Raw genomic sequence first — 57,348 nt, 5'->3', positions numbered from 1 at the left:
CTGGCCTACGCGCACGACGGACTCGGCCGCCGTACCGAGGTGCGGGAGAACAACGGCACGGGCACGCTGCGGGCCGCATGGGTCTACGACACCGTCGCCGGTGCCAAGGGCCAGCTTGCCGAGTCCGTTCGCTACGCCGGCGGTGCGGCCTACCACTCCAAGGTGACGCAGTACGACCGGCTCTACCGGCCGGTCAGGACGGCCGTCGTGATCCCCGCGAGCGAAGGCGCACTGGCAGGGACGTACCAGACCGGAACGGCCTACAAGCCCTCGGGTCTCGTCGGCGGGGTGAGCTACTCCGCGGCAGGGTCCCTGCCGGGCGGCAGCTACACCTTCTCCTACGAGGACCGGACGCTCCGGCCCGTCTCCGTCTTCGGCGGCGGTGTACGCGCCGACGCCACGTACTCCCTCACCGGAAGGCCCCTCCAGTACGAACTGAGTGCCGGTTCGGGCAGGAAGACCTGGATCACCAGCACCTACGAGTGGGGCACCCAGCGCCTGGCGACCTCGCGTGTCGAACGCGAGGGAGTCGCGGGCGTCGACCAGTACAACACCTACCGCTACGACGAGGTGGGCAACGTCCTCGCGGTCTCGGACGTCTCCCGCGACGGCACCGACACCCAGTGCTTCACCTACGACCACCTGCGACGCCTGACCGAGGCATGGACCGAGGGCGACAGGACCTGTGCCGAACTCCCCACGTCCGGTGGTGTCGGAGGAGTCGCGCCGTACTGGCACTCCTACACCTACGACACGATCGGGAACCGTCTGTCGGAAACCCTTCACGGGACGGGCGGGGATCCGGCCGAGGACGTCAGGCGCAGCTACACGTATCCCGCGCCCGGGCGGCCGCAGCCGCACGCCCTGACCTCCGTGACCACCGATGCCGCCGGGAGCACCGGCGTCGGTGCCTTCGCCCACGACAAGTCCGGCAACACCACCCGGCGGCCCGCCGGTTCCGGCCCCCAGACCCTGGACTGGGACGCGGAGGGAAGGCTGGCCAAGGTCACCGAGCCGGGCGCGGGCAGCGCGGACAAGGTCACCGAGTACCTGTACGACGGTGACGGCGAGCGCCTCATCCGGCGCACCGGAGAGGAGACGACGCTCTTCCTGGGGCACACCGAGCTCACTCTGCGCAAGGGGGCAGCCGGGCCGAAGGCCACACGGTACGTACCGCTCGGCGGCGGCCACCAGGCGGTCGTCGGTGATGACGGCACGGTGACCTTCACCGTCGCCGACCACGTGGGCACCGGTCAGCTGGCGATCGGCGCTGCCGACCAGAAGCTCACCCAGCGCCGCACCCTGCCCTTCGGCGGAACGCGGGGCGCGCAGCCCGCGGCCTGGCCCGGCACCAGGGGATTCGTCGGTGGTACCGACGAAACGGCCGACACGGGGCTCGTCCACCTCGGGGCGCGGGAGTACGACCCTGCCACGGGCAGGTTCCTCAGCGTCGACCCGGTCTTCGACCCCACCGACCCGTTGCAGATGAACGGGTACGCGTACGGCCACAGCAGCCCCGTCACCCGCAGCGACCCGTCCGGTCTGTACGATCCCGACGAACGGGACTACTGCAATGCGAACCCGCAGGACTGCCGTGGCGGCCGCTATGTCGGCAAGGGTTCGGGCAACACGGACGCAAAGCCCGTACGGAACGCCAAGTCCAAGCAGTACGCGAAGGTCGACCAGGCGCAGCGCGCGCAGAACACCAACCAGCGCGTCGCGGCCAAGCAGCGCAAGCAGCGCTTCAAGCAGATCATCGTGGGTGGGAAGTTCTCGTACGGTGAGTTCTACAAGAGCATCAAGTCGATCAACGACCGGTCGTGCCGCATGGAACCGGGCGGCCGCGCGGGCTGCAGGTTCGCCAACTGGATGACGGAGAAGAACCTCAAGGACATTCTCAAGGACGCGCTCAATCGCATCGACGAGTCCTGGGGATCGAAGAACAAGAAGGGAAGCTTCGGCTTCAGCGACGAGGAGTTCGAGCAGGCGCTGATGCTCGCGCGGGAGGGGAGCCACGTGGTGGCCCGGGGATCGGACGACGGAGCGCCGGGAGCCTCGGGAAACAAGTCCTTCGACGCCTGGGTGGACGGTGTCCGCACCGAGTTCAAGGTCCAGTCCACGACGAGCCGCAAGGGCATCACCAGGGAGATACGCAGTGCTGACCAGCAAGGTGCGGACTTCGCCTTGATCCACCTGACGAAGGCGGACGAGCGCATGGCGAGGTCGGCGGTCAACAGCATCAAGTCGTCCAAGCAGGCCCCGGTGGGGCTGAGTACCGTCCGCGTCTACGGTGACGGCTACGACTTCACCGTACAGCTGCGCTGACATCATGAAGGTAGGGGCCGGCGCGCGTACACCCGCGCGCCGGCCCCCGGCAGAGGAAGGAAGGGGACGGCGAGCAGCCATGAGTTCCATTGCCAGGCAGCTGAGCGCGGAGATGCGCCGACTGGGTCATGCCCTGCGCCCGGCCCGGGTGGTTTCCGCGGAGTCGGAGCACGGCGTGGCGGTCCACGGGTTCCCCGTCGACCGTGAACAGGCGCCCTCGATCTGGAGGTCCTGGCGGGCCGGGCATCGACGCACGGGGCTGTGGCCGGTGATCACGTCCGTGGACCCGGTCGCCCTGGCCGCACCACCGGCCGCTGGGGAGCGACTCGGCCCGGGCGGCCCCGCGGCCCTTCGGGCCGCGCTGTCCCGTGACCCGGAGTCGGTCGTCGCCGAGGTCGTCGACGCCGGAATCCAGGACGTACTCGCCCAGGCGGAGGAGGACGAGAAGGACGCATGGCTGGCGGACCTGACGCCCGGGCGGCTCGCTCCGCGGCTGCGCCCGGCGGACCGGACGCCTCGCCCCGGCAGCGTGTGGGCGAAGGATCAGCTCTGGACGGGCGACCGCCTGTGGCTCTGCCTGGTGGAGGCCGCCGAAGGCTTCGAGCTGCCGGCCCTGCTGCCCGGGGTGCCAGACGCGCCGAACTGGTGGAGCGAGCCGGCCCGGCGCGCCCTGCGCCCCGCCGACCACGTCGCCTTCCTCCGCAGCTGGCACGAGCGCTTCGGCGCCGAGGTGTTCCTCGCCGACGGGTGCAGTCTCCGCCTGGTGGTGGAGCGCCCGCCGCTGGACCCGCTGACAGCCGCGCAGGTGGCCGTGGAACAGTTCGTCTACTGCGGTGATGTGGCGGAGGACATGGACGTCATGGGCGACGAGCGAGTGCGTTCCACCGTGTGGTCGTTCTGGTGGGACTGAGAAGCACAACCGGAGGGCAGTGATGAACAGAGCCGCAACACCGCTGAGCCGTATCGGCCGGAGAGCGGCTGCGCTGCTGTTGGCGATCCCGCTGGCGTCAGCGTGCGGCAGCGGGGGCACGGGCGCCGCCGATGCGACCGGGGTGCGGGAGAAGCCCCGCGAGGCCGAGGTGACCGTGGCCGCGGTCCGCAAGGACATGGTCGACTCCGTCGCCGAGGCGCGACTGACGCGGATGGGCGAGCCGACGGTCGAGAAGGACTGCGCGGTAGCCCTCACGTCGCAGGGGAAGCAGGGGGACGAACTGATCGGCTCCCTGCGCAAGCGGGGGTGGACGGAAGGTGAGACCCGTTCCGTCGACGGCCTGGAGCAGACCGTCCTCGCGAAGAGCGGGTGGGAACTGAGCGTCCGTGGCTACGAGAACGCCGGCGACGTGGACGCCCTGGTGGCGCTGGTCGCCGTCAGGGCCGGTTGCGCCTAGGCGCGGCTCGGACGGGTGCCCGGTCGCCGGACGCCGGGACGGTCTTCGGGGAGGAGGCGGCCGTACGCGGTCCACGGGGCCGGATCGCCCGTACCGAGACCGCCCGGCCTGGCAGGGCGATGGCGGTCGCCCTCCCCGCCACGGCGCCTGCCGCCTCCCGGCGCCTGCGGAGCTCGACGGCGGATGCGGGAGGGGCCGGCCCTGCGTCCCGGTCCGCCCGCCCCGCCCGTCGAGCGGAACCCGGACAACGGCTCCTCTCCCCGCGCCCGGCCTCCGGCCCGGCTGGGACCCCGGGGGCGGCGGCCGGGACGCGGTCCCGGGCGCACTCCGGATGCCGGACCTCCCCGGCCGAGGCGGCTCCGGGCCGCAGGAGAACCCCGGCACCCGTCCCGCACCGTGCGCCGACCCGGGCGGCGGGAGGGGAAGGGACGGTGCGGCAGCCGCGCCGCCCGTGATGTCCGGACCGGACCTCAGGCGACTGCGCCGACGCCCCGTTCCGCGTGACCCAGGTGGGCGAAGAGGTCCGCCAGGAGTTCGCGGCGGTTGTCCACCAGGTAGAAGTGGTCCCCGGGGAACGCGCGCAACGCGAAGCTGCTGCCCGTGACGTCCGACCAGCACGCGAGGGCCTCCCTGTCCGCCTTCGCGTCCCGGGTGCCGTAGTAGGCGACGACCGGCGCCTGCAGGGACCTCCGCCCGATGGTCCCCTCGTACCTCCCCACGAGCCGGTAGTCGCCGCGCAGGGAGGGAAGGACCAGATCCAGGACTTCCGGGTCGCGCAGCGTGTGCTCGGCCGTGCCTCCCAGCGAGCGCACGTGCTCCAGCAGTTCGGAGTCCTCGGTGTAGCGGAAGGGGTGGTGCGGTCGCCCGGGCGCGGTGCGGGCCGAGACGAAGAGCGCGGCCGGGCGGGTGCCGTACTCGTCCTGCAGCCGCACCGCTGTCTCGTGGGCGACGGAGGCCCCCATGCTGTGGCCGAACAGGGCCAGCGGAGTGTCGAGGAATCCCCGGCATGCCTCCGCCACGGAGCCCGCCATCTCCTCGATGGACTCGGCCATGGCGTCGAACAGGCGGTCCTCCCGGCCGGGGTAGCGGACCGCCACGACCTCGACGCCGTCCGGAACGTCGTCCGCCCAGCTGCGGAAGAAGCTCGCGGCGCCGCCGGCGTGGGGAAAGCACAGCAGCCTGATCCGCGGGCTGCCGCATCGCTTGATGGTCCGGAACCATGTGGTGCTGCTCCGGTCTGCCAGAACGCTCATTACCTGTCCTTGTCGGTGTGCTGCTGCCCTTGCGCCCCGGGAGCTCGCCCGCCGGGGCCTCGCCACGGTGGTCGGTGGCCGTGTCGTCGTGGAACCCGTCCGTCGGCGAAGCGTCCGGGTCAGACCACGAGGCGACCCGCGGCGGACTCCCGCGCCGCCCGCGACTTGCGCAGGTCACGCGTGACGACCGCCTTCTGCAGCCAGCGGTCGGTTCCGTCGTAGCGCGCGGTGAACGCGCGACGGCCGTGCACGGCCAGGTAGTTGTCGACGACCAGCAGGGTGCCCGCGTCGACCACCACGTCCTGCTGCGTCCGCTCGAGCTCCACCACCAGCTCCTTGAGCGCCACCTCGGCCTCGGCGTCACCGTCGACACAGCGCATGAAGAACGGGTCGATGCGCAGGTAGGGGGAGTCCGAGCCGCCGAAGAGCACCGCGACCGGCTCCGGGTTGTCCCGCATCTCACGGACCCGCAGCAGCCCCGGGTCGTCGGGCCGCACCGCCGCCAGCTGACGCAGGTGCTCGTCGTCCGGCAGGATGTAGAACCGCGGCTCGGACAGGACGGCCCGGGCCTCCGCCGACAGCCGCACGTCCCGGATCGAGGCGAGGGTCGTCGGAACCCGGTCGTGGTTGCGGACGCCGAACAGGGCGAGGTAGTCGCAGCGGTAGGGGTGGAAGGCGTCCTCGGTGTGCCATTCCAGCAGTACGTCGCTGCCGTGACCGCTCTGCTGGTCCTCCTCGCCGGCGATGGGCAGCACGTTCTGGATCAGGCGCCCGGACTGGAGCGTGGGCCAGCTGAACACCGAGCCCAGGCAGTTGCCGAGAAGGCCGAGGAAGAGCTCCTCACGGCGGGTACGTCCGGAGGCCGCGGCCTCCGCCCAGGTCCGGGGGGTCGGGCCGACGGCGTCGTCGTCGACGCCGAAGCCGCGCACCAGGAAGGCGGCAGCGGAGTCGTTGAGACGGAACTCCTCCAGGAACCGGCGCAGTCCGGTCGGCACCCGGGCCACCAGCTCCCAGGCGCTGTCGTGGAACGCCACCTCGCCGGGGTCGAGGCCGGCCAGGCCCGGGTCGGCGAGCAACTGCTCCAGGGAGGCTGTTTCTCCGGCGGAGAGGTCGTAGCTCGGGATTCCCTGGTACTCGCTCACTGGCGTCTCCATTCTGGTTGGTTTCGGGATCGCTGAACCGCACTCGGCGGGGGAGGGCATCGGAGGGCCCGGGAGCGTGGGGGCACGGCTAGTGGCCCGCCGGACCGGCTTCCACGTCCCACCACGGGATGTGCCGGTCGATCGGGTCGATCGGCATGACGGCCTTGAACATGTCGTTCTCCGTGTTCGCCAGCCGCGCGTCGTACGGCTTGCCGACCGCGGCGAAGGCCCGGTGGATCCCCTCGCGCTGCCGGTCGATGGCCCGGGCGTTCCGCTCGAACGTGCTGGCCGGCTGCAACAGGAAGTAGGTGCGGCTGTCGCCGTGGGTGTGGCGCGGCGACGTCTCCGGATAGCAGGGGGCGAAGGAGACGAGGAAGAACAGTTCCCCCTCGATCATCGCGTACCACCTGTCGTCGGGCCGCGGATCGTCGGGGATGTACACGCTGGGGAACATCCCGGCGAGCGTCGTGTAGAACCGCCGCGTGAGATCCACCAGGGCGTCCAGCGTGGCGCCGAGGGACGGGTCCTCGAAGGTGACGACCATGCCGTCACGCGATGTCCCGGCGGCCGTGCGGAAGAAGTCCGCTACGGCGTCGCGGTGCCGGGCCAGCTCCTGCTCGACGTCGGCCGTCGAAAGAGTGATTCCGGGTCCCATCCGCGACCGTTTGGCGAAGGGGCAGTACGTCTTCTCCGTGATCCGGGCGAAACTCACGCCGCGTTCACCACCTTGTCTGCCGTGCGGGTGGCCGCCGTGGCCCGGCAACCGGCGGCGTAGAGCCACCAGCTGGCCACCACGAGGGCGATCAGGACGTAGAACATGACGGCCGGGGCGAAGTGCTGCAGCAGGACGCCGCAGAGGATCGGGCCCAGGGCGATGCCGACATGGATGAGGTTCTGGGCGCCGAAGTAGCTGCCGCGCAGGTTCTCCGGGGCGATCGAGTCGATGAACGTGAACTCGGCCGGCACCACGATGACCTCGCCGATGCTGAAGACGACCACGGCGATGACGAGGACGGCCGCGTGCGTGGACAGCGACATCGCGAGCAGCCCGACGACGAAGGCCCCGGTACCGACGGTCAGCCACTTCATCAGGGTGTTCGGCCTCAGGCGGCTGCCGAGGGCGTACTGGGCGCCGATGACCACGACGGCGTTGGCGGCCGAGACGTAGGCGACCAGCCGGTAGGCGGTGTCGCGGTCCTCCACCAGGACGAGGTACTGCGACATGAAGGTCAGGAGCGGCCCGTACACCACGATGCTGAGGATGCCGCCGACGGTGAAGTACGCCAGCCGCCGGTCCGCCCGCATCCTGCGCAGTACGTCGAGGAACCCGGGCTCCTCCTCCACGCCCTGCTCCCGCTCCACGTCCTGTGCCGCTGCCGCGGCGGGTGCCGCCGTCGCGGTCCCGGGGGCCAGGAAGCGGCGGCGGAAGAGCACCAGGGGCAGCAGGGACGCGCCGATGACCGCGACGCTGAGGACGAAGGGCCCGCCGGCTCCGGCGGTCACCGCGGCGACACCCAGGAACGGGCCCGCGGCGGCACCGATGTTCTGCAGCGAGTACCGCAGCGAGAACACCTTGGTGCGGTTCTCCGGGCGCACCAGCTCGGAGATCAGGGCGTTCCCGGCGACCCCCATCGACGAGGAGGCGACACTCGCCAGGACCAGGATCGCGGTGACCGTGAAGGGATCGCGGATCACCGTGAGGCTGAGGTAGAGCGCCATGATCGCGATGTCCAGCGCGATGACCAGGTTGATCTTGGTGACCCGGTCCGCGAGGTATCCGCCGTAGACGCTCGCCAGCGTGCCGACGAGCACGCTGCCGCCGATCACGTAGCCGATGGCCGCACCGCCCATCCCCACCGTGTCGTAGAGGTAGATGGGCATGTACGCGAGGATCGCGAAGAAGCTCAGGCCGCGCGCGGCACTCGAGGCGAGGAGGATCTTCATCGCGAACGGCAGTTCGCGGACCATCGTCAGGAAGTTCCTCATCGGCCCCGCCCTGCCGCGATCGTTTCGAGCGTACCGATGATCGACTCCTTGATGTCCCTGATCCGCGCGTCGTCGCATACGTGCGGGTGATGGCCGATGGTGAGGTCGAGCTGCCGGCCCGGGATGACCGTGATGCCGAGCGGGTAGTGGGAGAACCCTCGTGCTCCCTGCGTCCGCTCACGCACCCGCAGTCCGTCGGTCGCGCTGCCTGAGAGCGCGTCGGCCGGGTAGCTCTGGAAGGCGTAGCAGGTGTCGAACAGCTCATCCGTGCCGAGCAGCCGCTGGATGTCGGTGAGCTCCAGGGACCGGTGCGGAAGCGTCTCCAGTTGCGTCTCGTGCACCCTCCTCATGGTCTCCTCCACCGGCTCGCCCGGCTCGATGCGCACCCGCAGCGGAACGGTGTTGATCAGCAGACCGACCATCGACTCGACGCCGTCGAGGTCGGCGGGCCGTTCCGAGACGGTGTTGCCGAACAGCACGTCCTCGCGCCCGGTGAGGCGGCCGAGCGCGATGCCCCATGCCGTCTGGACGGCGGTGTTGAGGGTCACCCCGGCCTGGGCGCACCGGCGCCGCAGCGCACCGGTCAGCTCCGGGGAGAGCGTGAGGTCCGTGGTGCGCAGCGGGACGTCCGGCGCGGGCCTGGCCGCATGGACGCGGGTCGGGCCGCCGACGCCCGCCAGGTAGTCGCGCCACGCCGACGCCGCGGCCTCGCGGTCGCACCCGGCGAGCCACGACAGGTAGTCGCGGAACGGCGCCGCCCGCGGCAGCCGTTCGCCGCGGTACAGGGCGAAGAGCTCCTGCCACACCAGCGACGTCGACCAGCCGTCGAGCAGGATGTGGTGGTCGGTGACGAGCAGCCGGTGCCGCTCGGCGGCCAGCCGCAGCACGGTGAAGCGCATCAGCGGCGGCGCCGACAGGTCGAACCGCCGGCCGAGGTCCGCCGCGAGGATCTCCGCCTCCCGGCGCTCCTGCTCCGCCGGAGCGAGCCGGGACAGGTCGTGCTCGGTCCACGGCACGTCCACCCGTTCCTGCACCACCTGCACCGGGGCCCGCAGGCCGCGGTGGGTGAAGGCGGCGCGCAGGTTCTCGTGCCGCATCAGCAGTGCGTGAGCCGCCTGCCGCAGCCGCCCGGTGTCCAGCGGCCCGTCGAGGTCGAACAGGGTCTGACTCTGGTAGGGGTCCGGACCGTCGCCGTCGGTGGCGGTGTGCAGCAGGAAGCCCTGCTGGAGTGGTGTGAGGGGCAGGATGTCGCGCAGCCCGGGGTAGTCGCGCTCCAGCTGGTTGACGGCCGACTGCGTGACATCGGCCAGAGCGACGTCGGACGGGGTCAGCCCACCGAGTTCCGGGCGCTCCACGAGGGCTCCCAGCGCTGCCGTGCAGGCTGCCCAGCGGTCGGCGAGTGCGCCCACGGCGTCCTCGTCGAACCGCGCGGCGTCCCAGGACCAGACGGCCTCCAGGGCGTTGCCGTCCCCGGCCGGCCGGACGTCGACGCACAGGGCGTGAGCCGTGTCGCCGGCCTCGGGGCGCGCCTCGCCGCCGGCCGTGCCGGCCGGCAGCATCCGCAAGCGCACCTGGGAGGACGGCCGCTGCGCGGTCGCCGGGTCGGCGAGCAGCGCGGGGTAACCGCGGCCCGCGTCCGGCACCGACCGCATCTGCTCCTTGACCCGCTTCAGCAGCCGGGCCAGGTCCCGCGGCTCGGCCAGTGCCCTGTCCAGGTCCGGGACACCCGGATTGAGCCGAACCGGGTGCGCGGTCGGCACCCCGGCCGCGGCCAGGTCCAGCCGGAGCCAGGCGCCGGCCCCCGGCAGCCGGGTACGGCGCCACTCGACGAGCGACGGGGCCAGCGCCGCCACCGCGATGTGCTCGGGCGTGCAGCGGAAGAGCTGCGGCAGCCCGGTCAGCAGCCGTCTGGCGTCCCTGCCGGCCACCCGCCGGGTGACCCGGCCGCGGCCTGCCGCGGGGGAGGTGCCGGAGACCGGGTACTCCGGATCGGGAGTCCGCAGGATCCTCTCCCAGGCCCCGGCGTCCACGGCCGCGTCGCCGTCCGCCGGGCGGGCCCCGCCGTTCCGGGCGGCGCGGGCCACCAGGGCCTCGACCGTCTGGTCGTGGAACACATCCCGGGGGGTGATCCGGAAGCCTTCCGCGCGTGCCCTGCTGACGAGCTGAATCGAACGGATGCTGTCCCCGCCGAGGTCGAAGAACCGGTCGTCGGCACCGACCGCCGCCAGCCCGAGTACGTCGGCGAAGAGCGCTGCCATCGCCGCCTCCTGCGGTGTGGCCGGCGGCCGTCCCGCCCGGGAGCCGAACTCGGGCGCGGGCAGCCGCCGCGGATCCAGCTTGCCGTTGGGGGTCAGCGGCAGCGCGTCCAGGACGACGACGGCCGCGGGCACCATGTGCTCCGGCAGCCGCCGTGCCGCGTGGCGGCGCAGCTCCGCGGCGAGGTCCCGGCTGCGATCGGCGGCCTGGGGGTCGTTGGCCAGCTCGCCCGGGGACCGTCCCTTCCGGTCCGCGGACAGGAACACGTCGGTCAGCCCCTGCCCCGCGCCCACCTCCGGCGCGAGGAACACCATGTCGAACCGGTCGCCCTCGGCGGTGTCGGTCCACGTCGGCAGGGCGGTGTAGCCGGACCGGGCGCCGATCTCGCACAGGGTCTCCGGGTCGACCCCGGCCTGTGCGCCGGTCTCCTCGACCAGGTCCCGTACGAGCGTGCCGCCCCCGGAGTCCACCTGCCGTGCGGTGGCGACCCGGGCGCTCACCCGGCCGTTGGGGATGCCGGTGACGCGCAGCGCCCTCGGCCGGTCCGCCGCCAGGCAGGCGCCGACGTCCTCGGCGCCGCTCCACTCCCGCGCAGGCACCTCGGCGAGGGACACCAGCTGTGCTCCTCGCTTGTGCAGGACCACGTCGTAGCGGAAGTCCGTCAGCTCGTTGCGGAAGCGGCCCCGCTTGAGCCGCACGTCCACGCCGACCACGTCCGGAACCAGCTCCCCGATCCCGGCGAAGAAGGCCGGATCGAGCAGCAACTCGCTCTCCATCTCCTGCTGGTGGGAGACGAGCTCCCGCGCGGTGGCCAGCGACGCGTCGGTGTGTGCGCCGTCGTGCAGGACGGTGGAGGTGACGAAGGCCCGCAGCAGCCGCAGGTTGCGGATGTCACCGAGCAGGATCCGGCCGCCGGGAGCGAGCAGCTCCATGGACCGGCGCACCACATCGGTCAGGTAGTCGACGCCGGGGAAGTACTGCGCCACCGAGTTGATCACCACGGTGTCGAAGGAGGCGGGCGCGAGCGCACCGACCTCGTGGGCGGCCAGGGTGTGCAGATCGACCCGGTCGCGCAGTTCGCCGGCCTCGATCGCCCGCCCCAGGGTCCTGATCAGGGCACGGGAGAAGTCCACACCGGTGTAGGCGGAGCAGTGCGGGGCGACCGGGCGCAGGATCAGCCCGGAACCGACGCCGACCTCCAGCACCCGGTCCGGCCGCAGGTCCAGGATCCGGCCGACCGTGGCCTCCTGCCACTCGGTCATGTGCGCGAGGGGCAACGGCTCGTTGTCGTAACTGGAGTTCCAGCCGGTGAAGTCCTGCTCCGCGCCGAGGTCCTGCTGCTCGCTGTAGCCCTGCTCGTGGATCTGGTGCCACTTGCCGACATGCTCGATGTCCTGGGCCGCTCCGCGCGCCCCGGGGACCACGTAGCCGACGAGCTGCCGGTGGCCCGGACTGTCCTCGCGGACGACCACCGCGGACTGGGCGACCTGCCCGTGCTCCTTCAGCACCGCGTCGATCTCGCCGAGCTCGATGCGCATCCCGCGGATCTTGACCTGGTCGTCGGCACGGCCGGCGAAGTCCACCACACCGCCGGCGCGCCAGCGCGCCAGGTCGCCGGTGCGGTACATCCGCGTCCCGGCGGGGCCGAACGGGCAGGCCACGAAACGCTCGGCGGTCAGGTCCGGCCTGCCGAGATAGCCGCGGGCCAGGCCGTCGCCGCTGATGTACAGCTCGCCGACGACGCCGGGCGGCACCGGGCGCAGCGCGGCGTCGAGGATGTACACCTTGGTGTTGCCCAGCGGGCGGCCCACCGGCACCGACGCGTCCTCGAAGCCGTCCGGGCCGCTGCCGCACTCCCAGTACAGGGTGTCGACGGTGGCCTCGGTCGGTCCGTACGCGTTGATCATCCGGCGGCCGGGTGCCCAGGCTGCGGCCAGTGCGGGCAGGCACGCCTCGCCGGCGACCATCAGGTTGCCGCAGTCCGCGAGCGCGTCCCGGGCCATCCCGCCGAGGATGGTGGGCGAGAAGGTGATGTGCGTCGGCCGGTACCGTGCCGTCACCTGGCGCTGCCGGTCGGCGGAGAGCAGCTCGTCGGGTGAGGTGAGCACGACGGTCGCGCCGGCGAGGAGGGTGCAGCACAGCTCGCAGAACGTCGGGTCGAAGTTGATCGAGGAGAACTGCAGGAACCGCGAGCCCTCCTCGAGCCGGAACCGCTCGATGTAGCTCTGGGCGAGGTTGGGGATGCCCCGGTGGGTCACGGCCACGCCCTTGGGGCGGCCGGTGGAGCCGGACGTGTAGATGACGTACGCCAGATCGTCCAGGCGCAGCTCCGCGCGCCGGTCCGCGTCCGTCGGCGCGTCGGAGCGGTGCCTCGACAGCTCGGCCACCGCGTCCGGGTCGTCGAGTTCGAGGCGCGGCAGCCGCCGCGCCTCGCCGGGCAGCTTCCCGACCACGTCGCCCGTGGTCAGCAGGATGCCGGGAGCGCTGTCCGCGACCATGAAGGCCAGCCGGTCCGCGGGATAGTCCGGGTCGAGCGGCAGGTACACCCCGCCCGCCTTGAGGATGCCGAGCAGGGCGCACAGCAGCTCGGGGCGGCGCCCCATCGCGAGTCCGACCACGTCGTCGCGGCCGACGCCGCGGGCGATCAGCCAGTGCGCGATCCGGTTCGACCGGCGGTCCAGTTCGGCGAAGGTCAGCTCGGTGTCCTCGTGGACGAGGGCCACGGCGTCGGGAGTGCGGGCCACCCGGTCGGCCAGCAGCTGCGGGTAGGCCGCGCCGGACAGCTCCCGGCCGGTGTCGTTCCATTCCTCCAGGATCGTCCGCCGTTCGGCCGGGGAGAGCACGTCGACCGAGGCCAGCCGGCGGGCCGGGTCCTCGGCCACCGACCGCAGCACCTGCAGCAGCCGTCCGGCGAGCGACTCGGCCGTGGACCGGTCGAACAGGTCGGTCGCGTACTCGATCTCGCCGCTGAGCCCGTCCGGCCGCCCGTCCGAGGCGAACCGCTCGGTCAGCTCGAAGGTCAGGTCGAACTTCGCGGTGCGGGTCGGCACCACCTGGTGCGCGGCCTCCAGCCCGCCCAGCCGCCACTGCGGGGCCACGTTGTTCTGGAGCACCAGCATGACCTGGAACAGCGGGTGGTGGCTGGTGCCGCGGGCCGGGTTCAGCACCTCGACGAGGTACTCGAAGGGCAGGTCCTGGTTCTCGTACGCGGCCAGGCCGGCAGTCCTGACCCGGGACAGCAGCTCCGTGAAGGACGGGTCGCCCGAGGTGTCGGTGCGCAGCACGAGGGTGTTGACGAAGAACCCGACGTTGTCGTCGACGGCGCGGTCGCCGCGCCCGGCGAGGACGCTGCCCAGCGGGATGTCGGTGCCGGCGCCCAGCTTGGTCAGCAGGGCCGCCAGGGCCGCCTGGAGCACCATGAACAGGCTGACGCCCTCGCGCCGGGCCAGCTCCGTCAGCCGTCCGGCCAGCGCCGCCGGCACCTCGAAGGGCACCACGTCACCGCGGTGGGTCGCCAGCGCGGGGCGCGGACGGTCGGTCGGCAGCTCCAGCACCTCCGGCGCACCGTCGAGCTCACGACGCCAGTGCGCGAGCTGCCGGGCCATCAGGCTGTCCGCCTCGTCGGCCGAGCCGAGCAGCTCGCGCTGCCACAGCGTGTAGTCGCCGTACTGGACCTCCAGCGGCGGCGCCGCGGGTGCCTCCGCTGAGCGGTGGGCGGTGTACGCGTCGCAGAGGTCACGCACCAGCGGGGCCAGTGACCAGCCGTCGCTGGCGATGTGGTGGATGCACAGCAGCAGCACGTGCTCCTGCCCGCCGGTGCGGAACAGGTCGACGCGTACCGGGATGTCGGTGGTGAGGTCGAAGAGGTGCCCCGCCGCCCGGTCGACGGCGGCGGGCAGCTCCGGGTCCGTGACCTCGTGCACGGTGACGGCGGCGGCGGCCGCCACTGCGGCGTCCGTGGCGGGCACCACCACCTGCTCGGCCCCCGAGGGGCCGTCGGCGAACCGGGTGCGCAGGCTCTCGTGCCGCCGCAGCAGGTGGGTGATCGCCGCGCGCAGGGCGTCGAGGTCGAGGTCCCCGGTCAGCCGGACCGCGACGGGCAGGTTGTAGGTGGAGCTGGGGCCCTCCATCCGGTGCAGGAAGTACAGCCGCTGCTGGGCGTAGGACAGGGGCAGCGAGGCGGCGCGGTCCATCGGGCGCAGCGCGGGCCGGGCCTGCTCGGCACCGGTGAGCAGGAGGGCGAGGGCCGCCGGGGTGGGCTGGTCGAAGACGGCCCGGATCGGCATCTCGACGCCGAGTTCGGCCCGGATGCGGGAGACGAGGCGCGTGGCGAGGAGCGAGTTCCCGCCGCAGTCGAAGAAGCTGTCGTCGGCACCGACACCGCCGAGCCCCAGCACCTCACCGAACAGGTCGGCCAGCACCCGCTCCTGCGAGGTGGCGGGAGCGCGGCCCACCGCGCCCGTGCCCGCGAAGTCCACCGGCGGCAGCGCCGCGCGGTCGATCTTGCCCGCCGGCGTCAGGGGGAACCGGTCCAGCACCCCGATGGCGTCGGGCACCATGTACGGCGGAAGCCAGGCGCCGAGGGCGCCGCGCAGCTCGTCGGGCGCGGGAACCGGGCCGGGAGCCGGTACGACGTACCCGGTCAGCCGCGCCACGCCCGGGACGTCCTCGCGCATGACCACGCGCGCCTGCGCGACCTGCGGGAGCCCGCGCAGTGCTGCCTCGACCTCGCCGAGTTCGACGCGGTACCCGCGGATCTTCACCTGCTCGTCGACGCGGCCGACGAAGTCCAGTGTCCCGTCGGCGCGTTGCCGCACCAGGTCACCGGTGCGGTACATGCGGCTTCCGGTGCCGCCGAACGGGCACGCCACGAACCGCTCGGCGGTGAGGGCGCCGCGCCCGTGGTAGCCGCGGGCCAGACCGTCCCCGGAGAGGTACAGCTCGCCCGTTCCGCCCCGCGCCACCGGCGCCAGACGGTCGTCGAGGACATGGACCCCGGTGTTCCGCAGCGGGCCGCCGATGGAGACGGGCTCTCCGGCGGTCACCTCTGCCATCAGCGACCAGACGGTCGTCTCGGTCGGCCCGTAGAGGTTCCACACCGAGGCCGCACCGGCGGCGAGGAAGTCGGCGAGGTCCTGCGGCAGGGCCTCGCCGCCGCACAGCAGCCGAGCCGTGGCCGGGAGTGACTCCGGCGTCCAGCCGGCCTCCCGCAGCAGCTGCCACAGTGCCGGGGTGCCCTGCACCAGCGTGGGGCGGGCGGCGGCCAGGTACCGGCGCAGCGCCACCCCGTCCACGGCGGTGCCCCGCGGCACCAGGTGCACCGCGGCTCCGTTGACCAGGGGCAGGTACAGCTCGAGCCCGGCGATGTCGAAGGAGACCGAGGTGGTGGCGAGCACCGTGTCACCGGACGTGACCTCGAACCGGTCCGACAGGCAGTCCAGGAAGTTCGCCAGCGAACGGTGGGTGACGACGACACCCTTGGGCCGGCCCGTCGAGCCCGAGGTGTAGATGGTGTAGGCACCGCGGTCCGGATCCCAGCCGGCCCGGATCCGGCCTGCCGCTGCCGGGGACGGCTGCTCCTCCTGCTCGTCCAGGTACAGCACGGAGCCGGGGACGGCCCCGACCACGGCGTCGAGTCCGGCCGCCGCCTCACGCGTGGTGACCAGCACCCGGGGTGCGGCGTCGGCCACCATGTACGCGAGGCGGTCCGGTGGGTAGCCGGGGTCCAGCGGCAGGTACACCGCCCCGGCCTTGAGGGTGCCGAGAAGCGCGGCGACCAGGTCGGGAGAGGTGGGCAGGAGGATCCCGACGGTGTCCTCCGCGGCGACGCCGCGGTCCGTGAGGCGGCGCGCCACCCTGTCGGCGCGGTCGTCGAGTTCGCCGTACGTCACGACGGCGTCCCCGGCGACCAGTGCCGGTGCCCGGGGGGCACGGGCGGCCTGTTCCTCGAACCGGCCGATCAGGCCCGTCGTCGGTTCTGCTGCGCGGGTGAGGGCGTCGAAGCGCTCGAGTTGCGTGGTCATGAAGCCGGTTCTCCCGCCTCGCCGCCCCGGCGTACGGGGGACAGGTCCGTCCAGTGCTGCTCGATGTGCCCGGTGCAGGCCGCCCGCGGCCCGGGGCCGAAGACGGTGTCCCAGCCGGCGGGCACCTCGACGAAGTCCGGCCACAGGGAGTACTGGCCGGCGGAGTTGCGCAGCACGAGGAACACGCCGGCGCTGTCCTCGAACGGGTTGGTGGTCGTGCCGTCCATGCCGCTCACTTCTCACCCAGGTAGTCGACGGTGCGGGCCGCGAGGTACGAGGCCTCTTCGATGCAGAGCCGCTGCCCGTAGAACTCGGACTGCAGCACCTCCGCGGTGAGTTCGCCGGTGACGACCGAACGCCACTGGTCGAGCGTGTCGTTGTCCTTGGCGAAGAGCATGAGGAGGTCGACGTCGACCGGCTCGGGGCGGTAGGCGGTCAGTCCGCGTGCGTTGGTGAGGAAGGAGGCGTAGAGGCGCCGGCAGAACGCGACGGCGCGCTCGTCCGAGCCCGCGCGGGTGCCGAGCATGGCTTCCGCGGTGACCCGCAGCACCTGCTCCAGGTCCGCCTCCTGCGCCGTGATCGCCGGGAACCGGTCGGTGGTCCCGGACATCCGCAGAATGTCGTCGTGGAAGACGACCATCAGTTCGTCCTCCGGCGTCTGGCTGGCGGAGTCCAGCTCCAGGTAGCCGTCGACCACGACGGTCCTGCCGATGCCCAGGCCCCGGTCGGCGGCGATGCGGCCCAGTTCGAGGCAGATCGCGCCGCCGCCGCAGGAGGTGAACAGATGGAACTCGTCCTCGCCGAACTCGTCCTGCAGGAGATCCGCGTAGACCTCCGCCAGACCCTGGTAGGTGTCCGGCACGTTCTCGGCGCCCTCGACGAGCAGGGGGGACTGGAGCCCGTAGCAGGCCCGGTCGGTACCGAGTTCGCGGACCATGCGGCCGTACCCGTCCACCATGCCGAGCCCGGCGTGCACGAAGACGATCGGTGTGCGCGGGCCCTGGTTGCTCATCCGGATCAGCGCGTGCTCGGCGTTGGCCGCCTGGGGCTGCGCCTTCTCCGCGGCCAGCTCGGCGATGGTCTGGAACCGCAGCAGGTCGCCCATGTTGAGCTGCCAGCCGAGGCGCTGGTTGACGTTCTCGATGGTGGCCAGCGCCAGCAGCGAATCGCCGCCGGCCTGGAAGAAGTTGTCATGCACGGTGACTTCGTGCTTGAGCATGGTGCTCCAGGCGTCCAGCAGGATGTGCTGCACCAGGCTCGGTTCCACTGGGCCGGCCGACGGTGCGACGACCGTCTCCGCTGCGTTCATGCGCTGTGTCCTTCTCGGGGTTCTCACGGACGGTTGACTGGGCGGAGCCGACTCGGGGCGGGGGTGCGGGACGAGTACGGCCGTGCGACCCGGGCGGTTCGGGAAGGCCGTCCCGCGCGGCCCGCCGGGCCGGATCCACGGCCTGTGACGCTGGACGTCAGGCGCTGCCCGCGACGGACATCTCCTGCTCGATGAGGTCGCGCAGCGCATTCGGGAAGCGGAGGAACTCCCAGTGGTCGCCTTCGAGGACGTGGAACGTGGCCGTGGCGCAGTCCTCCCAGCCGGGCCGCACCTCCGCCTGCGGGACGACGTCGTCCTCGGTCCAGCCGATCACCGAGACGGGGATGTCCCGGCTCGGCAGCGCCTTCGCCCGGTAGCCGCGCTGTACCCGCAGGTCGGCGAGCATGGTGTCCGCGGCGATCTCGACGAACTCCCGGGGCATCCGCTGCCCCAGGGCCGCGCACCGGTCCTCGATCTCGGCCACCATGTCGACCTCGGCCAGGTCGACGAAGTTGAGCCTGCCGTACAGGCCCTTGTGCGGAGCACCCCACCCGGAGGCGAACAGCCGCCGGGGGAGCGGCAGGCCCCGCTGCTCCAGGTGCGCCGCGGTCTGCAGCAGGAACGGAACCGCACCGCAGTGCCCGATCAGCGCGTACGGCCGGTCCAGCCGGTCGGCGATCTCCGCGACCAGGCCCTCGGCGAACTCCTGGTGGCTGGTGACCGGGTCCTCGCCGAACCGGTTCTCGCGTCCCGGCGGCTGCACGGCGCAGAACCGTCCCGCGCCGAGCTGCCGCGGCCACGCCTTGAACGAGGAGGCCCCGGTCCCCGCGTACGGCAGTCCGAAGACCAGGAAGTCGCCGTCGTCGGGGACCGGCTGCAGGGTCCAGCGGCTCATGACCGCTCACCGAGGTGGAGCACCATGTCCATCCGGGCCATGCCGTTGATCCAGTTCGAGGTCAGGTGCCTGGGCTCCTCGGGGAGCTCGAACCGCTCGACGTGTTCCGCGAGGATCTCGAACAGCACCGTGAGCGCGGCCCGGGACACCAGCGCGCCGATGCAGTAGTGCGGTCCGACGCCGAACCCGAGGTGCGGGTTGCTGCCCCGGTCGATCCGGAACTCGTACGGGTCGTCCCACACGGCGTGGTCCCGGTTCGCCGAACCGACCCAGCCGCACAGCCAGTCGCCCTTGCCGACGGCCTGGCCACCGAGCTCGGTGTCCACGTTGGCCCGGCGCACCAGGTGGTGGGTCGGCGACGTCCAGCGGGTGCCCTCGTCGACCAGGGCGGGGACCAGGGAGGGATCGGCGCGCACCTGCGACCACAGGTGCGGCCGCTCCACCAGCGCGGTCACGATGTGGCCGGCGACGTGCGGGGTGGTGGCGTGCGCACCCATCATCAGGCTGTAGTAGTTGAGCGCCACATGCCACTCGGTCAGCGGCTCGCCGTCCAGGAGCAGCCCGGTCAGCGCCGTCATCACGTCGTCGCCCGGGTCGCCGGCCCGCATCTTGATCGCCGCGCCGAACAGGTCGAGCAGGTGCACGTGCGCTTCCCGCGCCGCCGTGTGCGCGTCGAGCCCACCGGTCAGGCCGGGCTCGTCGGGCGCGATGCTCACGGCCGACCAGTGCGCGATCTCCTCGCGCAGCTCCTCGGGGATGCCCATCATCGGGGCGAGCATCGCCATGGGCAGGTTGTGCATCAGCCCGACGAAGTCGCCCTTGCGGTCGGCCAGCAGGGGCGCCACGACCCTGTCCACCTCGGCCCTGAGCTGCTCGGTGCAGCGGCGGATCATCGCCCGGCCCAGCTTCTGCATCACCGGGTTGCGCAGCTGCGCGTGGCGGGGAGGGTCGGTGACGGTCATGGTCTTGCCCGTCGCGGCGTCGCCGACGCCGACGGAGCTGAGGATCGTACCGTCCTCGGAGCTGAACCTGCGGTGGTCCTTGAGCAGCTGATCGACGTCGGCGTGACGGGTGAAGTTCCAGAACCCGGTCCCGTTGGGGGCCTTCTGCCACCAGACGGAGGCCTCCTCGCGCAGGGTCTGCCACAGGGTGTGCTGGCATGCGTCGCGATAGGGCACCGGGTCGTAGAGGTCGACGCCGGCCAGCGGGACCCGGGCGTCGCGGTCGGGGCTCGTGATCCTCATGCCCTGCCCCCGACCGGCTGCAGCTCGTCGACGAGTCCGGTGAGGCCCCGGACGGTGGGCCGGCGCAGGAAGTCCCGCGAGCTGACGGTGATTCCCAGGGCCCGCAGGTGCTCGAGCATCCGGACGCTGCGCAGGGAGTCCCCGCCGAGGGCGTAGAAGTCGTCCTCGACGCCCACTTCGTCCAGCCCGAGCACGTCGGCCATCACCTGGGTGACCAGCCGCTCGGTCCCGGTACGGGGCGCGACCGCCTCGGGCAGGTCGAAGTCCGCGCGGGTGGTCCACGGGCGGGGCAGGGCCTTGCGGTCGACCTTGCCGTTGGGGTCGAGCGGCAGGGTGTCGAGGAGCACGTAGTGCGACGGGGCGAGATAGCCGGGAAGGGCGCCGCCGACCCAGCGCCTGAGCGTCGCGGTGCTCAGCACGGACCGGCCCGCGGGCGACACGTACGCCACGAGGCGCTTGCTGTTCTCGTCGTCGCCGACGGCCAGCACCGCCACCGCGCCGATCGCCTCGTGTGCCGACAGGGCGGCTTCGATCTCGCCGAGCTCGACGCGGAATCCGCGCACCTTCACCTGGCGGTCCGTCCGCCCGACGAACTCGACCTCACCGTCCGGGAGCAGCCGGCCGAGGTCGCCGGTCCGGTAGAGGCGGCTGCCCGCAACCGGTGAGCCCGCATCGGGCACGAAGCGGTCCGCCGTGAGCGCCGCACGGTTGTGGTAGCAGCGGGCCAGGCCGTTGCCGCCGAGGCAGATCTCTCCGACCTCGCCGGGTGCGACCTCGCGGAGCTGGTCGTCGAGGATGTGCAGCGTCTTGTTGTCCAGGACCCGGCCGATCGGCACCCGCTCGTAGGACCGTGCCGGATCCACCTTGTGCAGCGTGGCGAAGACGGTCGTCTCCGTCGGCCCGTACGCGGCGTACAGGTCCCGCTTCACCGACTCCGCCGCAGCCTGCACGTGCTGGGGAGAGAGCACGTCGCCACCCGTCAGCACCGTCCCGACCGAGCTGAACATGTCTACGTCGTGGTCGACGAGGAGGTGGAACAGGCCGGTGGTGAGGAACAGCCAGTCGGGTCGGACCGCACGCAGGGTTCGGCCCAGCTCCGCGACCGAGATCTCGTCCTTGCTCAGGGCGGCCACGGTGGCGCCGCGGGCCAGCGCCGACCAGATCTCGAAGGTCGCGGCGTCGAAGGCGGTCGGGGCCAGGTGCGCGACCACCTCGCCCCGGGCGACGGCCAGCCGGGGGTCCGATCCGATCAGATCGGTGACCGCGGCATGCGTGACGCAGACACCCTTGGGGGCACCGGTCGATCCGGAGGTGTACACGATGTAGGCGAGGTCGTCGGGACGGACGTCCGGTTCCGGCCCGGCCCCCGCGGGCGCGCCACCGGCCGCCAGCGCGGTGCGCATGTCCACCTCGGGGTATCCCCCGGGGCCTGCCGTGCCGGCGGTGATGATGAGTGCCGCGCCGGAGTCGGCCAGGATGAGCTGCTGTCGCTGCACCGGGTACTCCGGGTCGATCGGCACGTACGCACCGCCCGCCTTGAGCACCGCCAGGGCCGCGACCACGAAGTCGGTGGACCGCGGCACCGCGACGACCACGCGCGAGCCGACCGTGACACCGCGCGCCCGCAGCACCGCGGCCAGCGCGGTGGCATCGGCGTGCAGGGCCCGGTACGTGAGCTCGGTGCCGCCCGCGGTGACCGCGACGGCGTCCGGGTCCTCCGCGGCCGCGCCCGCTACCCACGCGTGGATGAGCTGATGTTGCACCACTGCATATCTCCCTTTGGTTCTCAGCGAGCCGAGCGCAGGCTCAGCGGGCACAGGTCAAGCCATGCTTCTTCGATCCGGGCCAGGGCCTCCTCGCGCGAGACGGCTTCGCCCACCTCCTGCCAGCCCTGCGGCACGGGCTGGCCGATTCGCCAGACCGAATACTGATCCTCGTGGTTGCGGACCACGGTGTATTGCGCGCCGTTCTCCGGCACCGCACCTTCGGCAGTCGCCTCGGCGGCCGTCTCATGCATGTTTTTTCCACCTTGTGATTCTGCGAGGTCCACAGTTCAGGGATTCGTGGAGATCGAGATTTCCGTAGCGGTACGTACCGCGCGCACATCTCTCGGTGCGTCGGACCATGCGGCGGCAGTAAGGGAAACGGGGTTCTTGCGAAAGGGGCCCGCGGCGGTGTGCGCCGGGCAGGTCCGGGCCGTTCGGGCGGATGCGCCCGAGACCGGGCGCGACGCCGGGAGGACGTATGTCTGCGCCGGTGCTGCCCGGGAGCTGTGCGGGAGTATCAGTGCACGTCGGTGCCGTGGAACCCGGCAAGGGGACGTGCGGCGGGAGAGCGAGGGCGGGTCACTGCCACCCGAGGTCCGGGGCCATGGCGCTGACGGATTCCCGGGCCGGCGTCCGGGCGTGTGCGGGCTGTTCCGCGGTGACTCCTGCGGCGAACACCAAAGGCAGTGCGCACGCTACACAGAGAATCGCCTTCTTGATGCGCTCCATGAATCTTTTCCTCCCCCTCTCGGCCTTGGCGGCCGAGTTTGCTCCGGTCGATGCATTGATCTTCACCGAACCGAGCGAGTGGGAACAAGCTTTCTGCCTGGCACATTCTGCTCCTGGCAGTTTCATGCCTGCGCCGGAAGCGGGGCCGACTACCGCGGGGGGAGGGTTCCGCCGAGAGGCAGGGGGGTGCACTCGAGGAGAAGCCAGTCGCCGACCGGGCCTCCGGAACGGGTGACGGCCCCCCAGAGTGCGCGTACGTGGGACTCCGCGGCCGCGGCGTCCTGCGCCGACACGAAGAGGACGCCGCGGGCACCCTCCCTGCTCATGTGCAGACGCATGTGCTGGAGCCGGCCGTGGTTTCCGTCGTGCTGCAGGAGAGCGCTCCTCAGCTTCTCCTCGGCCGTCGGCGGCAGGGGAGGCGGGGACGACCACGAGGCAGCTATGAGAAACAACGGTGTCACCCTTTCGGGATGAGTCGGGCCCGGAACTCGTCCGCGCGACCGGACGAGAGGGGCCGATGTCTTCGGTGGGCGTGGATCGGCAGTGGCCGTTGGGATCGCGGCGACGGCTGTGCCGGGCGCCGGCGGCAGGCGGGATGCCGGCTCCCGGGGCGCGGGGCGGAGGCGTCCGGCCGCAGGTGGGGTACCAGGACGGCACCTGACGGACCCGTGCCTCGACCGCGCGGCCGGTGAGCGGTCCTGCGGCGCTCGGTCAAGCGGATTTCGGGTGCTGCCGGATCCGGCGTCAGGGTGACGCACGGGTAACGATGACGACGTACAGTGCCGCCAGGGCGGCGTCCGGGTCTGTTGTGGCCCACCGGCCGGCGGGCGCCCTTCGCCGTAGTCGCAACCAGCACGAACATCGGACTCATTCACCTAGGAGAGATGTGCTCCACACGTGGGAAGTGGGAGATGCCACCGACACCGTCTACCGGGAGATGCTGCGCAGCCCGGGCATCGGCATAGCGGCGCTGTGCGCGAAGCTGGACCTGACGGAGGACCAGGCCCGTGACGCGCTGGACAGGTTGGCCGATCTGGCTCTGATCAACGCATCGTGGGACGCGGTCGGCAGCGCCCGCCCCGTCAGTCCGCACCTGGGGTTCCAGGCGCTGTGGGCGAAGCGGCAGGCCGAGATCGCCGGCCAGCAGAAGGCACTGGACGAGGCCCGCGCGCGGATGGCCTCGCTCATCGATGACTACATGACGGAGTATGCCGGGGCGCGGGGCTCCGGTATGGAGCGGCTCACGGATCTGGTGTCGGTCCGCGACTGCCTTGAGAGGCTTGCGTCGGAGACCCGGCAGGAGTCGCTGGCCTTCGCGCCCGGCGGGCCCCAGACCGAGGCCAACCGGGCGGCCAGCCGCCCCCTCGTGGAGGACCTGCTGACGCGCTCGGTCTCCGTCAAGACGATCTACCTGGAAAGCATCCGCAACGACGTCGGGTCGGTGGAGCACTCCACCTCGCTCGCCGCTCAGGGCGCGGCCATCCGCACGGTCGCCCACCTCCCCTTCCGCATGCAGATCGTGGATCGCAGAGCGGCACTCATCCCCCTCCGGCTCGAGGACTCCGCCCAGGGCGCGCTCCTCGTCGAGGAACCCGCGGTGGTGTCCGTGCTGTGTGCGCTGTTCGACATGGTGTGGGCGACAGCCGTTCCGCTGGGAACAGCGGCCGCACCGACCGGCGACGGGCTGTCGCCCCAGGAACGGGAGCTCCTGAGGCTGCTGGCCCAAGGACTCACCGACGAGGGCGTGGCCCGCAAGCTCGGCGTGTCCATCCGTACGGAACGGCGTATGGTCACCAAGGTCTCGGAACTCCTCGGCGCCCAGAGCCGCTTCCAGTTGGGGCAACGAGCGGCCGAGATGAGACTGCTGTAGCCCGGCTCGCCTCGGCCCTGCCAGCCTTCCATGGATTCGGGGGCGGGGAGATTCATCCGGGTGGCAGGAACCAGGCAAGGCAACTTTGTGCCAGGGGGCTGGGGGAACGCCGTGGACCGGTGTCCCGGGGGGTGAGGCCGGTGGCCCGGCCGTGTGCCGGCGTCTGCGGAGACGGAGCGTGCTGCTTCCGGCTGCTGCCCCGCCGGGCGAGGTCCGGCGCCGGGACCGGCCGGGTCGGGCAGGCCCGGACGATGCCGTCGGCGAGGGCGGGAGTCACGTCGTGGCGTGACCCGGCGTCACACAGGAGGACCACGGGCGGTGTGCCCTCGGGTCCGTCGACGCCCTGGACCCTGCCGCCGCCCCGGCGGTGTCGCACCGGACGGGCAGGGGCCCGGCCGCGATCGGGCGGCCTCTCCTCGGGCCCTCACCCGCAGGACGGCCGGCTTCCAGGACAGGGCTCACCGCCTGCTGCCTGCCCGCTACCGATCGCCGCTTGACTCCCCGGTGCCGTATCCGTACGGATCGTCGTCTCCCGGCGGCGGAGGGAGCACCAGATCGCCCGGCAGCGGACCGTGGTCCTGCTGGCGCGCGTAGCGGTGCATGCGGACCCGCAGGTGCATCTTCCGCTCCTGCACCCGCAGTCGGCGTCGCTCCCGCCTGCCCGCCTCGTCGTCGTCCAGGTCCTGGATGAGCCGCCGGTTGTCCCAGTAGTCGCGTTCCTGGTCGGCTACGCCCTCTCCAGGAGAGGCAACGCCCCTGTCGTCTTCATCCCACTGGCCTGCCATGCGGATCAGACTACTGGCTGCACCGCGCACGGGCGTGCCGTCCGCTCCTCCCGCGGGCCCGCCCGCCACGGCGAACGCGACGACCCGCGCGGGGGCCGCACCCGCACATGTACCCGCAGCGGGCCCACCCCGGGCGCCGGGACCCCATGGCGCCGATGACCTGCATCGATGCGGTCGTCCCCCGGAACTGCGCGGAGTGGTCGTTCAGCGTCCTTCGGGATCGGGGCTGCCCGCGCGGCCGGTCTCCCCATGCGCGCCCGGGGTCCGTCGACACGTACCGGACCCTCCATGGGAAATGGCGTTGCGGCGGGCCCGGTGGTGCGGGATGTCCTACCGCCACGGGCGCTGCCGAGGGCACGTCGGGTGACTGTCCGCCAGTGCAGGGCGGAAGCCCGGCACCGACCGGCCCGGTGGCTGCTCGCCGGCGCCGGCTTCCGGGGCACCCCCGCTCGCGTGGGGCCTTCTCGCATGCCCGACCGGGCGGTCGCCGAGTCTGGCGCGCAGCCGAGCCTCGCGATCCGGTCCCCCGGGGGAGCGTGCCGCCGCGGATTCGTCGGCTTCTTCTCACCTGCCGGTCAGGCTGACCGGGAGGGGTTCCGCTGGCACGGCATCCGTCTCGTGGGGCGGGGCCTCTCGCGGTGGGGCTCGTCGTCCTGCCGGCCGCGAAGGCGGCCGCGAAGGCGGCCGGGAACGCCCGGTCGAGCCGCCCGCGACGATCCCGCACGCGCACGAGCCCTGAGTCCCGCACCGGCTGATGGAATGATGGCCGGCGACAGGGCGACGGCGGAGCGAGGAAGCCGGTGCGAATCCGGCGCGGTCCCGCCACTGTGATCGGTGAGCCAATCCCCTACAGGCCACTGCCCCGCGAGGGGTGGGAAGGCGGTGGACGAGCTGCGACCCGAGAGCCAGGAGACTCACGTCGTCGCCTCCTCGAACGACCCCGGGGCGGATCTCCCCGGAAGAGAGGGGTGTTTCGGCGTGTCCGAGACCATGGACGACGCGGCGTACGGCGCCGAGGTGCCGGCGCGACCGGTCGGCAGTGTGCCCTGCCGGGTCGTCGTGTGCCGGGACTGCTGCTGCGGCAGCTCCAAGGTGACCGGCGTCGACCACGCCGCACAGACGGCGCGCCTGCGTGCCGAGGCCCCCGTACGGGTCTCCGCCTGCCTGGACGTGTGCGACCAGGCCAACGTGATCGTCGTGCAGCCCTCGTCCGCCGGGCGGGCGGCCGGGGCTCGACCGGTATGGCTGGGCCTGGTCAACGACCGGGACGCAACGGAGGACATCGCGGCCTGGGTGCGGGCGGGCGGTCCCGGCGTCGCGCCCTGCCCGGACATCCTCGACCTGTACACCTTCACCCCGCCGCGCCGCCGGTCGGCTTCCTGAGCGGGGGCGACCGCCAGGGACGTGTCCCGGGCCCGGTGCCTCCCGTAGGAAGCCCTCGTCACGTGCTACCCGGACAACATCGAGCACAGTGTCGTGTGGGCGTCGACACCAGTCATCGACGAGGCATCGGGCCCGATCGTGTACCTGCTCATGTCTACGGCAAAGCCGAGGAAGTACCTGCGTGCGCCGCTGCTCTGGCCCGCGAGCACGGCCTCGTCGGTGCCGAGCGCGGCCGCGACTGTCGGCCCTTACGGTGTCGCACTGACCCCAGGCTTCACGAGTCACTGGCACTAGTCCCGCCGGGGCAGTTGATTGTAAAATTGTCCAATCAATTGAGATTCATTGACTGAAGGGGCTGGGTGATGGGAGGACAGGGGAGCGACACTCCATCTCCGCGATGGCACGGTGTACACAAGGCGCTCGCTGATCCCTTGCGTATCCATCTGCTGGAGGCACTGTGGGAGATGCCGCGGTCCGCACGAGAACTCGCCGATCATGCAGGCATCCCGGTTGATCGCCTCTACTACCATCTGGGGCAGCTTGAGCGGGCCGGGTTGATTGAGATCGCCGAGTACAGGCCGCTGGCACGCGGCAAGGTCGAGCGGGTCTATGCCCCTTCGGTCACCGAACCTCCCGGGGATGCCACGAGCCCGGAAGAGATGGTTGCGTTCCTCGGCTCGATGCTGGATGCCACCCGGGCAGATATCGGTGCTGCCTGGCGGTCCAAGCAGGCGGGTGGCCGCCGGGAGGTTGACGTACACCGTGGTGCGCTGCGGCTGACCGATGAGGCGCTCGCGGAGCTGCGAGGCCATATCGAACGACTCGCCGTCCGGTTCGGGGACCGCGATGCGCCGGGGGTCTGGACGCGGGTGGTCATCGCGCTCGTCGACCTGCAGGACCGTCCATCCCGAGATTCCGCTCCGCCTACTACTGAAAGGTCACCATGAAGGACCATGAGGAGCACACGGCCAGCGCGGTCATCCGGGCCTCGGATGCCGAGCGGGACCGGATCGAGGCGCAGTTGAAAGACCACTTCGCGGGGGGTCGGCTGACACTGGCAGAGCTCGAAGAGCGTGTGGCCGCGGCCTATGCAGCGCGCACCCGCGAGCAGCTCGATGTCCTCGTGAAGGATCTGCCGAGGGAAGCGGACGTACCTGCATCACACGGTCATGGAATCGACTCGAACCTGCTGATCATCCTGTTATGCGTCGCGCCTCCTGCGGCGCTCGTCTACTGGCTCATGTCCCAACGCGCAGCACGCCGAAGCCGCCCCCGAAGACCGGAGCTGGCTCCGACCGATCCGAAAGACGAGTCTGCGGGTTAGCCGCCGGTCAAGACTCCGTAGTGATCTGATCGGTCGGCGCTGGCCCGGCTGCCGACTGTGCTGGCCTTCTGGCCAGCGCCTGCTGTCTCGGGCAGCCCGCGTCGTGTGAATCCTCGTGTCGGAGGTTCCCTACTACCTCAGCCCTGCCTGGGCGGAGGTGATCGGCGTCGGCTGTGAGGTGTCGGTGAAGACGGGCATGCCAAGGTCAACTAGTTGTGGCCGACCGTCGGCCCGGGTCCGGCTGAGGCTGTTGAGCTTGGCGGTGGCGGCGTCGAGGCTGACCTGGAGCCCCTCCACCTCGCCGAGCCAGCCGTTGCCGCGGGCTTCGCGGATGCGCTCGCGGAGGTTGCGGATGATCTCGACGAGTCGGCCCCGAGCATCGGCATCCACGCCAGCAGGTACAGGGCCTGGTGAAGGTTCAGGCCTGGCAGGGGCTTCTGGGTGTCTCCGCTGTTCGGTCAGGAACAAGTGGGCGGCGATGACGAGGGTGACGTGCCGGTGCCAGCTTGCGAAGGTACGGCCCTCGAAGTGGTCCAGGCCCAGGGCTGTTTCCAGTTCGCGGTAGTCGTGTTCGATCCGCCACCGGGCTTTCGCGAGGCGGACCAGGTCCTTGGCGGGGATGTCGGGTGGACGGCCGTCCTTGGGGAAGCCGGTGTCGTCCACCACCCACACCTGCGGCCGCACGACGGCCACCGCCCGCCACGCCGGCCGGGCCCGCACGTCCCTGACCTGCCACGTCGAGGTCGTCATGAACTGCTGCAACTGCTGGTGATCGGCACCGAGCCGTTCAGCCACCGGCTGCATCGACTTCCTGCGGCATCCAGCAGCCCCCCGCAGATACGACGCGTCCTTCGCCCGCTGATCCCGACGCACCAACGGCGCGAACACCTCCGCCGCGAATTCCTCCGACCGGCCCCGCACCGCAGCAAGCTCCCCAGCCCTCGTACAGCCAGCGAACTACCACCCACCCACCACGACACGACCACCTAACAAGGCACTACCAGGTCGCCGCGCCGCTTCGAGGGTTCCCGTGGTGGCGGGGCCCTCGCGGATGTGGGGATCGGGGGCCGTCGCCGATCCATCGGGGTGACGGTGATCACGGGTTCTCGTGGGCGGGAGCTGCGTAGGCTGGTGAAGTCGTCGTGGTCGGTCCTGAGGGGCGGGCGACGCCCCCCGGCATTGCCTGACGACGAGTCAGAAAAGTCGGCTAGTGGTCAGCATCAGTCCTGAAAACCTGGGGACAGCTGCCCGAACCCGCGACTCGTTGTAGGGTAGGGAAACCGCCCTTGACCTGCAAAAACGCAGGCAGGGAGCCTATGTTCAGGAGTGCCTCGATGATGCGAACCATGTTCAAGTCCAAGATCCACCGTGCCACCGTCACCCAGGCCGACCTGCACTATGTGGGATCGGTCACGGTCGACCGGGATCTGATGGACGCCGCGGACCTGCTCCCCGGGGAGCTGGTGCACATCGTGGACATCACCAACGGTGCCCGCCTGGAGACCTATGTCATCGAGGGCGAGCGTGGCAGCGGGGTCATCGGCATCAACGGCGCCGCGGCCCACCTCGTGCACCCCGGGGACCTGGTGATCCTCATCAGCTACGCCCAGGTCGACGACGCCGAGGCCCGCTCGCTCGTGCCGAGCGTCGTGCACGTCGACGCCGCCAACCGGATCGTCGCCCTGGGGTCGGACGCGGCCGAGCCGGTTCCCGGCTCGGACACGGTCCGCAACCCCCACGCGGCCGTCTGAACCGGCCCCGTCCGCCTGGCGACGTGGAGCGGCGGGACCGCACCGCAGGCGGTCCAGGCGCCCCGGACCCACGGCCGGGCGCGGTGATCGCCCCGGCCGTGCTGGCCCTCCTGCACACCTCCCCGGTCCATGTCCCCGTCTTCGACGCGCTGCGCGACCGGAACCATCCCGGGGCGGCCCTGCGGCACCTGGTGCGCGAGGACCTGCTGGACCGGGCGCGGCGCGAGGGGACGGGGCCGGTCGCGGACGAGGTCGCGCGCGCCGTCGCCGCCGCCGCGGCGGGCGGCGCCCGGGCGGTGCTGTGCACCTGCTCCACGCTCGGCGCGGTCGCCGAGGCGGCGGCCGGACGGGCCGGCGTGCCCGTGCTCCGCGTGGACCGGCCCATGGCGGCGGCCGCCGCCCGGCTGGAGCGGGTCGCGGTCGTGGCCGCGCTCGCCGCCACGGTGGGACCCACGGTGGCGCTGATCCGCGAGGAGGCGGCCCGCGTCCGTACCGCCCCCCGGCTGCGGACCCACCTCGTCCCCGGGGCGTGGCCCCGGTTCACCTCCGGCGACCGGGACGGCTACCTGGACGCGGTTGCCCGCGCCGTCGACGCGGTGCGCGACGCCGATGCGGTCCTGCTGGCGCAGGCGTCGATGGCGGACGCCGCGGCGCGGGCCCGTACGGCACTGCCGGTGCTGAGCAGTCCCGCGTCCGGGCTGCGGGCCGCGGTGCGGGCCGCCTCCGGCGCTGCCGACGCGTCGTCCGCACGGCCGTGACTGGATCCGGCGCGCGTGGGAACCCGAGCCGGTGGACAGTGGGAACGACGCACGACGTCCTCTGGAGGCACGGCATGACCCACCCGTACCCCGACCCCGCCCCGCCGGTGCCCACGCCCACGCCGGGCCCGCCGCCGGACCCCGGCCCGCTGCCGCATCCCGTTCCCGCGCCGTCGCCGGTGCCCGGTCCGTCCCCCGACCCGGTCCCGCAGCCGCCGGGTCCGTCGCCCGAGCCGGTCCCGCCCCCGGAGCCGCAGCCCGGCCCGGCCTGACCGGCCCGCGGCGGCGCGCGTCCGGCAGCGGCGCCCGCAGCGGTCGTTCCGCGCGAGGACGCCCCGCCCGCCCCTGCGGTCAGTCCGCCGCGACCTCGGAGCGGTCACCGCCCCAGAGGGTGTGGAAGGCCCCCTCGCGGTCGGTCCGCCGGTAGGTGTGCGCACCGAAGAAGTCGCGCTGCCCCTGGGTGAGGGCCGCCGGGAGCCGCTCGGACCGCAGGGCGTCGTAGTAGGCCAGCGCGGCGGAGAAGCCGGGGGTCGGCACGCCCTTGCGTGCCGCCGTCGCCACCACCTCGCGCCAGTCGTCCTGCGCGGCGCCGATCTCCTCCGCGAACTGCTTGTCCGACAGCAGGCTGGGCAGGTCCGGCTGCGCCTCGAACGCGCCGCGGATGCGGTCCAGGAAGGCCGCCCGGATGATGCACCCGGCCCGCCAGAGCGAGGCGACGGCACCGGGGTCGACGTCCCAGCCGTGGGCCTCGCTCCCCGCCCGCACCTGGTGGAAGCCCTGGGTGTACGAGACGATCTTGGAGGCGTAGAGGGCCTGCTCCACCCGGGCGGCGAACCGGTCCGCCTCCCCCTCGCCGAGCGGCTCCGCGGACGGGCCCGGAAGCCCGCGGGAGGCCTCGCGCAGTGCGGTGTGGCCCGACAGGGACCGGGCGAACACCGCCTCGGCGATCCCGGACACCGGAACGCCGAGGTCCAGGGCGATCTGCACGGTCCAGCGCCCGGTGCCCTTCTGCTCCGCCCGGTCCGCCACCACGTCCACGAAGGGCAGTCCGGTCGCGGCGTCCACCTGGGCGAGGACCTCGGCGGTGATCTCGATCAGGTAGGAGTCCAGCCGACCGGTGTTCCAGGTGCGGAAGGTCTCCGCGATCCGGGCGGGGGAGTAGCCCGCCACCGCGCGCAGCAGATGGTAGGCCTCCGCGATCAGCTGCATGTCGGCGTACTCGATGCCGTTGTGGACCATCTTGACGAAGTGCCCGGCGCCGTCCGGGCCGACGTGCGTGACGCAGGGCGTCCCGTCCGGGGCGGTGGCCGCGATCCGCTCCAGGAGGGGGCCGAGCGAGGCGTAGGACTCCGCGGAGCCGCCGGGCATGATGCTCGGCCCGTGCAGCGCGCCCTCCTCGCCCCCCGAGATCCCGACGCCGACGAAGTGGATGCCGCGCTCCCGCAGCCGGCGCTCCCGGCGCCGGGTGTCCTCGAAGTGCGCGTTGCCGCCGTCGATGATCACGTCCCCCTCGTCGAGCAGGGGGGCGAACTCGTCGATCACGGCGTCCGTCGGCTCACCGGCCTTCACCATGATCACCAGGCGGCGCGGGCGTTCGAGCGCGGCGACGAAGTCCTGTGCCGACTCCGCGGCGACGAAGGCGCCCTCGCCGCCGAACTCCTCCACCAGTGCACGGGTCCGGGCGGCCGTCCTGTTGTGGACGGCGACCGTGAGTCCGTTGCGGGCGAAGTTGCGTGCGAGGTTGCGGCCCATCACCGCAAGGCCCGTCACGCCGATCTGGGCGGTTCCGTTCATCGGTGTGCTCCTGGAAGCCGAAGAAGTCCTGAGGGCGGCCGGTCGGCCGTGCGCCGGTGCATACGTAAGGGCGGTCCGGCCCACTCACCGATCTTCGGTGCGCCGCCCGGTAAGTGCATCCCGTTCCCGGGAAACCCACCGGTTCCGGGCCGGCGTCCGTCAGGTCGGGCCCCGTGCCCGCCCCCGCCGCGGCGCCCTCCCGCGGCCGCGCCCCCCGGCGCGCCCTTCCCCCGCCGGGGCGCTCCCCGGGGCGCGGAACGGGCACCGTACGTGACCTGTCGGCCGAGGACGGCGGTATTCGGTCACTCTCGGCCGAATCGCTTGTGACGCTCCGTTCCCCCGCCCTACGTTTGCCGACTGCGGCATGACCTGCATGCGTGCGTACGGGTAATGGGGGAGCACACCATGGCCGGAACCGGACGGCACCGCCGATACCAGCCGAGTCGCCTGAACAGGGCGTCGCTCACCGTCACCGTCGGCGGTGCCGGGATGGCGCTCCCGCTCATCGCCGCGGGGGCCGCGGGCGCCGCGTCGGCCGACACGTGGGAGAAGGTCGCCGCCTGCGAGTCGAGCGGCAACTGGAGCATCAACACCGGCAACGGCTACTTCGGCGGACTCCAGTTCACCCAGTCCACCTGGGAGGCCTACGGCGGCACGCGGTTCGCCCCCCGGGCCGACCTGGCGACCAGGGACCAGCAGATCGCCGTCGCGGAGAAGGTCCTCGAGGGCCAGGGCCCGCGTGCCTGGCCCACCTGTTCGGAGCGGGCGGGGCTCACGCGCGGCGGGGGCGGGCCTGACACCGCTCCCGCCGCCCACGCGGCCCCCCGCACCGCCCCCGCCCGGCCGGCGGCGCCCGCTCCCCAGGCCTCGCCGACCACCGTGCCCACCCAGCGCGAGGGGTACACGGTGGCGCGCGGGGACTCCCTGTCGAGCATCGCCGAGCGCAAGCGGGTGCGCGGCGGCTGGCAGGACCTGTACCGGCAGAACCGGACGGTCGTCGGCGAGGACCCGGACCTCATCTTCCCGGGCCAGCGACTGGTGCTGCGCGCGCCGTCCGCGGAGCCGGAGACGAAGCCGCGGGACCGCGCCGCCTCCCGGACCGGGGACCGTCCGGCGGCCGGGCAGACCCCGAAGGGGACTCCCGAGCGGGCGCCCGCGCAGAAGCCGAAGGAGACCCCGAAGCAGACCCCCGAGCCCGCCCCGAAGCAGCAGACGCCGAAGCCCGCCCCGAAGCAGCAGGCCCGTACCGAGGCCGAGCCGGCGCCCGAGGCCGGCGGCTACAGCGCCCCGGTGGCCGCCGGCCCCTCCACCGCCTACCGCACGGCTGGCGGCTCCTGGTCGCGGGGCTACCACACCGGCGTCGACTTCCCGGTCCCCACCGGGACCTCCGTCAAGGCCGTCTCGCCGGGGACGGTGGTCTCCGCGGGCTGGTCCGGGGCCTACGGGTACGAGGTCGTCATCCGCCATCGCGACGGCCGGTTCAGCCAGTACGCCCACCTGTCGGCCCTCAACGTGCGCGCGGGCCAGCAGGTCTCCGGCGGGCAGCGGATCGCCCGGTCAGGATCCACCGGCAACAGCACCGGACCGCACCTGCACTTCGAGGTCCGCACCGGCCCGGGCTTCGGCTCCGACATCGACCCGCTCGCCTACCTCAGGTCCCGGGGCGTCCGCGTGTGACCCCGCCTTCCGGCCCGGACCCCGCACGGGTGCGGCCGGCGTCCGTGAGCGACCGCCGCCCGCCGTACGGCCTCCGCCCGTGCGCCCCGGGCGGTCGCCGCCGAGCCGCTCCCGTGTCAGCAGCACGATCCCGCCCGCAGCGACCGCTCCGCAGACCACCGCCAGCGCGGCCCCGAGGGCCCCGTACCGGAAGCCCTCGCCGAAGAGGGCGATGCCGACCGCGGCCGCCGCGACGGGGTTGACCACGGTCACGGTGGCCAGCGGGGCCGCCAGTCCCGAGCCGCGGTAGGCGGCCTGGGACAGCAGCAGTCCCAGCACCGCGAGGACGCCGACCACGACCAGGGCGGGCCAGTGCCGCAGCGGGGCGTTCCATGCCCAGTCCTCCGCGACGGTCTTGGTGAAGACGGACGCGATCCCGAACGCCACCCCCGCGGCGGTGGCCAGCAGTACGCCGCGCAGCACGCGGCGGTGCACGCCGTGTGCGGCGAGGAAGAGCAGCGCCACCGTGCCGAAGGCCGTGGCCGCGAGCACGGCGCGCTCCCCGCTCCCCGGAGTGACGCCCGTACTGCCGTCGGTGAGCGCGAGGAGCCCCGCCAGCCCGGCCGTCGTCAGGAGCGCGCCCCGCCAGGCCCGGGCCCCCGACCCGCGGCGGACGAAGAGCGCGGCCATCGGCAGGGCGAAGACGAGGGTGAGCGCTCCCAGCGGCTGCACCACGCTCAGCGGCCCGTAGGCGAGGGCCGCGACGTGCAGCGCCGCTCCCGTGCCGTTGAGGGCCACGGCGGCCCACCAGCCCGGCCGGTCCACCGGGGCGTAGGCCCGGGAGGCCGACGTGGAGGCCACGTACTCCTGGAGGATCGCCCCGGCGGCGTAGGCGATCACGGAGGCCAGCGAGAGGAGCACGGACAGCGCGAGGGAACTCATGGCCACCACCCTGTCCCCCTTCCGCGTTCACGTCGTCATTCCTGAGCACGCACTCTCCCGTACTGCCGCGGGAGTAGGGGAGGAGTCGGCGGGTGGGCTCTTCGACGGGCACGACCGGACGGGTCGGTCCACCCCGGGGGAGAGGCCCGCTGCGGGGTGTGCGCTTCATCCCCCAGTATCCGGTCCGCCCCCGCCTGCCGCGCGCCCGGCGGTGACGGCCCCGGCGGAGCCCGTCTCCGCCCCGGCGCCGGGGACGTGTGCCGCCGGGGGGCCCGGGTCTCCCCGGGGTGGCAGCGGGCCGGCCGCCGTGCGCCGTCCGCACGGCGGCCGGCCCGCGTCCTCCCCCGGTGGGGCATGCCGGACCCCCATCCGGCATGCCCCACTCCCCTGTGCAGTGGCCGGTACGCGCTCCATGGTGGAGCGCCGGGGTCCTCGAATGTGTGGACTCGGTGACAACTGGCGGGAAACGACTGCGCTGCCGCTTGCGCTGTGCTGGGCGCTCTCCCCGCAGGTCAAGGGGCACCTGTGGGTAAGCGATTACCTTCCGTGAGAGGTCTGTACCAATCGGCTGGCCATCTGCCCTGCGTATTTCGGCCAGTCCGGGACGGACGCCCGGGGGAGGGCCGGCCCCCCCGATCCGGCCGCGGCCCGTCCTCGGGCCCGGGCGCCCCGGCGCCCCGCGCCGGCCCGGCCGTGACGGACGCCATTTGGAGGGGGCCCTCCCCCTCGCTAAAATCGCGCTTTTGGACATGCCGACGGCATTCGAGTGACCGAGGAACAGCGAAGGCGATGACCCTGACAGAGGACAGCCCCGTGGCCCACGGCCCGGGTATCGACCCGGAGCGGCTGGCCGTCTGCCTGAGCGTGCTCGAGGAACTCGACCGGCTGGAGGTCGACCACCCCGACGCCGTCGCGGTGCGCCGGGCCACCGCCGGTGTCTACCGCACGGTGAAGCAGCGCCGCCGCCAGGAGCGGCGCGCGGCGAAGACGGCGCACGACCGGGCGGTGACCGAGGCGACCGCCACCGGCAGCGCCGAGCGCATCGACGACGAGACCCAGGGGCTGCTGCCCAGCTCCACGGCCGCCGGCGACATCGCGGGCGTACTCCGCCGTCCGCGCTCCTGCTACATCTGCAAGACCCGCTACGTCGAGGTCGACGCCTTCTACCACCAGCTCTGCCAGGAGTGCGCCGCCCGGAACCGCTCCCGCCGCGACGCGCACGCCGACCTGAGGGGCAAGCGCGCTCTGCTCACCGGCGGCCGGGCCAAGATCGGCATGTACATCGCCTTGCGCCTGCTGCGCGACGGGGCCCACACCACGATCACCACGCGCTTCCCCCACGACGCGATCCGCCGGTTCAAGGCCATGCCCGACAGTGACGCGTGGATCCACCGGCTCAAGGTCGTGGGCATCGACCTCCGCGACCCCGCCCAGGTCGTCGCCCTGGCCGACTCGGTCGCCGCGGCCGGTCCGCTGGACATCCTGATCAACAACGCGGCCCAGACGGTCCGCCGCTCGCCGGGGGCGTACCGCGAGCTGGTGGCGGCCGAGTCGGCGCCCCTTCCGGCGGGCGAGCTGCCTCCGTCCGAGGTGATCGGAACCTTCGGCAGCGGTGCCGTCGACACGGTGGCCGCCCTGCCCTCGGCCCGGAGCGAGGCGCTCGGTGCCCAGCAGGTCACCGAACTCGCCCTGGTCGGCGGTTCGGCCGCGCCCGCGCGCATCGAGGCGGGCACCGCGATCGACGCGGGCGGTCTGGTGCCCGACCTCCACGCCAGCAACAGCTGGATCCAGACGGTCTCCGAGGTCGACCCGGTCGAGCTGCTGGAGGTGCAGCTCTGCAACTCCACCGCACCGTTCATCCTGATCAGCCGCCTGCGCCCGGCCATGGCCGCGGCCCCGGGGCGCCGCAAGTACGTGGTGAACGTCTCGGCCATGGAAGGGGTCTTCAGCCGCGGCTACAAGGGGGCGGGTCACCCGCACACGAACATGGCCAAGGCGGCGCTGAACATGCTCACCCGCACCAGCGCCCAGGAGATGTTCGAATCGGACCGCATCCTGATGACCGCCGTGGACACCGGCTGGATCACGGACGAGCGTCCGCACCCCGACAAGATGCGGCTGGCGGAGGCCGGTTTCCATGCACCGCTGGACCTGGTGGACGGCGCCGCCCGCGTCTACGACCCGATCGTGCGGGGCGAGGAGGGCGAGGACCTGTTCGGATGCTTCCTGAAGGACTACGCCCCGTCCAAGTGGTGATCGGGCTTTCCGGACGTTCCCCTCTTGTCGGATAGTCCGCATTCTTTCGGTCCTCTTCACGGCCGGTGCGCCAGCAGGCGCGCCGGCCGTTGTCCATTTGGAGGGGGTCGTTGGCCTGAATGTGACAGGGAAACGGGCCCCATCGAGCATGGGGCCGCTCATTTGGTTAGTCTGTGGGGAATGAGCGGCCCCCAAGGGATCCACCAGTCCCCCTCGGCCGTCCAGGGACAGGTCCTCAACCCGGCCGCGATCCCGCACGTGTTGACTGCGCCACCGCGACCCAACCGGACCTGTTCCCCTTCGCGACACAGAGGAGTGCGCGGTGACATCAGATGTGAAGCATGAGACGAGGCCGCCTGATCGCGGCGGCCAGAGGCCGGGCAAGACCGAGGAACTGGGCAGTCTCGAGGTATGGGCCCGCTCGGCTCCGATCAGGCTCGCCGGGTACGAGGAGGACCTCGCCGAGCCGCACATCCTGCAAGGCATCGACTGAGCCGGACGACCAGCCGCACTGCGCCGCCGTGCCCCCCGCCCACGCCGGGCGGGGGGCACGGGCGTGACCCGGCCCGGCCCGCCCTCAGCGCAGCCGCGTGGGCGGCAGGAACTCCCGCACCGGTGTGCGGTGCCACCAGGCCCCGGTCTCGCGCCGTTCGGCGCGCGTCGTGTAGCGGTAGCGGTACAGCAGGGCCCGGACCTGCACGGGAGGCGCGTCCGGGAAGGGGTTGCGGGCGAGCAGCCGCAGGGTGTCGCGGTCGCCCCGCAGCAGCCGTTCGACGAACCCCGGGAACCAGGGCGCGGCATAGGCGGGGGAGAGGGCCGCGAACCACATCATCCAGTCCAGTCGCAGATGGTAGGGCGCGTACTGGCGCGGCCTGCGGTGCACGTCCCCCGGCTTGCCCCTGAAGCCGTACGCGCGCCAGACCGTCCCGCCGCCGGCCACCGCGTCGTCCGTCCCCTCCACCACCACCTCGTAGCGCACCCGGCTCACGCTGCCGAACGCGCCGTAGGAGTTGACCAGGTGCAGGGGGTCGTAGGACCGGTTCATGGCCTGGTGGCGCGAGAGCAGGTTGCGGGCGGGCCGGTAGCTCAGGGCGAGCAGGACCGCCGCGACGGCCAGGACGACGGCCTGGTACCACGGGGGCGCGTCCGGCAGGCTCCGCACGGCCAGGGGCGAGGCGTCCACCGCCGGGAGCGCGAGCACGATCGTCAGCCAGTTCAGCCAGGCGAAGTTGCCCGAGAGCACCAGCCACAGCTGGGTGACCACGATCAGCCCGGCGGCCGCGCTCGCCACCGGCTGCGGGGCGAACAGCAGGAACGGCACCCCCAGCTGGACCGCGTGGTTGGCCGCCGTCTCCGCGCGGTGCAGCGGCCGGGGAAGGTGGTGGAACCACCAGCTCAGCGGACCGGGCATCGGCTGGGTCTCGTGGTGGTAGTCCAGGCAGGTCAGGTCCCGCCAGCAGCGGTCCCCCCGCAGCTTGATCAGCCCCGCGCCGAACTCGACCCGGAAGAGCAGCCAGCGCAGCAGCCAGAGGACCACCACCGGAGGGGAGGTGCGCTCGTTGCCCAGCAGGATCGCCAGGAAACCGGCCTCCAGCAGCAGCGACTCCCAGCCGAAGCCGTACCAGGTCTGGCCGACGTTGACGATCGACAGGTAGAGCGCCCACAGGGCGGCCCACCAGGCCATGGCGACGGCGAGCGGCAGGTGGTCCGCGGCCCCGGCCGCGAGACCGGCGGAGAGCAGCACCCCGCACCAGGCCGTGCACGCGAACAGCCGGTCGCTGTAGCGGAGCCGGAAGAGGCTCGGCGCGGCCCGCGCGGGCACCCGCCGCAGATGGGCGGGGACCGGGAGCATCCCGCGCTCTCCGATGAGCGCCCGGAACTGCAGGGCGGCGGAGAGGAAGGCGACCAGGTACACCACGGCCAGGGCCCGCTGGAACACCAGCCGGCTCAACCAGTAGGCGTCGTCGCCGAACCACTGCATCGCCTCCAGTATCGCGGCCGGGGAGGACTCCCCGCGCAGCGGCCCGCGGAGCGCGCCCCCTCAGGCGGCCGCCGCCCGGCGCAGCACCCCCGCCAGCCGCCGGGCGTAGAGGCGCTGCGCGAGCGGCACCGCGGGCCCCGCGAGGCGGGTGTACCAGGCGGCGGGGCGGCTGAAGGCCCGGACCGTGAACCACACCTCCCCGTCCTCGCGCAGCTCCACCAGGAACGCCTCCTCCCCGCACTCGGGGTGGCCGGCCTCGGTTCCGTAGGCGAAGCCCGTGCGATCGGGCCCGTCCGCGGCCCAGACCACCTCGCACGGGGCGGTGAGCCGCAGCGGACCGGCACCCAGCGAGATCCGCACCCGCACCCCGGGCTCCGCCCGGGGTGCCGAGGCCTCCACCCGCGCCCCGGAGGCGCGGTGCATCTCCCAGCCCGTGACCGCCGCTCCCGCGGCCTCGAAGACGGCGCGGCCGTGGCCGATCCGCTCGGCGACGTGCAGGTGCAGGTAGCCGCGCGGCAGGGGAGCGCCGCGGGTCGCGCCGACCTCGGGGTAGCTGAGCGCGGAGGGGGGCGTGGTCATGCGGGTGTCTCCTTCAGTCGTCTCCAGGCGAGCACCGAGCAGAGCGCGAAGCCCAGTGCGTTGCCGAGCCCGTGGGTTGCGGCCATCCAGGCCAGATCGGGGTGCGGAAGCCCGGTGGCCTCGCCGAGCGCCCAGCTGAGGGCGAGCAGCATGGTGGCCACCAGGACCCCCGCCGAGAGGGCGAGCAGCAGGCGGGTGGGTGCCTCACGGGCGCGGCTGCGTACGTCGCGCCAGGTCAGCAGGGCGACCGCCCACATCCCGGCCGTCAGGACCACGGCCCCGGCGAGCTCGGTGGCGTCGCCGAGGAAGTAGCCGACGAGGACGAGCAGCGTGCCCGCGGGCACGCTGAGCGCGGCGAACCGCCCGAGGGGGCCGCCCGTGGCGGTGCAGACCAGCCCGGCGACGAGCGCCGCGGCGAAGCCGGCGTAGTGGAAGTGGGGCACGGTCAGGGCGAGGATCTCCAGGTCGAAGCCGAAGAGCCGGTGGCCCCCTCGCTCGGCCACCAGGGCGATTGCCGCCACGGCGGGCGAGAGCAGGGCGGTGAGCACGGCGACTTCGGCCGGCGCGGCCGACCGGGTCCGCCGCAGCCGCCGGGGCGCCTCGGCCGCGAGGGCCAGGGTCCCCGCCGTGTAGACCCCGGCGAGCGCCACCGCAGCGGTGCCCCGGGGCAGCCACAGCGCGGCGGATCCGGCCAGTGCGCACAGCGGCCATGCCCGCCGAATGGCGGTCGGCGGGTGCGGTGCCGCCAGGCGGAGCCCGGCCGGCACCACGAACAGCATGCCGAGCATCACGATCAGGTTGACCAGCACCGACACGGCACCCCACCCCCCTGTTGAACGTGTTCAACTGCTTTCGGCGGTGAGCCTACGGGTTGGATTGAACGCGTTCAAGTCGCGTCCTGGCTGAAGATCCGTCAGAACTTGAGGTGTGGACGGTGCGCCCGGCCCGGGAGCCGGTCCGCGGGCGGGAGGCCCGCCGTCCGCCGCAGGCGGAGCGAGGGACGCAGAGCTGAGGGAGAACGAGGTGCGCGCACCGATGCAGCGACTGTCCGTGGCGGCCGCCACGGCGTGGGTGGGACTCCTCGCCGCCGGTTGCGGTGGCACGGACGCCCCGCCCGGACCGGAGGAGCTGCTCCTCCAGCCGGCCGGCGCCCGCGGCGCGGGCGCCTACGCCCCCTCCGCAGCGGTCCCCGCGCCCGCCTTCGCCCCGCCCGCCGTCACCGCCGCCCCCGCCAGCCCCTCCGGCGGGGGCACCACCCTGCGGACGCTGTCCGGCGCCGCCCCCGGCCTGTACGGCGGCCTGCCGGAGCGGGCGAGCTGCGACGTCCCCGCCCTGACGCGCCACCTGTCCGCCGACCGGTCCGAGGGCCGTGCCTTCGCCACCGCGGCGGAAGTCGAGCACGAAGACGTCGCCGCCTTCCTGCGCGGCCTGACACCGGTCGTCCTGCGGGCCGACACCCGGATCACCGGACACCGCCTCACCGACGGCGGCAACCGCGCCCACCAGGGCGTCCTGCAGGCGGGGACGGCCGTGCTCGTGGACCACTTCGGCGCCCCCCGCGTGCGCTGCGCCGACGCGAGCCCCCTGGGGCCGCCCGTCCCCGCCGAACGCGCCGTCGTCCCGCGCGGCCGGCCCTGGGACCGCTACCGCCCCGACCAGGCGATCGTCGTCAAACCCGCCGAGCAGGTCGTCAGCAGCCTGCTCCTCGTGAGCACCGCCGACAGCAGCTGGATCGAGCGGCCCTCGGGCACCGGGGGCGAGGAGGACGCCCGGCCGGAGGTGCTGCCGCCGGTGGCCGCCGGGGAGGTGTTCGCCGACCCCGCCCTCGCCGGGCCCGACGCCGGGGCCGTCCCGGCGCCCGCGGCCCCGGGCGACACTGGGTCCGCGCCGGCCGGGCAGGCCCCCGAGGCGCCGCTCCCCGACGCGCCCGTGTACGACCCCCTCCCGCCCGCCGACGTCCCGCCCCCGCAGCCGGACGCGGCCCCGCAGCCGGACGCCGCCCCGGTCCCCGACCCGCTGCCGGACGGCCCCGACGCCCCACCCGTCCTCCCGGACGTCCCGCTTCCGCCCGCCTCCGACCCCTACGCCTCCGGGTACTCCCCGGGGTGACCCGCCCGGGCACCGGATCCGGTCGTGGGAAGCGGCAAATGATGGCAGAGTGGCTGCATGGCTGATCGGGCAGCGGGTGCCCTGTCGCTTCCCGACGACTGGCCGGCACGCGCGGAGACGACTCTGAGTCTCACTCGCATGGGCACCTTCGACTGGGACCTGGGCAGCGGTCTCCTGCACCTCGACCCCGTCGGTCTCGCCCTGTTCGACCTGCGCCCCGAGGAGTTCAACGGCCGGCCCGACGGCCTCGCCCCCAGGGTGCCCGCGGACGAGGCCGTCCGCCTGGACACCCTCGTGACCCAGGCGCTCAAGCGCGGGGCGGAGCACTACGGCGCCTACTTCCGCGTCCGGCGCAAGGACGGGAGCCTGCGCTGGACCCACACCCAGGCCCGCGTCCGGCGCGACGCGGGCGGCCGCCCGGTGCGCATCACCGGCATCGTCCGGGACGCCACCCAGGAACTCGCCGACTCCGCCGCGCGCATGGGCCTCGACGCCGACCGCCGCCGCCAGACCAGCGTCGTGGAGTCCACCACCGCCGCCCTCGCGCACGCCCGCACCGTCGAGGACGTCATCGCCCTGCTCCGCGGCTCGCAGGGTCTGGAGCACCTGGGGGCGACCAGCCTGGTGATGGGCCTCCTGGAGTCCGGGCGCATCCACCTGGTCGCCGAGGGCCCGGAGGAGTCCTTCGTCCCCGGCACCCGGTGGACCCGGGTCGACGAGCAGTACCCGATGAGCGAGGTGGTGCGGACCCTCGCCCCCCGCTTCATCGAGTCGGCAGAGGACTTCGCCGCCTCCTACCCGGTCCTGTGGCCGCACATCAAGGGCCTGGGCGTGTCCGCCGCCGCCTACCTCCCGCTCATCGCCCAGGCCCGCCCCATCGGCGCGCTCGGCCTGCTCTACCGCGACAAGGAGGGCTTCACCTCCGACGAGCGGAACCTCCTGGTCGCCCTCGGCAGCAGCATCGCGCAGAGCCTCCAGCGCGCCGTCCTGTACGAGCAGGAGCACGATCTCGCCGAGGGCCTCCAGCAGGCGATGCTGCCCCGCCGCATCCCGGAGGTCGCCGGTGCGCAGATCGCGGTGCGCTACCGCTCGGCACGGCTCGGGCGGGACATCGGCGGCGACTGGTACGACGTCATCCCCCTGCCCGGAGGCCGTGTCGGCGCCGTGATCGGCGACGTCCAGGGGCACGACACCCACGCGGCCGCGGTCATGGGGCAGCTGCGGATCGTGCTGCGGGCCTACGCCGCCGAGGGCCACACCCCGGCCACGGTGATGGCCCGCGCCTCCGTCTTCCTCCACGAGCTGGACACCGACCGCTTCGCCACCTGCACCTACGCCGAGGTGGACCTGACCACCGGCGTCGTCCAGCTGGTGCGCGCCGGGCACGTCGACCCGCTCGTCCGCGACCAGGACGGCAGCCCCCGCAGACTGCCCGTGCAGGGCGGGCTCCCGCTCGGGCTGTCCGCGGAGTTCCGCCGGCTGGAGTACCCGGTCACCACCGTCGAGCTCGACCCCGGCCAGACCCTGCTGCTCTACACCGACGGGCTGGTGGAGCAGCCCGGCGCCGACCTCGACGACGGGATGCGCCTGCTCGCCGCCCTCGTCCACGACGGCCCCCGCGACCTGCAGCTGCTCGCCGACCGGCTCTGCGAGGTCGTGGACGAGCGCGGCGGGGACGACGACGTGGCCCTGCTGCTCCTGCGCCGCAAGGGCACCTTCGCGCCGCAGGCGGGCGGACGCCTCCAGCAGCACGTGGCCCAGAACGACCCCGAGGCGCTGCGCTCGGCCCGGCACATGGTCCGCGCCGCGGTACGGGCCTGGGGGGCGAGGGAGCGGGCCGACGAGATCGAGCTGGCCGCGGACGAACTCGTCACCAACGCCCTGATGCACACCGACGGCGGAGCCATCGTGACCGTGCGGGTGCTGTCCGGTCCCCGGCGCCTGCTCCGGGTGGAGGTGGAGGACCGCTCCAGTGCCCTGCCGCGGCGCAGGGAGGCGGGGGAATCCGGGGTCTCGGGGCGCGGGCTGATGCTCGTCGACCGGTTGTCCGACACCTGGGGCGTGGAGTCGCGCGGCAGCGGCAAGTGCGTGTGGTGCGAGTTCGCCGTCCCGGAGCGGGACCACCGCTGACGGCCGCCCCGCCCGTGCCTCGCGCCGCCCACCGCCGTGCGGCAGGGTGGAGGCATGCCCGAACTGCCCGAGGTGGAGGCGCTGCGCGGCTTCCTCGCCGCGCACCTGGCCGGACGGTCCGTCGCCCGCGCCCTCCCCGCCGCCGTCAGCGTGCTCAAGACCTACGACCCGCCGCTCCCGGCGATCGAGGGGGCACCGGTCACGGCCGTGGACCGCCACGGCAAGTGGCTGGACGTCACCGCGGGGGAACTCCATCTGGTGGTCCACCTCGCCCGGGCGGGATGGGTGCGCTGGCAGGACCGCGTTCCCGAGGCACCCCCGCGTCCGGGCCGGGGGCCGCTGGCGCTGCGGGTCGTCCTCGACGACGGCAGCGGCTTCGACCTCACCGAGGCGGGCACCACCAAGAGGATGGCCGTCCACCTCGTCCGCAGCCCCGGGGAGGTCCCGGCGATCGCCGCCCTGGGGCCCGATCCGCTCGCCGACTCCTTCGACCTGGCGGCCTTCACCGCACTGCTCTCCGGAGAGCGCCGGAGGATCAAGGGCGCCCTGCGCGACCAGACGCTGATCGCCGGGATCGGGAACGCCTACAGCGACGAGATCCTCCACGCGGCCCGGATGTCGCCGTTCAAACCGGTGCAGAACCTCGACGAGGACGAGCTGCGCACCCTCCACGCCAGCCTGCGCGCCACGCTCGGCGAGGCCGTCGCGCGCTCCCGGGGCACCGCGGCGGGCCGGCTGAAGGCGGAGAAGCGGAGCGGCATGCGCGTCCACGGACGCACCGGGCAGCCGTGCCCCGTCTGCGGGGACACCGTCCGGGAGGTGTCGTTCAGCGACTCCTCGCTCCAGTACTGCCCGACCTGCCAGACCGGCGGGAGGCCGCTGGCCGACCGCAGGCTCTCCCGCCTGCTGAAGTGACCGCCGGGCCCGGGGCCTCCGCTCGCCCGCCGTGCCGCGGCCTCCGCTCCGGTGCGTGGCCCCCGCACCAGCCCGCCGGGATCAGCCGCCGATCGACAGCAGGCGCTCTCCGTTCTCGCCCCGGACCTCCCACCGCCCGATCTCGGCCGAGCGCAGCATCGTGCCCCCGGCGATCTCCAGCGGCCCGGCGGAGCCGGAGGCGCCGTCGATCCCGTAGCCCGACTCCGGCACCCGCCAGCTGAGCACGGGGTACTCCGCGCCGTCGGTGCCCACGGCGACCAGCCGGCAGGTCCGGGGGCCGGGCAGGTCGCTGAGCCGCATCGCCACCGAGGTGCCCCAGCCGTGGTCCGCCAGCGCCACCGAGGCCCGCACCCCCGAGACCGGGTCGGAGGCCGCCACCCGCTGCACCGGCACGGCCGGTGCGCCCGGCCCGTGGACGGCGACCACGGCCACGGGGAGCGCCACGACCAGCGCCGCCGCGGCGGCGCCCACGGCCCACCGCCGCCGCCCGGCCCTGCGCCGCTGCGCCCGCACCCGCCCGGTCAGCCGGTCCAGCACCTCGGGGGAGGGCGCGGTGGGCAGCCCTCCGGGCTCGGCCAGCTCGCGCAGGGCGTCCGCCATGGCGGTGAAGTCCGTCAGCTGCACGGTGCACCGCATGCACCCGGCGAGATGCTCCTCGAAGCGGATCGCGTCCCCGGGTTCCAGGACACCCAGCGCGTAGGCGGCCACATCGCGGTGCGGCTCCTGGCGGGTCATGGCGATCCTCGATTCCTGGTGTTACGGCCGGTCACTCTGCTATACGCAGCGACCCCGGCCCCTGCTCAATGCGCCGACGGCGTCGTGCACACGAGTCCGGGGACCCCGTTTCGCCCCTCGCCGCGACACGGGCCGCGGCCCCCGCGCCGCAGGCCCTACACTCCGCTCCATGCTGCGCGTACTGGCCGTCGACGACGAGAGACCGGCGCTGGAGGAACTGCTCTACCTCCTGAGGGCGGACCCGCGGGTGCGCACCGCCGAGGGCGCCACCGACGCCACCGAGGCCCTGCGGCGGATCGGCCGGGCGCTGGAGGCGGGGCCGGACGGCGACGAGTCCGTCGACGTGGTGTTCCTCGACATCCACATGGCCGGGCTGACCGGCCTCGACGTGGCCAGGCTGCTGGCCGGCTTCGCCCGCCCGCCGCAGATCGTCTTCGTCACCGCCCACGAGGGCTTCGCCGTGCAGGCATTCGACCTCAAGGCCGTCGACTACGTGCTGAAACCGGTGCGCCGCGAACGCCTCGCCGAGGCGGTCCGCCGGGTCGGCGAACTGGTGGCCGCCCAGCGGGAGCCGGCAGGCGCCGTGCGCAGGGGCGGTGCCCCGGCGGTCGTCCCCGGGCCGGGCGGCGACCAGATCGCGGTGGAACTCGGCGGGGTCACCCGCTTCGTCCCGGTCGACGACATCTCCTACGTGGAGGCCCAGGGCGACTACGCCCGCCTGCACACGGCGGACGGAAGCCATCTGGTGCGCATCCCGCTGTCCACCCTGGAGGAGCGCTGGGCCTCCCGGGGCTTCGTCCGCATCCACCGCAGCCACCTGGTCGCCCTCGCGCGGATCGACGAACTGCGCCTGGACGCCGGTGCCACGACCGTCCGCGTCGGCAGCGCCGAACTGGCCGTCAGCCGCCGCCACGCACGCCAGCTGCGCGACCTGCTGATGCTGCCCCGCGCCAGGACCTCCCAGGGCCGCGGCGCCTGACGGCCCGGGCGCGGACGGCGTCGCCGCCGTCCGCGCGCCGGGACCGGGCCGCCGGGTGCGCCGGAGCCGGGCGACGGCTCACTCCTCCCAGTCCCAGGTGCCGAAGTACGCCGCCTCGCCCGTCCGCCGTGCCCTCTCCACCGCGCTCAGGCGGGCGAAGTCCCCGGGCGGCATCAGCGCCCGCCACCCGTCCAGGGGCAGGACCCGCACCTCGTCATGCTCCCGCGGGTCCAGGACGATGCCCCGGATCTGCGCCGGGGTGAGCCGCCCGCCGTCGAAGACCGTGCCCAGGCTGCTGTAGGGCCAGCCGGCCCCGGGCAGCCCGTAGACGGTGGCCAGGAGGCGGGGAGGGGACGGCGGGGTGAGGCCGGTCTCCTCCCGGCACTCGCGCACGGCCGTCTCCCAGGGCCGCTCGCCCGGGTCCATCGTGCCGCCGACCAACTGCCACGGATGGGCGGGCGAGTAGACGGAGTGCAGCTGGAGCGGCCGGTCGTCCTCGTCGGTGTAGTAGACGCAGGCGAACGCGGTGGCCTTCAGCACCGTCTCGGCGTACCGCTCCGGGGGCATCCAGCCGCTGCCGTGCCCGGAGGCGCCGTCGGCGGCGGGAGGCTCGGGACGGGTCATCCGCATCGACACCGGGCTCCCCGTGAAGCCCAGCTCCCGGTAGAGCGGAGCCGCCTCGACGCTGGCGTCGACCTCGAACAGGGTGACGTGTTCCTTCTCGGCGAGGTGGTCCACGAGTGCGGACACCGCGGCACGCGCGCAGCCCCGGCGTCTCAGGTCCGGGCGGGTGGCCACGATGTGGAGCCGGGCGGCCAGCCCCCGGGGGCGGTCGGGCGTCGGCAGGGCGGAGTGGACCAGACCGAGGGCGCAGGAGGCCAGCGCACCGTCCGGCGCGTCGACGACGAAGGCCCGCGCGTCGCCCGCCGGGCCCAGGCGCGGGGCCAGTTCGGTCGCGCACCGCCGGATCCACTCCTCGCTCAGGGGCTCCGCCAGGATGTGCGCCGAGCGCATCCGGACGATCGCCTCGGCGTCCTCGGGGGTGGCTGCCCGGACGCCGCCCCACCGGCCGGGTCGCACCCCATCCGGCACGACGGCGGTGGAGGGCCGGTGCGGCCCGGCGTCCTCGGTGCCCGCGGCGCCGGGGCCGCGCCCGCGGGCGACGGGCAGCGGGACCGCCACGTCCCCCGCGCCGGGGGCCGTGCTCCTCCCGACGGCGGAGGGCGCCGGGGCGGAGCCCGGCGCCGGGTGCGCCGTCCCCTCGGCGGCGGCGAGCGGGTGCAGGGACCCGTCAGCTCGGCGCCTCGGCCGGGTGTCGCCGCGCCGCAGGGGCGGAACCCCCCGCTCCGCGGCGGCCGGGCGGGCCTCGCGCACCCGTGCCGGGGAGCGGTCGCGGCCCTCGCGGGCGGGACGTGCGGCGACGGGCGCCTCGGGCGGCGTATGCGCACCGCGCCCCCCGGTGCCGGCCGTGGGGAGCTTCGCCCGGAGCGCCGGGCAGGCCACCTCGGACAGGGGGAGCCACCGGGCGCCCCCTCCGTCGGCCCCGGTCGGCGCCCGGTGCACGGAGCAGCCGGGCACCAGGGGGAACAGGAACCGGAAGTCGTAGCGGCGGCGGCCGGGTTCGCCCGTCCCCGGATCGGCGTCGACGTCGTGCACGGCGATGTCCAGCGGTTCCCGGAGTCGCCGGGGCGTCAGGCACAGGTCCCCGGGCAGGATGCCGGTCTCCGCCGAGAGCCCGCGCAGTGCCGCGTCCGCCAGGTGCCGGTCGGCCGCCTCGACGGGGACGCACGGCGCGGGCAGGCACGGTGTTCCGCCGCGGAGGGTGTGCAGGACCCGGCGGTCGCGGTCCACGACGACGGCCGTGCAGGTGAGGGGCGCAAGACGGGCGCAGCGGCCCCGCGGGCCGGAGGGCCCGGCGGTCCCGGCCGGGGCCGCCAGGTGGGCCAGGAGCCCGGCTAAGGACCGGAGTTCCCCGGGGTGCCGGGAGAGGTACGCCTGTGCGATCGCACGGACGGAGGGGAGGAAGAGCCCCACGTCGTCACCTTTCTTTCGCGGGCCGGGTTGGCCGAGCCGAGGGGCGGCCCGGTCGGCCCCACCGGCTCCTGCGGGGGCGCCCGGGGAACCCGCCGGGCCGGGGTGCCGTGCGCGGGACGGGCCGGTTCCGCACCGTGTGCCTTCGTGCGTGGGCAGTGCGTCCTCCGGCCGTCGGGGTGTCCCGGAACGTGCCGGGTCGGAGTGTGGCTGCCCTGATCGCCGCGTGCGTACTCGCCCCCGAAGGGTGAGCCGCCACCGGCGGCCGCCCGGCGGGTCGCGAGGGCCCGCGTCCCCGTGCCCCGGGCACGGTCGCACCCGGTCGAGCGGCCCGCACGGCACCGGCACCGCGTGCGCGCGCAGCCCCCGCGCTCTCCCGGGCGAGGGGCTGCTCGCGGGGGAGGCGCGCCTGCCGGGACGGGCCGCCGGCACCGTGCGGCCCTTCCCCGGAGGACGTCGTGGAGGCGGGCGACGGCGCGTTCGGGGGCGCTACCGGAGTTCCGGTCGGACGACGGGGCCGCGCGGCCGGGCTCCGTCCGGCCGGAGACCGGCAGCCCGCTGCCGAGGGCCTCCCCGGAGGTCCTCCGGGAGGAGTTCCTCGAACCCGGGCGGGACCTCGGGGCACGTCCGTTCCCCCTGGTGATCCGCCTGCAGGGGCCTTCGGGCCGTGCCCCGGCCCGGGTCCCGCCGTGAGCATGCGCGGCGGGGCCGTCGTGCGCCTGCGACCCGCCTGACTCCGCGCCGCGGGCGCCGCTTTCCCCACCTGTCCCACCCGAACGCCCGCGTCTCTACCGCCCGTGATCGCCCCTGCGTAGACTCCCTGCTCCGGGTCCGCCCGCTCCGGCCGGGCCCCGAAGCGCCCCTGCCCGCGACCCCCGCCCCCGACTCGACCCCCGACCCGCGAAGACCTGCGACCCGACGCTGGAGCGGACGCCGATGCCCCCAGAGCACACCCCCCGCCGCGAGGTGGTCACCGGTGTGCCCCGCGCCGCCCGCCGCCGCCCCGGGCACGCTCCGGCCCGCTCCGAGATCAGCGAGCAGACCACCCTCGGCACCACCTATGTACGCTCTCTGATGCGCAGTCAGCTCCGGGCGGCGCTGCGCGCGCTCGGCGTGCTGGTCCTGCTGGTCGGCAGCCTGCCGCTGCTGTTCGCCCTGCCCGGCGCCCTCGGCGGGTGGCCCGGCTCGCCCGCGCCGTTCGTCTGGGCGGCCCTCGGCTTCGGCGTCTACCCCGTGATGTGGCTGACCGCCCGCTGGTACGTGCGGCGGGCCGAGCGCAACGAGCGGGACTTCGTCCGCCTCGTCGAGGGCCGCTGACCCGTGGAGCGCACGTACACCGCACTCGCCGTCGCCGGCGTCGTCCTCGCCACCGTGCTCATCGGCGGACTGGGCCTGCGGATATCCCGCACCACCTCCGACTTCTACGTCGCCTCCCGCACCGTGAAGCCGGGCCTGAACGCCGCCGCCATCAGCGGCGAGTACCTCTCCGCCGCCTCCTTCCTCGGCATCGCCGGCCTGGTGCTGCTCCAGGGCCCGGAGATGCTCTGGTACCCGGTCGGCTACACCGCCGGCTACCTGGTCCTGCTGGTCCTGGTCGCCGCACCCCTGCGGCGCTCGGGCGCCTACACCCTCTCCGACTTCGCCGAGGCCCGCCTGGAGTCCGCCGCCGTCCGCAGGCTGGCCAGCCTCTTCGTCGTCGGCATCGGCTGGCTCTACCTCCTGCCGCAGCTCCAGGGAGCGGGACTGACGCTGGCGATCCTCACCGGGGCGCCCGACTGGCTCGGTTCGGTCGTGGTGGCCGTGGTGGTCACGGGAGCGGTGGCCGCCGGGGGGATGCGCAGCATCACCTTCGTCCAGGCCTTCCAGTACGGGCTCAAGCTCACCGCCCTGCTGGTGCCCGCGCTCTTCCTCGCCACTGCCTGGGCGGCCGACGACGCCCCGCGCGCCCGCTTCGACGCGCCGGCCGTGCTGCGCGAGCACACCGAGGTACGGATCGACGACACCGTCCGCGTCGACGTCGGGGCGCCGCTCACGCTCACCGCGACAGGCACCGTGGACGGCGAGGTGCGCCGGGGCGAGCCGTTCACGCTGGAGGAGGGGCCGCACCGCATCGAGGCCGGCACCGTCCTCGGACTGCCGAAGGGCGCCCCCGTCCCGGAGCGCGCCGCCACGGACGCGGACCCGGCCGGCTGGTCCCAGCCGCTCGCCGGAGGGCGCGAGGGCCCCCAGCTGTACGCCACCTACGGCCTGATCCTCGCGACCTTCCTCGGCACGATGGGCCTGCCGCACGTCGCCGTCCGCTTCTACACCAGCCCCCACGGACGCGCCGCCCGGCGGACCACGCTGGTGGTGCTCGGCCTGATCGGCGCCTTCTACCTGCTGCCCCCGGTCTACGGCGCCCTGGGCCGCGTCTACACCCCCGAACTCGCGCTCACCGGGGAGGCCGACGCGGCCGTGCTCGTGCTGCCGGAGCGGGTCATCGGGGGAGCGGGGGGCGAACTGCTGGGTGCGCTGCTGGCGGCGGGGGCCTTCGCCGCCTTCCTGTCGACGGCCTCGGGCCTGACCATGTCCGTGGCCGGGGTGATCACCCAGGACGTGCTGCCGCCGCGCGGAGTGCGGTACTTCCGTCTGGCCACGGTCCTGGCGATGACGGTCCCTCTGGTGCTGTCCGTGGTCTCGCGCGACGTGCCCGTCGCGGACGCCGTGGGGCTGGCCTTCGCCGTCTCCGCCTCCTCCTTCTGCCCGTTGCTCGTCCTCGGCATCTGGTGGCGGCGCCTCACCCCGCCGGGCGCGGCCGCCGGGCTGGTCGCGGGCGGCGGCTCCGCCCTGACCGCGGTGATGGCGACGCGGGCGGGCCTGCCCCCGCAGGGGTGGCCGCACACGCTGATGGCCTGGCCCGCGGTCTGGTCCGTCCCCCTGGGGTTCCTGACCATGGTGGGCGTCTCCCTGGCCACCGCCCGCCATGTGCCCGCGGGGGCGGGCGCCATCCTCGCCCGGCTGCACCTCCCCGAGGACCTGGCCGCCCGGACGGGCCACCAGGGGCCCGGGCGGACCGGGGGCCCCGGCCCCGGGCCGACGGGGCACCGCGGGCGCGAAGGAGCGGGCCGGTGAGCGGCACCGGAGCCGTCGCGCTCGCCGCCACGGGCGGGGTGCTGCTCCTCGCGCTGGGCTTCGTGCTCGGCGCGTCCGCGGCCCGCCGGGGCACCCGCCGGGACCTGGACCTGGGCACCCCCGTGGAACGGGCGACCTTCCACACCCTGCACACCGCCTCGCTCGCCGCGCCGCCGCTGCGCGCCGGGCTGACCGAGGACACCGCGCGCAAGGCCGTGCGCAGGCTCCGCTCGCTGCTGGGCACCGAGGCCCTGTGCCTGACCGACCGGGGGCGGGTGCTCGCCTGGGACGGGCCCGGCGACGACCACCACCGCGAGCAGGCCCTGGCCCGGGTGCGGGAGGTGCTGGACTCGGGGCGCGGGCAGAGCGCCCACTGCCGCTGCGAGGAGGTGGACTGCCCGCTGCGTTGGGCGGTGGTCGCGCCGCTGACCGGCGAGGACGGGGTGCTCGGCGCCCTGGTGGCCTACGGGTCGCGGGAGTCGGCGGTGCTGGCCCGCGCGGCGACGGAGGTCGCCCGCTGGGTCTCGGTGCAGCTGGAGCTGGCGGAGCTGGACCGCTCGCGCACACGGCTGATCGAGGCGGAGATCCGCGCCCTGCGCGCCCAGATCTCCCCGCACTTCATCTTCAACTCGCTGGCCGCGATCGCCTCGTTCGTGCGCACCGACCCCGAGCGGGCCCGGGAACTGCTGCTGGAGTTCGCGGACTTCACCCGCTACTCCTTCCGCCGGCACGGCGAGTTCACCCACCTCGCCGACGAGCTGCGCTCCATCGAGCAGTACCTGGCGCTGGCAGGGGCCCGCTTCGGCGACCGGCTGACCGTCACCCTCCAGGTCGCCCCCGAGGTGCTCCCGGTCGCCCTGCCGTTCCTCTGCCTGCAACCGCTGGTCGAGAACGCGGTCAAGCACGGGCTGGAGGACTCCCGGGAGCGCTGCCGGGTCACGATCTCCGCCCAGGACGCCGGGGCGGAGGCGGTGGTCGTCATCGAGGACGACGGCGTCGGGATGGACCCCGCGGTGCTGCGCTCGCTGCTGGCGGGGGAGCGGACCGCCTCCTCCGGCATCGGGCTGCTCAACGTGGACGACCGGCTGCGCCAGGTCTACGGCGACGCGTACGGGCTGGTCGTCGAGACGGCCGTGGGCGCCGGGATGAAGATCACCGTGAGGATCCCCAAGTACCGTGCGGGCGTGCACTCCTCGCCCGGACCGGGTGCGCTCGCCTGACCGTGTGCGCCTCGGCCCGGGTGCCCCCTCGGCCGGCGGCCGCGCCGCCCGGTCGCCGGGCGCTCACCACAGGCCGACCGCCAGGTGCCCGAGCGGGACGCCGATCCGCCACGCCGGTGTCCACACCCGGCGCCCCTCGTCCACCGCCGTCCCCGCCGCGGAAGGCGCCCCGGAGCAGGGTTCCCCCAGACCGCCGAGGTCCGCCGCGTGGACCTCCGTGCCCCGCAGCCACTCCCACGCGGCGGCGGCGGGGCCCAGGTCGGGGTCCGGGACCCCGCTCCGGGCGAGCTGCGCCCGCTCGCCCAGCCGCCGGGCGGCCCAGTGGGACCAGGGGTGCCCGTGGGCGGTGACGGCCAGCCACTCGCGCGAGCGGGGACCGGCGTCGGCGGGGGAGGGGGGACGGGCGCCCTCGCAGAGGTGCACCGTCAGCGCCAGGGCGTGCAGCCCCGCCCGGAACTCGACCGTGCCCCGGTCCACCAGGTCCGCGGACCGCAGCACCTCGTCCGCCGTGTACTCGGCGCACCACCATCCGAGCGGCACGGCGAGCCCCGGCCCCCCGGTGTCGCCCGAAGTCCCGCGCAGCATCGCCCCACCTCTTCCTTCCCGCCGTGCGGATCGCCGTCGCGCGGACCGCCGCCGTGCGGACTGTTCCCGACGAGCCTCTCCCGTCCGGTACGGCGGCGGGCCCGAATCTGCTCAACTCGCCCGTGAGGTACGGCATACGCCCCCGCCGTGCCCGTGGTCGGAGTGGCGGGGGCGGTCCACGGAGGCCCGCGGGTCCACGGGTGCGCCACGGCGGCTGTAGCCGGGCAGGCCGCGGGCGAGCGCGCGCAGCGCGTAGTGCGAGCGGGACTTCACCGTGCCGGGCGGGATGCCGAGCGCCTGTGCCGCCTCGTTGACGCTCAGGCCCCCGAAGTACAGGTGCACCAGCACGGCCCGGTGCTCCGGGCTGAGCGACCCCACCGCGGCACGCACGTCCAGGGCGGCCACGGCGCTCTCCGTGGCGTCGCAGGGGTCCGGGACGGCGGCGAGGACCCCGTCGCCGATCTCCGCCGGCCGGGCCAGCCGGGAGCGGCGTGCGTCGATCGCGAGGCGCCGGCCGACGGTGAACAGCCACGGGCGCATGGAGTCGTACGGGGCGTCGAAGGCCTCGGGGTGCTGCCAGGCCCGGAGCAGGGTCTCCTGGAGCAGGTCCTCGGCGCGCTGCTGATCACCGTAGGTGAGGCCGAGCAGGAAGCCGAGCAGCGCCGGGCCGTGGTCCCGCTGGAGCTCCGCCAGCGCCTGCTCGTCGGTGGTCGCGGTCGCCGTCGCCATGCGTCAACATCCTTTCGCCCGTGGGCCGCTGTCACGTGGCGTATACGAACGCATCCGGCCGGATCGCGACAGACGCCGGACGGGGGGCGTCGGTGAACGGTCGCACCGGGCGACGAACGGTGCGGTGAGCGGTCGGCCGGGCCGCGCGACGCCGGCCCGCGCGGCGGTAGGCCCCTCGGAGCACCGCGGCCACCTGCCGGCACCCCGGCCCGGCCAGCCGCACCGCCGCCCGGCGCGCGACGGCCGCGCACCCCGCCGCGGCGTCGCAGCACCGCACCCGGCGCCGCGCGGCGGTCCACCGGGACGGCCGCGCCCCCGGCCGGCCGGCACCGGGCGGCGCCGCCGGGCGGGCGGTCGCGGTGGTCCCATCGGGTTGAATCCCGCCCGTGCCCGTGTCGTTTCCCCCTCCCGGGGCACGGCACGTGCGAGCAGTGGGCCATGCACAAGGACCAACTGCCCGTCCGTCGCCGCTCGGTACTGCACTGGGCCGCCGCGCTCGGCGGGGCCGCCGTCGTCGGGGGACTGTTCGCCACCGAGCCCGGCGGCGCACCGGGGCGCCCCGCCCCGCGGCCGGCGCCCGTGCCGGAGCCGGAGCCCGTGGCACCGGCGGCCGGTCCGCAGGCCGCGGCCGGTCCGCGGCAGCCGGCCTCCTCCTACCGCCTCCAGCCGATGACGGCGCATGCCCCCCGGGTGCGGCGCGCACGTCCGCCGGTCCGCACCCGGCCGATCCTCGAACTGCCCGGTGCGGGCAGGACGATCGTGCTGACCTTCGACGACGGGCCCGACCCGCGGTACACCCCCGGGGTGCTGGCCACGCTGCGCGAGTTCCGCGTGCCGGCGATGTTCTTCGTCTGCGGGGAGATGGCCCAGTACCACCCGGACCTGCTGCGCGAGATGGCCGACGACGGCCATGTGATCGGCAACCACACCTGGTCGCACCCCCTGGTGCCGGGGCTGACGCGCCCGGCGATCCGGCGGGAACTCTCACGGACCTGCGAGGTCGTGGACCGCGCGGTGGGTACCGGGCCCCTGTGGTACCGCGCGCCCTACGGGGCCTGGAACAGGCACTCCTTCGAGATCGGCGCGGAGCTGGGCATGGAGCCCCTGGCCTGGACCGTCGACACCCTGGACTGGACCGAACCCGGAACGGGCACCATCGTCCGCCGGGTCATGGACGGTGCCGCGCCCGGTGCGGTCGTCCTCTCCCATGATGCGGGCGGCAACCGCTCGCAGAGCGTCGCCGCCCTGCGGAGGTACCTGCCGCGCCTGCTGGACGCCGGGTACCGCGTCACCGTCCCGCACCGCTGAGGCGACCGCCGGGGGCCCCGCGGGGCCCCCGCCCGGGCGGTCAGCCGGCCTCGACCATCCGCGCGAAGACGACGACGTTCCCGTCGTAGCCCGAGGCCCGGGAGTACCCGCCGCCGCAGGTGATCACGCGCAGCTCCGGCCGGCCCGTGTCCCCGTACACCCGCACGCCGGGGAAGTCGTCCTTGGCGAACACCTCCACCCCGTAGACCTCGAAGACCGCCGTGCGCCCGTCCAGCCGGGGCACCTCGACGCGGTGGCCCTTGCGGAGCGAGCCGAGACCGTAGAAGACCGCCGGGCCCGCCTGGTTGTCGACGTGCCCGACGATCACCGAGGTGCCGCGCTGGCCGGGGGCCACCCCGTTCTGGAACCAGCCGGCCAGGTTGGGGTCGGCCGCGGGCGGGGCCGCGATCCAGCCCTTGTCGTCGAGACCCACGTCCATGATCGGGGCGTCGACCTTCAGGGCGGGGATGCGGATCGTCTTCGGAGGCGCGTACGCGAGTGGTTCGAGCGGGACGGGAAGGAAGTTCTCCCCCGCGCCGCCGGTGGCGGAGGCCGCGGCCGCGGGCTGCGGCGGCCCCGCACCGGAATCCACCCCGTTCCTCATCAGGGCGATGCCGCTGAGCATGACGAGTGCCAGTACGCCCCAGGGCGAGGGGCGCCTGATCCGTTCACGGCCGAAGGTGTCCCGGTCCGCTCTTCTCCCCTTGATGCGCATGCAGGCACGCTAAGCGCGCCCGCGGAGGGCGGCGATCAGGGAAGGGCGAACGGGTGGCCGGGGCCAGCCGGGTGATCCGTTCGGGTCATCGGACCGCAGGAGCGGCCGACGGTCCGTGACCTGCGGGTCCTTGCGATCATGACCCCGGCGGGCGTACCGGCGGTCACCGGGGTGGCCCAAGCCCGATATGCGCCGCTTGTCGGCCTCGGTGAGGGTTCGTCATGGAAGGCGTCCTCGTCGACTTTCCCGGAGCGCCGCTTCGGAGCGTCTTCCTGGAGGTTCAACGATGCGTGCAGCACGCGCTCTCGCGGTGACCGCGACCGCCTTCGCGGCCGTCGGGCTCTGCGCTCCCCTGGCCGCCGCCGGCGGCGGGGACGGCCCGAGGAACGTCCAAGTCAGCCCGTCCACGGTGTTCCCCGGCGGCACCCTGACGATCACGGTCGACGGCTGCCACCGGGGTGGCACCGTCAGCTCCAACGCCTTCCCCGACGCGACCCTCTCGCGCGGCGACCGAGGCCAGCAGGAGGCCACGGCCAGGGTCCGCAACAACGCCCGGCCCGGCGACTACCACCTGACGGTCCGCTGCAACAACAGCGACCAGACCGCCAGCGCCTCGTTCACCGTGCGCCCGGGCCGAGGTGCGCAGGGCGGTCTCGGGGGGTCGGTCGGCCCCTCCAGCACCGAGATGGCCATCGGCGCGGGGCTCGTCGCCTCGGCGGCGGTGGGCGGCAGCCTGTTCGTCGCCCGCCGGCGCCGCACGGTCGGCGGTCAGGCCTGACCGGCCGAACCTCCCGGTCAGCCGGGCCGCCCGTCGCCCCGGGTCCGCAACGGACCCGGGGCGACGGGCGGTTGCCGCCGGGACGGGGGCTCGGTACATGCCCGCGCCCGGCCGTGCGGGGGCATCAGTGACGCCGGTCGGCCGTCCGCCTGCGGACGACCAGGACGGTCGCCGCCGCCGCGGCCGCCACCAGGGCGCCGCCCGCGGCGATCTCCGCGGTGCCGGCTCCGCCGATGCTGCCCCCCACACCGCCGCCGACGCCCGAGGGGGCGATGGTCACCGCGGAGCGGGTGGAACTCGCGGTCGGCGTGGAGGAGCCGCCGGCGATCCTGAGGTCGAGCGTCCCGATCCGCCCGGTGCAGTTGAACTGGACCGAGTACACGGCACCGGGACGGGCGTCCCAGTCGACCACGGCGGTGGCGGCGCCGTTGCGCGGGATCGTCACGGTGTCGAACACACCGGACGTGACGGTCGTGGTACTGGGACAGCCACCCGCCGTCAGGGTGACCCTGCCGCCCGCGGACACCGTCGACGGTGTCACCGAGAAGTCGTAGGGGGTGTTGTTGACGGCCACGGCGGGCGCGGAC

General features: G+C 73.8%; 46 protein-coding genes and 1 riboswitch (1 of these 47 only partly in view). Of the genes, 21 read left to right on the top strand and 25 right to left on the bottom strand.

Features of this window, described 5'->3' with window-relative positions; all coding sequences use genetic code 11:
- The 3 genes from NPS70_RS21565 to NPS70_RS21555 form a co-directional block, all read left to right on the top strand.
- Positions 1-2,325 carry the final stretch of an RHS repeat-associated core domain-containing protein gene (locus tag NPS70_RS21565; protein WP_374212037.1) on the top strand. Its footprint begins 3,981 nt before the window's first position, so 2,325 of the gene's 6,306 nt are visible here — the last part of the coding sequence; its start codon lies off the left edge, out of view; the stop codon is at positions 2,323-2,325.
- A 79-nt stretch (positions 2,326-2,404) separates the two neighbouring features.
- Positions 2,405-3,235, top strand: coding sequence for a DUF4253 domain-containing protein (locus tag NPS70_RS21560; protein WP_256526012.1), 831 nt, complete (start codon positions 2,405-2,407; stop codon positions 3,233-3,235).
- A 22-nt stretch (positions 3,236-3,257) separates the two neighbouring features.
- On the top strand, positions 3,258-3,713 hold the full coding sequence (locus NPS70_RS21555; RefSeq protein ID WP_256526011.1) for a hypothetical protein: 456 nt from the start codon (positions 3,258-3,260) through the stop codon (positions 3,711-3,713).
- Positions 3,714-4,183: 470 nt separating this feature from the next.
- On the opposite strand, the gene NPS70_RS21550 is transcribed toward NPS70_RS21555, so the two are convergent.
- From NPS70_RS21550 to NPS70_RS21495, 12 genes are all read right to left on the bottom strand, one after another.
- Entirely contained in the window at positions 4,184-4,966 is a 783-nt protein-coding gene (locus NPS70_RS21550; RefSeq protein ID WP_256526010.1) for a thioesterase II family protein, read from the bottom strand.
- 119 nt (positions 4,967-5,085) lie between these two features.
- Entirely contained in the window at positions 5,086-6,108 is a 1,023-nt protein-coding gene (gene gntD / locus NPS70_RS21545; RefSeq protein ID WP_256526009.1) for a guanitoxin biosynthesis L-enduracididine beta-hydroxylase GntD, read from the bottom strand.
- Between the two features lie 88 nt (positions 6,109-6,196).
- Positions 6,197-6,820, bottom strand: coding sequence for a hypothetical protein (locus NPS70_RS21540; RefSeq protein ID WP_256526008.1), 624 nt, complete (start codon positions 6,818-6,820; stop codon positions 6,197-6,199).
- Positions 6,817-8,094 carry an MFS transporter gene (locus NPS70_RS21535; RefSeq protein ID WP_256526007.1) on the bottom strand — a complete coding sequence of 426 codons (1,278 nt, stop codon included), beginning with the start codon at positions 8,092-8,094 and terminating at the stop codon, positions 6,817-6,819. The genes NPS70_RS21540 and NPS70_RS21535 overlap by 4 nt, the downstream gene beginning before the upstream one ends.
- On the bottom strand, positions 8,091-16,373 hold the full coding sequence (locus tag NPS70_RS21530; protein ID WP_256526006.1) for a non-ribosomal peptide synthetase: 8,283 nt from the start codon (positions 16,371-16,373) through the stop codon (positions 8,091-8,093). The genes NPS70_RS21535 and NPS70_RS21530 overlap by 4 nt, the downstream gene beginning before the upstream one ends.
- Positions 16,370-16,600: an MbtH family protein gene (locus NPS70_RS21525; RefSeq protein ID WP_256526005.1), complete on the bottom strand. Its 231-nt coding sequence runs from the start codon at positions 16,598-16,600 to the stop codon at positions 16,370-16,372. Before NPS70_RS21525 ends, NPS70_RS21530 begins: the two co-directional genes overlap by 4 nt.
- A 5-nt stretch (positions 16,601-16,605) precedes the next feature.
- Complete coding sequence (locus tag NPS70_RS21520) at positions 16,606-17,682, bottom strand: phosphopantetheine-binding protein (protein WP_256526004.1); 1,077 nt, start codon at positions 17,680-17,682, stop codon at positions 16,606-16,608.
- A gap of 157 nt (positions 17,683-17,839) precedes the next feature.
- Positions 17,840-18,577 (bottom strand): thioesterase II family protein, encoded by a 738-nt coding sequence (locus NPS70_RS21515; protein WP_256526003.1) that lies wholly within the window; start codon positions 18,575-18,577, stop codon positions 17,840-17,842.
- Positions 18,574-19,821 (bottom strand): cytochrome P450, encoded by a 1,248-nt coding sequence (locus NPS70_RS21510; protein ID WP_256526002.1) that lies wholly within the window; start codon positions 19,819-19,821, stop codon positions 18,574-18,576. The genes NPS70_RS21515 and NPS70_RS21510 overlap by 4 nt, the downstream gene beginning before the upstream one ends.
- Positions 19,818-21,587, bottom strand: coding sequence for a non-ribosomal peptide synthetase (locus NPS70_RS21505; protein ID WP_256526001.1), 1,770 nt, complete (start codon positions 21,585-21,587; stop codon positions 19,818-19,820). The genes NPS70_RS21510 and NPS70_RS21505 overlap by 4 nt, the downstream gene beginning before the upstream one ends.
- Positions 21,588-21,607: 20 nt before the next feature.
- Entirely contained in the window at positions 21,608-21,838 is a 231-nt protein-coding gene (locus tag NPS70_RS21500) for an MbtH family NRPS accessory protein (RefSeq protein WP_256526000.1), read from the bottom strand.
- A gap of 328 nt (positions 21,839-22,166) precedes the next feature.
- Positions 22,167-22,316 carry a hypothetical protein gene (locus tag NPS70_RS21495; RefSeq protein ID WP_256525999.1) on the bottom strand — a complete coding sequence of 50 codons (150 nt, stop codon included), beginning with the start codon at positions 22,314-22,316 and terminating at the stop codon, positions 22,167-22,169.
- Positions 22,317-23,220: 904 nt separating this feature from the next.
- On the opposite strand from NPS70_RS21495, the gene NPS70_RS28765 reads away from it, so the two are divergent.
- The gene (locus NPS70_RS28765; protein WP_256525998.1) at positions 23,221-24,186 is read left to right on the top strand and encodes a helix-turn-helix transcriptional regulator; all 966 of its coding nucleotides are present in this window, start codon (positions 23,221-23,223) and stop codon (positions 24,184-24,186) included.
- Between the two features lie 479 nt (positions 24,187-24,665).
- Here the strand turns inward: NPS70_RS28765 and NPS70_RS21485 are convergent, their stop codons facing one another.
- On the bottom strand, positions 24,666-24,971 hold the full coding sequence (locus NPS70_RS21485; protein WP_256525997.1) for a hypothetical protein: 306 nt from the start codon (positions 24,969-24,971) through the stop codon (positions 24,666-24,668).
- A 790-nt stretch (positions 24,972-25,761) separates the two neighbouring features.
- A riboswitch (cobalamin riboswitch) is annotated at positions 25,762-25,887 on the top strand.
- A gap of 74 nt (positions 25,888-25,961) precedes the next feature.
- On the opposite strand from NPS70_RS21485, the gene NPS70_RS21480 reads away from it, so the two are divergent.
- The 3 genes from NPS70_RS21480 (at position 25,962) to NPS70_RS21470 (ending at position 27,678) form a co-directional block, all read left to right on the top strand.
- Positions 25,962-26,354, top strand: coding sequence for a (2Fe-2S) ferredoxin domain-containing protein (locus NPS70_RS21480; RefSeq protein WP_256526129.1), 393 nt, complete (start codon positions 25,962-25,964; stop codon positions 26,352-26,354).
- A gap of 431 nt (positions 26,355-26,785) precedes the next feature.
- Positions 26,786-27,301, top strand: a complete 516-nt coding sequence (locus NPS70_RS21475) for a helix-turn-helix domain-containing protein (RefSeq protein WP_374212036.1) — start codon at positions 26,786-26,788, stop codon at positions 27,299-27,301.
- Entirely contained in the window at positions 27,298-27,678 is a 381-nt protein-coding gene (locus tag NPS70_RS21470; protein WP_256525995.1) for a DUF1707 domain-containing protein, read from the top strand. Before NPS70_RS21475 ends, NPS70_RS21470 begins: the two co-directional genes overlap by 4 nt.
- A 132-nt stretch (positions 27,679-27,810) precedes the next feature.
- Here the strand turns inward: NPS70_RS21470 and NPS70_RS28940 are convergent, their stop codons facing one another.
- A complete protein-coding gene (locus NPS70_RS28940; protein WP_374212035.1) occupies positions 27,811-28,566 on the bottom strand; it encodes a transposase in 756 nt (251 codons plus the stop codon).
- Between the two features lie 446 nt (positions 28,567-29,012).
- Between NPS70_RS28940 and panD the strand changes: the two genes are divergently transcribed.
- Both panD and NPS70_RS21450 read left to right on the top strand, forming a co-directional pair.
- Complete coding sequence (panD, locus tag NPS70_RS21455) at positions 29,013-29,429, top strand: aspartate 1-decarboxylase (protein ID WP_256525994.1); 417 nt, start codon at positions 29,013-29,015, stop codon at positions 29,427-29,429.
- A gap of 98 nt (positions 29,430-29,527) precedes the next feature.
- Entirely contained in the window at positions 29,528-30,187 is a 660-nt protein-coding gene (locus NPS70_RS21450; RefSeq protein ID WP_256526128.1) for an aspartate/glutamate racemase family protein, read from the top strand.
- Between the two features lie 351 nt (positions 30,188-30,538).
- Here the strand turns inward: NPS70_RS21450 and gndA are convergent, their stop codons facing one another.
- Complete coding sequence (gene gndA, locus NPS70_RS21445; RefSeq protein ID WP_256525993.1) at positions 30,539-31,981, bottom strand: NADP-dependent phosphogluconate dehydrogenase; 1,443 nt, start codon at positions 31,979-31,981, stop codon at positions 30,539-30,541.
- A 405-nt stretch (positions 31,982-32,386) separates the two neighbouring features.
- On the opposite strand from gndA, the gene NPS70_RS21440 reads away from it, so the two are divergent.
- Positions 32,387-33,658, top strand: coding sequence for a transglycosylase family protein (locus NPS70_RS21440; protein ID WP_256525992.1), 1,272 nt, complete (start codon positions 32,387-32,389; stop codon positions 33,656-33,658).
- Here the strand turns inward: NPS70_RS21440 and NPS70_RS21435 are convergent.
- Positions 33,539-34,579 carry a DMT family transporter gene (locus tag NPS70_RS21435; protein ID WP_256525991.1) on the bottom strand — a complete coding sequence of 347 codons (1,041 nt, stop codon included), beginning with the start codon at positions 34,577-34,579 and terminating at the stop codon, positions 33,539-33,541. The two genes, NPS70_RS21440 and NPS70_RS21435, sit on opposite strands and share 120 nt — an antisense overlap.
- 789 nt (positions 34,580-35,368) lie before the next feature.
- Here NPS70_RS21435 and NPS70_RS21430 point away from each other — a divergent pair.
- Both NPS70_RS21430 and NPS70_RS21425 read left to right on the top strand, forming a co-directional pair.
- A complete protein-coding gene (locus NPS70_RS21430; RefSeq protein WP_256525990.1) occupies positions 35,369-36,835 on the top strand; it encodes an SDR family NAD(P)-dependent oxidoreductase in 1,467 nt (488 codons plus the stop codon).
- Between the two features lie 322 nt (positions 36,836-37,157).
- On the top strand, positions 37,158-37,328 hold the full coding sequence (locus NPS70_RS21425; protein WP_256525989.1) for a hypothetical protein: 171 nt from the start codon (positions 37,158-37,160) through the stop codon (positions 37,326-37,328).
- Positions 37,329-37,412: 84 nt separating this feature from the next.
- Here NPS70_RS21425 and NPS70_RS21420 read toward each other — a convergent pair whose 3' ends face one another.
- Genes NPS70_RS21420 through NPS70_RS21410 form a run of 3 tightly spaced genes read right to left on the bottom strand, consistent with a single transcriptional unit; the run spans position 37,413 to position 40,210 of the window.
- Positions 37,413-38,816 carry a lipase maturation factor family protein gene (locus tag NPS70_RS21420; protein WP_256525988.1) on the bottom strand — a complete coding sequence of 468 codons (1,404 nt, stop codon included), beginning with the start codon at positions 38,814-38,816 and terminating at the stop codon, positions 37,413-37,415.
- Between the two features lie 60 nt (positions 38,817-38,876).
- The gene (locus tag NPS70_RS21415) at positions 38,877-39,395 is read right to left on the bottom strand and encodes a DUF1990 family protein (RefSeq protein ID WP_256525987.1); all 519 of its coding nucleotides are present in this window, start codon (positions 39,393-39,395) and stop codon (positions 38,877-38,879) included.
- Positions 39,392-40,210, bottom strand: a complete 819-nt coding sequence (locus tag NPS70_RS21410) for a YndJ family protein (protein ID WP_256525986.1) — start codon at positions 40,208-40,210, stop codon at positions 39,392-39,394. Before NPS70_RS21410 ends, NPS70_RS21415 begins: the two co-directional genes overlap by 4 nt.
- 220 nt (positions 40,211-40,430) lie before the next feature.
- Between NPS70_RS21410 and NPS70_RS21405 the strand changes: the two genes are divergently transcribed.
- Genes NPS70_RS21405 through NPS70_RS21395 form a run of 3 tightly spaced genes read left to right on the top strand, consistent with a single transcriptional unit; the run spans position 40,431 to position 44,549 of the window.
- Positions 40,431-41,504: a DUF6777 domain-containing protein gene (locus NPS70_RS21405; RefSeq protein ID WP_256525985.1), complete on the top strand. Its 1,074-nt coding sequence runs from the start codon at positions 40,431-40,433 to the stop codon at positions 41,502-41,504.
- Between the two features lie 57 nt (positions 41,505-41,561).
- The gene (locus NPS70_RS21400) at positions 41,562-43,634 is read left to right on the top strand and encodes a SpoIIE family protein phosphatase (protein ID WP_256525984.1); all 2,073 of its coding nucleotides are present in this window, start codon (positions 41,562-41,564) and stop codon (positions 43,632-43,634) included.
- 54 nt (positions 43,635-43,688) lie between these two features.
- Entirely contained in the window at positions 43,689-44,549 is an 861-nt protein-coding gene (locus tag NPS70_RS21395) for an Fpg/Nei family DNA glycosylase (RefSeq protein ID WP_256525983.1), read from the top strand.
- An 81-nt stretch (positions 44,550-44,630) separates the two neighbouring features.
- Here the strand turns inward: NPS70_RS21395 and NPS70_RS21390 are convergent, their stop codons facing one another.
- The gene (locus NPS70_RS21390) at positions 44,631-45,305 is read right to left on the bottom strand and encodes an anti-sigma factor (protein WP_256525982.1); all 675 of its coding nucleotides are present in this window, start codon (positions 45,303-45,305) and stop codon (positions 44,631-44,633) included.
- Between the two features lie 169 nt (positions 45,306-45,474).
- Between NPS70_RS21390 and NPS70_RS21385 the strand changes: the two genes are divergently transcribed.
- Positions 45,475-46,284: a LytTR family DNA-binding domain-containing protein gene (locus tag NPS70_RS21385; protein WP_256525981.1), complete on the top strand. Its 810-nt coding sequence runs from the start codon at positions 45,475-45,477 to the stop codon at positions 46,282-46,284.
- Positions 46,285-46,362: 78 nt separating this feature from the next.
- Here NPS70_RS21385 and NPS70_RS28760 read toward each other — a convergent pair whose 3' ends face one another.
- Positions 46,363-48,318, bottom strand: a complete 1,956-nt coding sequence (locus NPS70_RS28760; RefSeq protein ID WP_256525980.1) for a GNAT family N-acetyltransferase — start codon at positions 48,316-48,318, stop codon at positions 46,363-46,365.
- 933 nt (positions 48,319-49,251) lie between these two features.
- On the opposite strand from NPS70_RS28760, the gene NPS70_RS21375 reads away from it, so the two are divergent.
- The 3 genes from NPS70_RS21375 to NPS70_RS21365 are packed head-to-tail and all read left to right on the top strand — an operon-like array spanning position 49,252 to position 52,646.
- The gene (locus NPS70_RS21375; protein ID WP_256525979.1) at positions 49,252-49,632 is read left to right on the top strand and encodes a hypothetical protein; all 381 of its coding nucleotides are present in this window, start codon (positions 49,252-49,254) and stop codon (positions 49,630-49,632) included.
- A gap of 3 nt (positions 49,633-49,635) precedes the next feature.
- Complete coding sequence (locus NPS70_RS21370; RefSeq protein ID WP_256525978.1) at positions 49,636-51,426, top strand: cation acetate symporter; 1,791 nt, start codon at positions 49,636-49,638, stop codon at positions 51,424-51,426.
- Positions 51,423-52,646 (top strand): histidine kinase, encoded by a 1,224-nt coding sequence (locus NPS70_RS21365; RefSeq protein WP_256525977.1) that lies wholly within the window; start codon positions 51,423-51,425, stop codon positions 52,644-52,646. The genes NPS70_RS21370 and NPS70_RS21365 overlap by 4 nt, the downstream gene beginning before the upstream one ends.
- Before the next feature lie 63 nt (positions 52,647-52,709).
- Here NPS70_RS21365 and NPS70_RS21360 read toward each other — a convergent pair whose 3' ends face one another.
- Together NPS70_RS21360 and NPS70_RS21355 are read right to left on the bottom strand one after the other, a co-directional pair.
- The gene (locus NPS70_RS21360; RefSeq protein WP_256525976.1) at positions 52,710-53,231 is read right to left on the bottom strand and encodes a hypothetical protein; all 522 of its coding nucleotides are present in this window, start codon (positions 53,229-53,231) and stop codon (positions 52,710-52,712) included.
- 111 nt (positions 53,232-53,342) lie between these two features.
- A complete protein-coding gene (locus tag NPS70_RS21355; RefSeq protein WP_256525975.1) occupies positions 53,343-53,960 on the bottom strand; it encodes a sigma-70 family RNA polymerase sigma factor in 618 nt (205 codons plus the stop codon).
- A gap of 438 nt (positions 53,961-54,398) precedes the next feature.
- On the opposite strand from NPS70_RS21355, the gene NPS70_RS21350 reads away from it, so the two are divergent.
- Complete coding sequence (locus NPS70_RS21350; protein ID WP_256525974.1) at positions 54,399-55,268, top strand: polysaccharide deacetylase family protein; 870 nt, start codon at positions 54,399-54,401, stop codon at positions 55,266-55,268.
- Between the two features lie 40 nt (positions 55,269-55,308).
- Here the strand turns inward: NPS70_RS21350 and NPS70_RS21345 are convergent, their stop codons facing one another.
- A complete protein-coding gene (locus NPS70_RS21345; protein WP_256525973.1) occupies positions 55,309-55,983 on the bottom strand; it encodes a class F sortase in 675 nt (224 codons plus the stop codon).
- Positions 55,984-56,269: 286 nt separating this feature from the next.
- Here NPS70_RS21345 and NPS70_RS21340 point away from each other — a divergent pair, with 286 nt between their 5' ends.
- Positions 56,270-56,761, top strand: a complete 492-nt coding sequence (locus NPS70_RS21340) for a hypothetical protein (protein ID WP_256525972.1) — start codon at positions 56,270-56,272, stop codon at positions 56,759-56,761.
- A gap of 124 nt (positions 56,762-56,885) precedes the next feature.
- Here NPS70_RS21340 and NPS70_RS21335 read toward each other — a convergent pair.
- A partial coding sequence (locus NPS70_RS21335) for a hypothetical protein (protein WP_256525971.1) occupies positions 56,886-57,348 on the bottom strand: 463 nt, incomplete at its 5' end.

The sequence above is a fragment of the Streptomyces sp. C10-9-1 genome, assembly GCF_024497955.1.
GTDB lineage: Bacteria > Actinomycetota > Actinomycetes > Streptomycetales > Streptomycetaceae > Streptomyces > Streptomyces sanyensis.
Note: the sequence above shows the minus strand (reverse complement) of the source record. Positions and strands in the feature narration are given on the sequence as shown.

What these genes read in the sequence shown, in the direction of transcription:
- NPS70_RS21430 (WP_256525990.1), top strand. Translation starts at nt 35,369, where the DNA reads ATGACCCTGACAGAGGACAGCCCCGTGGCCCACGGCCCGGGTATCGAC.
- NPS70_RS21420 (WP_256525988.1), bottom strand. Translation starts at nt 38,816, where the DNA reads ATGCAGTGGTTCGGCGACGACGCCTACTGGTTGAGCCGGCTGGTGTTC.
- NPS70_RS21525 (WP_256526005.1), bottom strand. Translation starts at nt 16,600, where the DNA reads ATGGACGGCACGACCACCAACCCGTTCGAGGACAGCGCCGGCGTGTTC.
- NPS70_RS21470 (WP_256525995.1), top strand. Translation starts at nt 27,298, where the DNA reads ATGAAGGACCATGAGGAGCACACGGCCAGCGCGGTCATCCGGGCCTCG.
- NPS70_RS21510 (WP_256526002.1), bottom strand. Translation starts at nt 19,821, where the DNA reads ATGAGGATCACGAGCCCCGACCGCGACGCCCGGGTCCCGCTGGCCGGC.
- NPS70_RS21550 (WP_256526010.1), bottom strand. Translation starts at nt 4,966, where the DNA reads ATGAGCGTTCTGGCAGACCGGAGCAGCACCACATGGTTCCGGACCATC.
- NPS70_RS21360 (WP_256525976.1), bottom strand. Translation starts at nt 53,231, where the DNA reads ATGCTGCGCGGGACTTCGGGCGACACCGGGGGGCCGGGGCTCGCCGTG.
- NPS70_RS21405 (WP_256525985.1), top strand. Translation starts at nt 40,431, where the DNA reads ATGCAGCGACTGTCCGTGGCGGCCGCCACGGCGTGGGTGGGACTCCTC.
- NPS70_RS21375 (WP_256525979.1), top strand. Translation starts at nt 49,252, where the DNA reads ATGCCCCCAGAGCACACCCCCCGCCGCGAGGTGGTCACCGGTGTGCCC.
- NPS70_RS21500 (WP_256526000.1), bottom strand. Translation starts at nt 21,838, where the DNA reads ATGCATGAGACGGCCGCCGAGGCGACTGCCGAAGGTGCGGTGCCGGAG.
- NPS70_RS21340 (WP_256525972.1), top strand. Translation starts at nt 56,270, where the DNA reads ATGCGTGCAGCACGCGCTCTCGCGGTGACCGCGACCGCCTTCGCGGCC.
- NPS70_RS21395 (WP_256525983.1), top strand. Translation starts at nt 43,689, where the DNA reads ATGCCCGAACTGCCCGAGGTGGAGGCGCTGCGCGGCTTCCTCGCCGCG.
- NPS70_RS21495 (WP_256525999.1), bottom strand. Translation starts at nt 22,316, where the DNA reads ATGGAGCGCATCAAGAAGGCGATTCTCTGTGTAGCGTGCGCACTGCCT.
- NPS70_RS21555 (WP_256526011.1), top strand. Translation starts at nt 3,258, where the DNA reads ATGAACAGAGCCGCAACACCGCTGAGCCGTATCGGCCGGAGAGCGGCT.
- NPS70_RS21390 (WP_256525982.1), bottom strand. Translation starts at nt 45,305, where the DNA reads ATGACCCGCCAGGAGCCGCACCGCGATGTGGCCGCCTACGCGCTGGGT.
- gndA (WP_256525993.1), bottom strand. Translation starts at nt 31,981, where the DNA reads ATGAACGGAACCGCCCAGATCGGCGTGACGGGCCTTGCGGTGATGGGC.
- NPS70_RS21485 (WP_256525997.1), bottom strand. Translation starts at nt 24,971, where the DNA reads ATGGCAGGCCAGTGGGATGAAGACGACAGGGGCGTTGCCTCTCCTGGA.
- NPS70_RS21480 (WP_256526129.1), top strand. Translation starts at nt 25,962, where the DNA reads ATGGACGACGCGGCGTACGGCGCCGAGGTGCCGGCGCGACCGGTCGGC.
- NPS70_RS21415 (WP_256525987.1), bottom strand. Translation starts at nt 39,395, where the DNA reads ATGACCACGCCCCCCTCCGCGCTCAGCTACCCCGAGGTCGGCGCGACC.
- NPS70_RS21350 (WP_256525974.1), top strand. Translation starts at nt 54,399, where the DNA reads ATGCACAAGGACCAACTGCCCGTCCGTCGCCGCTCGGTACTGCACTGG.
- NPS70_RS21385 (WP_256525981.1), top strand. Translation starts at nt 45,475, where the DNA reads ATGCTGCGCGTACTGGCCGTCGACGACGAGAGACCGGCGCTGGAGGAA.
- NPS70_RS21560 (WP_256526012.1), top strand. Translation starts at nt 2,405, where the DNA reads ATGAGTTCCATTGCCAGGCAGCTGAGCGCGGAGATGCGCCGACTGGGT.
- NPS70_RS21400 (WP_256525984.1), top strand. Translation starts at nt 41,562, where the DNA reads ATGGCTGATCGGGCAGCGGGTGCCCTGTCGCTTCCCGACGACTGGCCG.
- NPS70_RS21515 (WP_256526003.1), bottom strand. Translation starts at nt 18,577, where the DNA reads ATGAGCCGCTGGACCCTGCAGCCGGTCCCCGACGACGGCGACTTCCTG.
- NPS70_RS21440 (WP_256525992.1), top strand. Translation starts at nt 32,387, where the DNA reads ATGGCCGGAACCGGACGGCACCGCCGATACCAGCCGAGTCGCCTGAAC.
- NPS70_RS21535 (WP_256526007.1), bottom strand. Translation starts at nt 8,094, where the DNA reads ATGAGGAACTTCCTGACGATGGTCCGCGAACTGCCGTTCGCGATGAAG.
- NPS70_RS21530 (WP_256526006.1), bottom strand. Translation starts at nt 16,373, where the DNA reads ATGACCACGCAACTCGAGCGCTTCGACGCCCTCACCCGCGCAGCAGAA.
- NPS70_RS21345 (WP_256525973.1), bottom strand. Translation starts at nt 55,983, where the DNA reads ATGCGCATCAAGGGGAGAAGAGCGGACCGGGACACCTTCGGCCGTGAA.
- NPS70_RS21355 (WP_256525975.1), bottom strand. Translation starts at nt 53,960, where the DNA reads ATGGCGACGGCGACCGCGACCACCGACGAGCAGGCGCTGGCGGAGCTC.
- panD (WP_256525994.1), top strand. Translation starts at nt 29,013, where the DNA reads ATGATGCGAACCATGTTCAAGTCCAAGATCCACCGTGCCACCGTCACC.
- NPS70_RS21520 (WP_256526004.1), bottom strand. Translation starts at nt 17,682, where the DNA reads ATGAACGCAGCGGAGACGGTCGTCGCACCGTCGGCCGGCCCAGTGGAA.
- NPS70_RS21435 (WP_256525991.1), bottom strand. Translation starts at nt 34,579, where the DNA reads ATGAGTTCCCTCGCGCTGTCCGTGCTCCTCTCGCTGGCCTCCGTGATC.